Annotated in this window: 51 protein-coding genes, 1 other RNA gene and 1 pseudogene (1 of these 53 running past the window's edge); 15 read left to right on the forward strand and 38 right to left on the reverse strand. The window is 39.3% G+C overall.

Features of this window, described 5'->3' with window-relative positions; genetic code table 11:
* Nucleotides 1-140 precede the first annotated feature (140 nt).
* Complete coding sequence (locus R0J88_RS13605; RefSeq protein ID WP_024601268.1) at nucleotides 141-425, reverse strand: hypothetical protein; 285 nt, start codon at nucleotides 423-425, stop codon at nucleotides 141-143.
* A 129-nt stretch (nucleotides 426-554) separates the two neighbouring features.
* Nucleotides 555-947 carry a hypothetical protein gene (locus tag R0J88_RS13610; RefSeq protein WP_410900173.1) on the reverse strand — a complete coding sequence of 131 codons (393 nt, stop codon included), beginning with the start codon at nucleotides 945-947 and terminating at the stop codon, nucleotides 555-557.
* Between the two features lie 606 nt (nucleotides 948-1,553).
* On the opposite strand from R0J88_RS13610, the gene R0J88_RS13615 reads away from it, so the two are divergent.
* Nucleotides 1,554-1,745, forward strand: a complete 192-nt coding sequence (locus R0J88_RS13615; protein WP_410900174.1) for a hypothetical protein — start codon at nucleotides 1,554-1,556, stop codon at nucleotides 1,743-1,745.
* A 104-nt stretch (nucleotides 1,746-1,849) separates the two neighbouring features.
* A complete protein-coding gene (locus R0J88_RS13620) occupies nucleotides 1,850-3,001 on the forward strand; it encodes a tyrosine-type recombinase/integrase (RefSeq protein WP_410900175.1) in 1,152 nt (383 codons plus the stop codon).
* A 260-nt stretch (nucleotides 3,002-3,261) separates the two neighbouring features.
* On the opposite strand, the gene R0J88_RS13625 is transcribed toward R0J88_RS13620, so the two are convergent.
* The gene (locus tag R0J88_RS13625; RefSeq protein WP_410900176.1) at nucleotides 3,262-3,630 is read right to left on the reverse strand and encodes a hypothetical protein; all 369 of its coding nucleotides are present in this window, start codon (nucleotides 3,628-3,630) and stop codon (nucleotides 3,262-3,264) included.
* A gap of 525 nt (nucleotides 3,631-4,155) precedes the next feature.
* Nucleotides 4,156-5,390, reverse strand: a pseudogene (locus R0J88_RS13630) (IS110 family transposase).
* 484 nt (nucleotides 5,391-5,874) lie between these two features.
* On the opposite strand from R0J88_RS13630, the gene R0J88_RS13635 reads away from it, so the two are divergent.
* The gene (locus tag R0J88_RS13635) at nucleotides 5,875-6,165 is read left to right on the forward strand and encodes a hypothetical protein (protein WP_410900177.1); all 291 of its coding nucleotides are present in this window, start codon (nucleotides 5,875-5,877) and stop codon (nucleotides 6,163-6,165) included.
* 188 nt (nucleotides 6,166-6,353) lie between these two features.
* On the opposite strand, the gene R0J88_RS13640 is transcribed toward R0J88_RS13635, so the two are convergent.
* Both R0J88_RS13640 and ssrA read right to left on the reverse strand, forming a co-directional pair.
* Nucleotides 6,354-7,328, reverse strand: coding sequence for a transposase (locus R0J88_RS13640; RefSeq protein WP_410900178.1), 975 nt, complete (start codon nucleotides 7,326-7,328; stop codon nucleotides 6,354-6,356).
* A 314-nt stretch (nucleotides 7,329-7,642) separates the two neighbouring features.
* Nucleotides 7,643-7,999, reverse strand: a transfer-messenger RNA (tmRNA) gene (ssrA, locus tag R0J88_RS13645).
* Between the two features lie 267 nt (nucleotides 8,000-8,266).
* Between ssrA and R0J88_RS13650 the strand changes: the two genes are divergently transcribed.
* Nucleotides 8,267-9,892 (forward strand): DUF342 domain-containing protein, encoded by a 1,626-nt coding sequence (locus R0J88_RS13650; RefSeq protein WP_058428575.1) that lies wholly within the window; start codon nucleotides 8,267-8,269, stop codon nucleotides 9,890-9,892.
* Here the strand turns inward: R0J88_RS13650 and rnt are convergent.
* The gene (rnt, locus tag R0J88_RS13655) at nucleotides 9,876-10,559 is read right to left on the reverse strand and encodes a ribonuclease T (RefSeq protein ID WP_008132506.1); all 684 of its coding nucleotides are present in this window, start codon (nucleotides 10,557-10,559) and stop codon (nucleotides 9,876-9,878) included. The genes R0J88_RS13650 and rnt overlap by 17 nt on opposite strands.
* 204 nt (nucleotides 10,560-10,763) lie before the next feature.
* Between rnt and R0J88_RS13660 the strand changes: the two genes are divergently transcribed.
* Complete coding sequence (locus tag R0J88_RS13660) at nucleotides 10,764-11,642, forward strand: flagellar protein MotY (protein ID WP_006794687.1); 879 nt, start codon at nucleotides 10,764-10,766, stop codon at nucleotides 11,640-11,642.
* 96 nt (nucleotides 11,643-11,738) lie between these two features.
* Here the strand turns inward: R0J88_RS13660 and R0J88_RS13665 are convergent, their stop codons facing one another.
* The gene (locus tag R0J88_RS13665; protein WP_006794686.1) at nucleotides 11,739-12,626 is read right to left on the reverse strand and encodes a DMT family transporter; all 888 of its coding nucleotides are present in this window, start codon (nucleotides 12,624-12,626) and stop codon (nucleotides 11,739-11,741) included.
* 326 nt (nucleotides 12,627-12,952) lie between these two features.
* Between R0J88_RS13665 and R0J88_RS13670 the strand changes: the two genes are divergently transcribed.
* Nucleotides 12,953-14,158 carry an aromatic amino acid transport family protein gene (locus tag R0J88_RS13670; RefSeq protein WP_410900179.1) on the forward strand — a complete coding sequence of 402 codons (1,206 nt, stop codon included), beginning with the start codon at nucleotides 12,953-12,955 and terminating at the stop codon, nucleotides 14,156-14,158.
* An 86-nt stretch (nucleotides 14,159-14,244) separates the two neighbouring features.
* Here R0J88_RS13670 and R0J88_RS13675 read toward each other — a convergent pair whose 3' ends face one another.
* The 4 genes from R0J88_RS13675 to R0J88_RS13690 all read right to left on the reverse strand — a co-directional run bounded on the left by R0J88_RS13675 (nucleotide 14,245) and on the right by R0J88_RS13690 (nucleotide 18,189).
* Nucleotides 14,245-15,435 carry an amino acid aminotransferase gene (locus R0J88_RS13675; RefSeq protein ID WP_410900180.1) on the reverse strand — a complete coding sequence of 397 codons (1,191 nt, stop codon included), beginning with the start codon at nucleotides 15,433-15,435 and terminating at the stop codon, nucleotides 14,245-14,247.
* An 80-nt stretch (nucleotides 15,436-15,515) separates the two neighbouring features.
* Nucleotides 15,516-16,175: a GAF domain-containing protein gene (locus tag R0J88_RS13680; RefSeq protein ID WP_286888997.1), complete on the reverse strand. Its 660-nt coding sequence runs from the start codon at nucleotides 16,173-16,175 to the stop codon at nucleotides 15,516-15,518.
* Nucleotides 16,176-16,231: 56 nt separating this feature from the next.
* On the reverse strand, nucleotides 16,232-17,884 hold the full coding sequence (locus R0J88_RS13685) for a SpoIIE family protein phosphatase (protein ID WP_410900181.1): 1,653 nt from the start codon (nucleotides 17,882-17,884) through the stop codon (nucleotides 16,232-16,234).
* The gene (locus tag R0J88_RS13690) at nucleotides 17,884-18,189 is read right to left on the reverse strand and encodes an STAS domain-containing protein (RefSeq protein ID WP_006794681.1); all 306 of its coding nucleotides are present in this window, start codon (nucleotides 18,187-18,189) and stop codon (nucleotides 17,884-17,886) included. The genes R0J88_RS13685 and R0J88_RS13690 overlap by 1 nt, the downstream gene beginning before the upstream one ends.
* A 134-nt stretch (nucleotides 18,190-18,323) precedes the next feature.
* Here R0J88_RS13690 and R0J88_RS13695 point away from each other — a divergent pair, with 134 nt between their 5' ends.
* On the forward strand, nucleotides 18,324-18,653 hold the full coding sequence (locus R0J88_RS13695; RefSeq protein ID WP_010555944.1) for a translation initiation factor: 330 nt from the start codon (nucleotides 18,324-18,326) through the stop codon (nucleotides 18,651-18,653).
* A 15-nt stretch (nucleotides 18,654-18,668) separates the two neighbouring features.
* Here the strand turns inward: R0J88_RS13695 and R0J88_RS13700 are convergent, their stop codons facing one another.
* Entirely contained in the window at nucleotides 18,669-21,680 is a 3,012-nt protein-coding gene (locus tag R0J88_RS13700) for an EAL domain-containing protein (RefSeq protein WP_410900182.1), read from the reverse strand.
* 359 nt (nucleotides 21,681-22,039) lie between these two features.
* Here R0J88_RS13700 and R0J88_RS13705 point away from each other — a divergent pair, with 359 nt between their 5' ends.
* Nucleotides 22,040-23,197, forward strand: coding sequence for a chorismate mutase (locus tag R0J88_RS13705; protein WP_008132528.1), 1,158 nt, complete (start codon nucleotides 22,040-22,042; stop codon nucleotides 23,195-23,197).
* A 59-nt stretch (nucleotides 23,198-23,256) separates the two neighbouring features.
* Here the strand turns inward: R0J88_RS13705 and tyrA are convergent, their stop codons facing one another.
* From tyrA to ffh, 6 genes are all read right to left on the reverse strand, one after another.
* Nucleotides 23,257-24,390: a bifunctional chorismate mutase/prephenate dehydrogenase gene (gene tyrA / locus R0J88_RS13710; RefSeq protein WP_410900183.1), complete on the reverse strand. Its 1,134-nt coding sequence runs from the start codon at nucleotides 24,388-24,390 to the stop codon at nucleotides 23,257-23,259.
* A 446-nt stretch (nucleotides 24,391-24,836) separates the two neighbouring features.
* Nucleotides 24,837-25,196, reverse strand: coding sequence for a 50S ribosomal protein L19 (rplS, locus tag R0J88_RS13715; protein ID WP_008132530.1), 360 nt, complete (start codon nucleotides 25,194-25,196; stop codon nucleotides 24,837-24,839).
* A gap of 33 nt (nucleotides 25,197-25,229) precedes the next feature.
* The gene (trmD, locus tag R0J88_RS13720) at nucleotides 25,230-25,997 is read right to left on the reverse strand and encodes a tRNA (guanine(37)-N(1))-methyltransferase (protein WP_410900184.1); all 768 of its coding nucleotides are present in this window, start codon (nucleotides 25,995-25,997) and stop codon (nucleotides 25,230-25,232) included.
* Nucleotides 25,997-26,533 carry a ribosome maturation factor RimM gene (gene rimM / locus R0J88_RS13725; protein WP_006792802.1) on the reverse strand — a complete coding sequence of 179 codons (537 nt, stop codon included), beginning with the start codon at nucleotides 26,531-26,533 and terminating at the stop codon, nucleotides 25,997-25,999. The genes trmD and rimM overlap by 1 nt, the downstream gene beginning before the upstream one ends.
* Before the next feature lie 17 nt (nucleotides 26,534-26,550).
* Entirely contained in the window at nucleotides 26,551-26,799 is a 249-nt protein-coding gene (gene rpsP, locus R0J88_RS13730; protein ID WP_006792801.1) for a 30S ribosomal protein S16, read from the reverse strand.
* A gap of 260 nt (nucleotides 26,800-27,059) precedes the next feature.
* Nucleotides 27,060-28,439, reverse strand: a complete 1,380-nt coding sequence (ffh, locus tag R0J88_RS13735; RefSeq protein ID WP_006792800.1) for a signal recognition particle protein — start codon at nucleotides 28,437-28,439, stop codon at nucleotides 27,060-27,062.
* Between the two features lie 249 nt (nucleotides 28,440-28,688).
* Between ffh and R0J88_RS13740 the strand changes: the two genes are divergently transcribed.
* A complete protein-coding gene (locus R0J88_RS13740; protein ID WP_006792799.1) occupies nucleotides 28,689-29,495 on the forward strand; it encodes an inner membrane protein YpjD in 807 nt (268 codons plus the stop codon).
* Nucleotides 29,496-29,556: 61 nt separating this feature from the next.
* Complete coding sequence (locus R0J88_RS13745; protein ID WP_008132535.1) at nucleotides 29,557-30,828, forward strand: HlyC/CorC family transporter; 1,272 nt, start codon at nucleotides 29,557-29,559, stop codon at nucleotides 30,826-30,828.
* A 43-nt stretch (nucleotides 30,829-30,871) separates the two neighbouring features.
* Here R0J88_RS13745 and R0J88_RS13750 read toward each other — a convergent pair whose 3' ends face one another.
* Both R0J88_RS13750 and gshA read right to left on the reverse strand, forming a co-directional pair.
* Entirely contained in the window at nucleotides 30,872-31,486 is a 615-nt protein-coding gene (locus R0J88_RS13750; protein ID WP_039036803.1) for a transglycosylase SLT domain-containing protein, read from the reverse strand.
* Nucleotides 31,487-31,620: 134 nt separating this feature from the next.
* Complete coding sequence (gshA, locus tag R0J88_RS13755; protein ID WP_410900185.1) at nucleotides 31,621-33,198, reverse strand: glutamate--cysteine ligase; 1,578 nt, start codon at nucleotides 33,196-33,198, stop codon at nucleotides 31,621-31,623.
* Between the two features lie 441 nt (nucleotides 33,199-33,639).
* Here gshA and R0J88_RS13760 point away from each other — a divergent pair, with 441 nt between their 5' ends.
* Nucleotides 33,640-35,187 carry a methyl-accepting chemotaxis protein gene (locus tag R0J88_RS13760; RefSeq protein WP_006792795.1) on the forward strand — a complete coding sequence of 516 codons (1,548 nt, stop codon included), beginning with the start codon at nucleotides 33,640-33,642 and terminating at the stop codon, nucleotides 35,185-35,187.
* Between the two features lie 64 nt (nucleotides 35,188-35,251).
* Here the strand turns inward: R0J88_RS13760 and clpB are convergent, their stop codons facing one another.
* The 3 genes from clpB to rluD form a co-directional block, all read right to left on the reverse strand.
* Entirely contained in the window at nucleotides 35,252-37,828 is a 2,577-nt protein-coding gene (gene clpB / locus R0J88_RS13765) for an ATP-dependent chaperone ClpB (protein ID WP_006792794.1), read from the reverse strand.
* 97 nt (nucleotides 37,829-37,925) lie between these two features.
* Nucleotides 37,926-38,657, reverse strand: coding sequence for a peptidoglycan editing factor PgeF (gene pgeF, locus R0J88_RS13770; RefSeq protein ID WP_410900187.1), 732 nt, complete (start codon nucleotides 38,655-38,657; stop codon nucleotides 37,926-37,928).
* A complete protein-coding gene (rluD, locus tag R0J88_RS13775) occupies nucleotides 38,657-39,634 on the reverse strand; it encodes a 23S rRNA pseudouridine(1911/1915/1917) synthase RluD (protein WP_006792792.1) in 978 nt (325 codons plus the stop codon). Before rluD ends, pgeF begins: the two co-directional genes overlap by 1 nt.
* A gap of 141 nt (nucleotides 39,635-39,775) precedes the next feature.
* On the opposite strand from rluD, the gene R0J88_RS13780 reads away from it, so the two are divergent.
* The gene (locus tag R0J88_RS13780) at nucleotides 39,776-40,540 is read left to right on the forward strand and encodes an outer membrane protein assembly factor BamD (protein WP_410900188.1); all 765 of its coding nucleotides are present in this window, start codon (nucleotides 39,776-39,778) and stop codon (nucleotides 40,538-40,540) included.
* A gap of 56 nt (nucleotides 40,541-40,596) precedes the next feature.
* Here the strand turns inward: R0J88_RS13780 and glnB are convergent, their stop codons facing one another.
* Complete coding sequence (gene glnB, locus R0J88_RS13785; RefSeq protein WP_006792790.1) at nucleotides 40,597-40,935, reverse strand: nitrogen regulatory protein P-II; 339 nt, start codon at nucleotides 40,933-40,935, stop codon at nucleotides 40,597-40,599.
* Nucleotides 40,936-41,094: 159 nt separating this feature from the next.
* Between glnB and R0J88_RS13790 the strand changes: the two genes are divergently transcribed.
* On the forward strand, nucleotides 41,095-41,646 hold the full coding sequence (locus R0J88_RS13790; protein WP_008132542.1) for a GspH/FimT family pseudopilin: 552 nt from the start codon (nucleotides 41,095-41,097) through the stop codon (nucleotides 41,644-41,646).
* A 78-nt stretch (nucleotides 41,647-41,724) separates the two neighbouring features.
* Nucleotides 41,725-42,252 carry a GspH/FimT family pseudopilin gene (locus R0J88_RS13795; RefSeq protein WP_305470992.1) on the forward strand — a complete coding sequence of 176 codons (528 nt, stop codon included), beginning with the start codon at nucleotides 41,725-41,727 and terminating at the stop codon, nucleotides 42,250-42,252.
* A 2-nt stretch (nucleotides 42,253-42,254) separates the two neighbouring features.
* Here R0J88_RS13795 and R0J88_RS13800 read toward each other — a convergent pair whose 3' ends face one another.
* The 13 genes from R0J88_RS13800 to murJ all read right to left on the reverse strand — a co-directional run bounded on the left by R0J88_RS13800 (nucleotide 42,255) and on the right by murJ (nucleotide 57,161).
* Nucleotides 42,255-42,671, reverse strand: a complete 417-nt coding sequence (locus R0J88_RS13800) for a type IV pilin protein (RefSeq protein WP_410900189.1) — start codon at nucleotides 42,669-42,671, stop codon at nucleotides 42,255-42,257.
* Nucleotides 42,672-42,680: 9 nt separating this feature from the next.
* Nucleotides 42,681-45,926 carry a PilC/PilY family type IV pilus protein gene (locus tag R0J88_RS13805; RefSeq protein WP_410900190.1) on the reverse strand — a complete coding sequence of 1,082 codons (3,246 nt, stop codon included), beginning with the start codon at nucleotides 45,924-45,926 and terminating at the stop codon, nucleotides 42,681-42,683.
* A 1-nt stretch (nucleotide 45,927) separates the two neighbouring features.
* Nucleotides 45,928-46,431: a hypothetical protein gene (locus R0J88_RS13810; RefSeq protein ID WP_008132549.1), complete on the reverse strand. Its 504-nt coding sequence runs from the start codon at nucleotides 46,429-46,431 to the stop codon at nucleotides 45,928-45,930.
* Nucleotides 46,419-47,426: a PilW family protein gene (locus R0J88_RS13815; RefSeq protein ID WP_410900191.1), complete on the reverse strand. Its 1,008-nt coding sequence runs from the start codon at nucleotides 47,424-47,426 to the stop codon at nucleotides 46,419-46,421. The genes R0J88_RS13810 and R0J88_RS13815 overlap by 13 nt, the downstream gene beginning before the upstream one ends.
* Nucleotides 47,427-47,428: 2 nt before the next feature.
* Nucleotides 47,429-47,989 (reverse strand): type IV pilus modification protein PilV, encoded by a 561-nt coding sequence (gene pilV / locus R0J88_RS13820; protein WP_276753780.1) that lies wholly within the window; start codon nucleotides 47,987-47,989, stop codon nucleotides 47,429-47,431.
* A 107-nt stretch (nucleotides 47,990-48,096) separates the two neighbouring features.
* Nucleotides 48,097-48,804: a LytR/AlgR family response regulator transcription factor gene (locus R0J88_RS13825; RefSeq protein ID WP_276753778.1), complete on the reverse strand. Its 708-nt coding sequence runs from the start codon at nucleotides 48,802-48,804 to the stop codon at nucleotides 48,097-48,099.
* A complete protein-coding gene (locus R0J88_RS13830) occupies nucleotides 48,801-49,835 on the reverse strand; it encodes a sensor histidine kinase (protein ID WP_276753776.1) in 1,035 nt (344 codons plus the stop codon). The genes R0J88_RS13825 and R0J88_RS13830 overlap by 4 nt, the downstream gene beginning before the upstream one ends.
* Nucleotides 49,836-49,875: 40 nt before the next feature.
* Complete coding sequence (gene ispH, locus R0J88_RS13835) at nucleotides 49,876-50,805, reverse strand: 4-hydroxy-3-methylbut-2-enyl diphosphate reductase (protein WP_039036604.1); 930 nt, start codon at nucleotides 50,803-50,805, stop codon at nucleotides 49,876-49,878.
* Nucleotides 50,805-51,245 (reverse strand): FKBP-type peptidyl-prolyl cis-trans isomerase, encoded by a 441-nt coding sequence (fkpB, locus tag R0J88_RS13840; RefSeq protein ID WP_008132561.1) that lies wholly within the window; start codon nucleotides 51,243-51,245, stop codon nucleotides 50,805-50,807. Before fkpB ends, ispH begins: the two co-directional genes overlap by 1 nt.
* Nucleotides 51,242-51,742, reverse strand: a complete 501-nt coding sequence (gene lspA, locus R0J88_RS13845) for a signal peptidase II (protein ID WP_010555931.1) — start codon at nucleotides 51,740-51,742, stop codon at nucleotides 51,242-51,244. The genes fkpB and lspA overlap by 4 nt, the downstream gene beginning before the upstream one ends.
* A 12-nt stretch (nucleotides 51,743-51,754) precedes the next feature.
* Complete coding sequence (gene ileS / locus R0J88_RS13850; RefSeq protein WP_410900192.1) at nucleotides 51,755-54,583, reverse strand: isoleucine--tRNA ligase; 2,829 nt, start codon at nucleotides 54,581-54,583, stop codon at nucleotides 51,755-51,757.
* Between the two features lie 5 nt (nucleotides 54,584-54,588).
* Nucleotides 54,589-55,539 carry a bifunctional riboflavin kinase/FAD synthetase gene (gene ribF / locus R0J88_RS13855; protein WP_410900193.1) on the reverse strand — a complete coding sequence of 317 codons (951 nt, stop codon included), beginning with the start codon at nucleotides 55,537-55,539 and terminating at the stop codon, nucleotides 54,589-54,591.
* A gap of 83 nt (nucleotides 55,540-55,622) precedes the next feature.
* Nucleotides 55,623-57,161: a murein biosynthesis integral membrane protein MurJ gene (gene murJ, locus R0J88_RS13860; protein WP_410900194.1), complete on the reverse strand. Its 1,539-nt coding sequence runs from the start codon at nucleotides 57,159-57,161 to the stop codon at nucleotides 55,623-55,625.
* 294 nt (nucleotides 57,162-57,455) lie between these two features.
* Between murJ and rpsT the strand changes: the two genes are divergently transcribed.
* A protein-coding gene (gene rpsT / locus R0J88_RS13865) for a 30S ribosomal protein S20 (protein ID WP_006792774.1) crosses the window boundary here: on the forward strand, nucleotides 57,456-57,671 show its 5' portion. 45 nt of this gene lie beyond the right edge of the window; 216 of the gene's 261 nt are visible here — the first part of the coding sequence; the start codon lies at nucleotides 57,456-57,458; its stop codon lies beyond the right edge, outside the window.

The following is a 57,671-nucleotide window of genomic DNA, read 5'->3' on the forward strand; positions in this document are numbered from 1 at the left end:
AACGCTATTGCAGTTAGGGCAACGAATCAGCAAATAATGATTCACGGCATATTTTGGGAGACATGATCAGGCTGTTATTTTTGTTTTGAAAATAACTATTTTGGCCTCAGTTTCTGTAGCTAACTTTTTCCAATTTGACCCTAAGAAAAAACATCATCCTCGAAGTCACATGGCAGCTCCACCCGCTCTACTGGGTCGCTAATCAGGGCATGCATCAGCTCGTAGGTAAACTTTCGCATAGCATACTGATTTAGCTCTTTATTCGCTGTAATTTCAGGGCCAATTACCTCCCATAGCTCATCTAAATTCGCATTATCACTGCGTAATTCTAATAAGTTTATCTGATGGTCATTCGTGGTAATTACTCGGCAAAATGTTTGTAATAAATTTAAAAAATCCAATGTTGATACGTATGCATGTTTCATGTGTTCACTATCCTTGTGTGGTTTGTTATCAAAATCGATAACGTATTAGTAAATAAAATCAGACATGGGTATTTAAAACGGTTTACGAAAAATATTTTTAAAAAAGCGAACAAATGTTCGCTTAGGGGGTTATGCATTTTCGATAATATCGACCCAATCACTTTCTGCTGCTGCAAAAAATGTAGTTGGCGTTTGCATAAATATTTGCTGAAACTCCTCAGAGAACAGCTCACAAAACTGTGTTATTTGCTCTATGTAGATAAGTAAAAAAAGCGTCATGTCGTGCCCTTCTAAATACCTATTCTCAAAACTTGGATTTTTTTCCAACATACTATTTGAAATACTAATGCCAAGTATTTTTCCAACGCTATCTCTATGTAAATAGATGTAATTATTGAAATTTAACTCTAATGTTTGTTCATTAACTACATCTGCTAACAATAAAATTGTAGTGCAGTCATCCCACGGAGATCTACTGGCTCGAACGTATTGGCGAATAAATTGAGATTTAATATTTTTCATGATTTGTCCTCGTTAATTGTCCTGAAATTAACTAGGGCCATGCGGTGGGTAAAATGAAGAGTTGCGTTTATGTTGGCTAAATTTGCAAAAATAATAAAAATCATTAATGTTGAGTACGGACCTTTCACCTCGAGAATGAACAATATGACTGATTTTATTTGGATATTACCAGCGATAGTACTGACACTAATTTTAATAAGACTTGTTTTGTCACACGATAAAAAAATTTAAGCCTGCGCATATAAACCCTCTATCTAACTGCCTACTTAAGCATAAATACCCAACTTAAGGTAAGCTTTTTACCCATCCCCCCTCCGCATTTTCTCAGAGTTATTTTTTAAACTATACACACTCTAATCAAGGTCAAATTGCACGCAAAAAATCTTAGAAATGCCGAAAACGTTAATAGCATCAATAAAAAATTAAAATATTTTTAAAATTACAAAACACTGATTTTAAAGTGATTTAAATTTTATTTATGTTGTTTCTTTTATTTTTATTGAGTTTTTTCCACTTTACTACTTAAAAAGAATTTTCCAATGTCGATATGAAGATAGAAAGGTTGAGAGTTTTTTTTAAAATCAAATACATTTCTAGGAAGTTTAAATGATAGACGTAGTACTAATCAGCAAATATTGCGAAGTGTCGGGCGAAACTAAAAAAGCCGTAGAATCTCGAATCCAGAGAGGTGCTTGGGTAGAAGGTAAACATTTTTATAAAGTTGATGGCGTTAGAGAACGTTGGGTTGATCTAAATAATGTAACTGACTGGGTTAAAAATCAAGGAGGTTTGATTTAGTAACCAAAGGGTTTTGGGCTGAGCTTAGCAGCAAAGAACCCTTAAAATACAGTATTTTATGGATAAAATATATAAGATTAAAATATTAAAGTGATAACTCTAAAATGCTATTAAAAACTCAAAAAATTAAGCCCCCAGCGGGCGTAGTAATTCGTTACAACTCAAAAGGTGAAGCTACATCATTCCAACTCACCTTCACCTACAAAGGTGTTTTATGTAGAGAAAAAGTACCATTCATCCCTAATAAGCAAGGCCTAAAATCTGCAGGATTTTTTTTGGGCCAAATCAAAAATGAAATAGCGCATGACACTTTTGATTATTCCACACATTTTCCAAAATCTAACAAAGTAAAGCTGTTTACAACTACCCCAAACGACGCAAAAGTTGTTGAGTACATGGACCTATATATTGAAAGGGGAATAGTCAGGGGATTAGAAAAATCAACAATTACTGGGTATAAGAAAGCTAAAAACGGATTAAAAGCATTATGGGATTGTAAAGTTTCTGAATTGGAGAGCATTGATGTTGTAAATTTAATCGAAACATCAACTGTATCGAGAAAAACATTATCAAACCGGATTTCACTTTTACGTTGTTGCCTAGATCGAGCTGTGATCGATAAATTAATAAAATCAAACCCTGTTAAAAATATCCGCATAGGTGAATATTTACCTAAAATAAACAACATAGATTTAAGAGGTGCACATAAAAATGTAATTCCATTCACACCTCAAGAAAAGGCTAGGATAATAAACGGTTCATCTGGGACGATACGAGCAATTGTAAGCCTTGTATTCAACACAGGCATTCGCTCTAGTGAGTGGGTTGCGTTAAAAAAAGCTGACGTATGTTTAAAAACAAAACAGGTGTCAATTTACGAAGCTATTGTTGACGGTATAGTTAAGGCAACCAAAACAAAAGCCGGCCGAAGAAAAATTCCTATTTCAGAAGATGTTTGTGATCTATTAGCGATAGAAATGAAAAAACATAACTCTGAATACCTATTTTTAAATTCTCGGCAAAGGGTTTGGAACCAAGATTCGTTTAGAAAAAATAGATGGATAAAATTACTAGACTCTTGTGGTGTACAGTACCGTTACCCCTACCAGATGAGACACACGTTTGCATCTCAGTTGATTTCTGAAGGTGCAAACCACTGGAAGGTATCTAAGCTTATGGGGCACTCTTCACCCAATACACTCTATCAGCATTATGGTAATTTCATCGATGAGTATGAAAGAGAGCATAATACTTAGTTAAATACAGACTTAAAGGGGGGATGATAGACTTGATACGTATTCTACTCAGCTAACCCTCCCCTGCTACTTAATAATAGCTATTTAGCCCAAGTCAAACTTCTGGAAAGTGCCAATTGCAGGCTTTGAAGGTTTTTAATGTATGAAGTTAAGGTTTTACCCCTTTGTTTTTATAATTACTGTTTTTCATTAGTGTAATTAAGATGGTCGTCATCTAATTTTTTTATTTCTGTTAATATGAATTATCAGGTTGAGTTATGTTAGATAATTAAATTAACTATGCCTACACATATAGCAAAGATTACTAGAAGCCAATAAATACGATGAAGAAGCTGTTTCGCAAAAATAAGTATTGAGCAGCTAACCCATATGTGTTTCTCTTTATTTTCTTTTGCTAAATCAGAATCAAGAATTGATTGTATGACATGCGCTTTATCTTTAAGTGATTCAACTCGCAATTCGATATACTTAGAGTTGGCTTGACTATCATTACCATTAGATTTTGCAACAGCCTTTGCCCAAATCCCTCTGCAAATATCCCCACCTTCTAACTCATCCAGTACTAACTCGTAAAGCTTCTCCTCTATCAACCTAGATTTAGCACTATTAAGTCTTAATCGTTTTAGCATTATAGTCCTTTCAAAAATTGCATCATCAGAATTGCGATGCTCGCTGAAGAAGCGATTGCCATAAAAAAATTAAGAGCCTTATCAGTCCATTCATCATCTGAAGCATAATTGTGAAGATAGCCAATTTGGGCCTTAAGTTCCTTTAATAAATTCCAATACCTTAACTGGTACAAATCATACTCCCTTGGAATGGCTAACAACCCTATCTACGACATTTATCGTTTTATAAACGGGTAAATGTACATATATCATAATGTATTTATCTTAGCCCTCAAAAAAACATCTGTAAACATATAGTTAACCTTGTCAGATGTTTTATAAATGGCAAAAAAAGGAGCAAAATGGAAGAGTTCTGGAATATCGGACAAAACACAAAAAATTGTATACGCCCTCGGTTATTTGCAGATTCACGTTATTAGATCACCTTTTTAACTATGATTTCTGAGGCAATGGGATCAAATTTTGACTTCAGACATCAAAACTTTTGACTGACCGCTTCACGCCCTGAGGCATTCATCAAGTCATTTATGTCTTTAATGATGGCCAATCACGCTCTTTAAGTGCCTTTAAATACTTAGCCTCATCGTAGCAACATTTCATTTTCCAACACCGATAGATTATGCGTATCCATTTAAATGCAAGCACTCTAACAGCAGATTGATGAGACTTACCTTTAGAGCGTTACCCTTGATAATATATACCCGCCCAATAAGAAGTATGTACTGTTTTCGCGGCCCACTCCACGAAGGTTTGTCTTACAAACTTAGAGCATTGCCATCGCCAATGTACCCATGACTTCTGTCCACTTCGTTCGGTAACAGGCGCAATACCCGCATAATTTTGAATTTCTTCGGCACTATTAAACGGTTTCGATTATCCCCAAGAGCCGCTAACATTCTAGGCCCCATACATGGCTCGATACATGGTAAGGATTTGAAAATGTCTGCATCTGGTAATATTTTAAACAACTCATCTATACGCACGTCATAAATTCTAATACTCTCCACTGCTAATTTGATTTGCTTTACCTGAGCTACAGCGAGCAACATATTAGCTTCTATGACATATTGATCCGTTGCAAGCGGAAGTGCATTTCTAATGTGCTCAATCCGTGCTTCTGTTTGCTTAACAGCGGGTCCACCTTTAGAGTTCAGAAAACGCCGTATTGTATTAGCTTTAGCTCTTTTAAGTAGTTGGAGGCTAGGCCATCTAGCAATGAGATCTAAGAATAGCCCGCTGTCTAGGTGGGAGAACCATTCTAAAGGCTGAGGGTAGTACTGCTTAAGTGTATTAATAAGCCCATTAACAAAACGTCGTTTATCTTCAACCAGCAGTCTTCGTTGTTCAACTAATTGTTGTAATAGCCTGAGTTCACCGGTACTTGGTTCAATTGGTTTTATTTTTTCTGGATAGCGTAGCATAAGGTCAAGTGCCAACTCTGCATCTTGAGGGTCATCTTTGGCACCACTAGGTGAAAATGCTTGGCGGTAACGTGCTAGTGACAACGCATGAACGGGGAAAACTGTAATAAAGGGATATTTTTGTAGAGCATACACTATTGGACCTTTTTTTAACTCCAGTGCAACTGCGATTCTCCCATTTACCTGGTTGTGCAACGTATTGAGCAAAGTATCTAATGATTCTGGTGTATGTTGAATTACCTCAAAGCGACGCCCGCCAGTTTTAAATTGAATACAAGCATCATGTTTTTTATCTGCCCAATCTAAGCCAACATGTGCAGCAAATTGATCTATCGACATTATCATCCACTCCTATTTATGAAGGATTGGTATGTATTCCACGCTATTCGAAAGAAATATAGCCAGCAGTTTATGTGCGTGCCCTGAGTATTCGTTAGCGAGCCGTGGAGCACTTACTGGCTCGAAAGAAAAGCGGTGATCATCAAATGATTTTCGCTCATTATTCGTAGCCTGTAAGCACATATCCTAAACCACTTTAAAGTGTAGTTCTTAGGTGTAAATGACTATATATCGCTCACAGCCGAACTTCGTAAAAGTTCCAATAAATGTCATTCAATTTATTGGCTACTTGGGACTGAAACGTACGTTTAGTTTTAAATGACTTTACACTAAAGTAATGTGAATCAATGATATGGGCTTAATAAACTATACAGCATGTGCTAGTTTTCCTGTTAGAATCAAATGTATAATTTTAAAAAGTAGATTTTGAGCAATCATTGAAAAATGATTGTCTAGTTGACAAGTAATCCGCGGAGTAGAAGTAATGGAATTTGAAGTACCAACAATAATAATCGGAATATTATCATTCGGCTTCGCGATATTTTTAGGACGTAAAATACATCCATTCTTCTACCCTGAGCGAAAAGGACTTAGAGATTCGTTTGAAGCAGGAGTGAGATTAGACAGGAAGTTTGGTAACTACGATGGAAGAAGCGAGGATGTATTCGAATCAACAAAAGGCGGAGGTTTCATGATCATTGTTCTGTCTGCATTTTTTGGCTCATTCTTTGGGCTTCAATATGCGCTAATAAAAGCAACAGAGTTTTTATCTTAAATCTTAATTGACCTCCCAATTCCCTTCTCGCTCTAAACGACTTTTCACCTCTAGCTCTACTCCATAACGTAATGTACAAATTAAAAACGGACTGCTTGAACTCACAGCGTTTATATGCCGTTAAAGGTACTTTAATGTTCATATTGAAATAACCATTCGGGTTACCTCGCTCTAGCTTTATATAAAAGTTAAATTTTGATTGCAGATACCAAGCATTCCCGAAGTTTCTTCAATTGTAATTCAACCTTTTTATCTTCAAGCATTAACATATTCAACCGTCCTACCGTTTTAGATATTGCTGAAAAATGGTGGACATTGAAAACATCGGCTAGTGCCTGCAAATTTAACCCTGTTAAATCTTGGCATAACTTCATAGCAAACCAGCGTGGTAAGTTTTTTTCTTTTCGACCCTTTTTAACCATTAAGATATCATCAATTTCAACACTGAAGTATGTGGCAAGATAAACAATAACATCATCTGGTGAATGCTTTTTAGTAACAAACTTACTTTTGCTGTTAGATGTTGTAATGTAGTCCTTTATACTTTCAATAAAATCCTGACTGCCCAATACTGACGATAAAGGTTTAGTATTATAAAAATCACTTATTTCTTTAGTGTTTCCCAATCCGACAAATTGCTTATAAGCTGCATATTTAGACCTTTTACCTTGCAGCAAGAATATAAAGTCTCGAACTAGCCATTTGGGCATTTCTGCTTTTTTGATGAACGAATGATAGCTAGACCATTCATACTCAGCAAGGTCACATGCTAGCGGTGTGTTTGTTTCGATTGGGTTACGATGAATATAACGGCTCACATGCAATAAGTAGTTTTCAGCATCCACCAACACCGCGGTATACCTCCCTCTAAACAGTGCACCATCTGTATTATATTTTCGATTAAAGTATTGAGTATAAAGGCCATTAATATGCTTCATGGCTCTGCCTAAATTAGCATCGGGAGTTTTTATTAGCAGATGGTAATGATTGGTCATTAAACAATATGCGTGCACCTCTATATTAAAACGATAGCTCGCTTTCTCAATACAAGATAAAAAATACTTAAAGTCCTTATCACTTAAAAAAGTACTTTCCCCCCCTCTCCCACGATTCGTTACATGATGAAACGCATTCTCATATTCTATTCGCAGTGGCCTAGGCATAGCTATTTACTCAATAAGCAGAAAAATATAAGTCTAAATTATTGATGTCTGAAGTCAAGGTCTGACCCCAGCAAGGGCATGGCTATATTTTTCCGCTATTCAACAGTTCTATGATAATTTTTCACAAGAAAACCGTGTGTATATTTTGTGTATTTTTGTGAAAAAGCACTGAAAACATAAAATGTACAATTAAGCCAAAAGCCCGTATTTGCTGGTGTGTAGAGTTTGTGTATTTTGTAGAGTGTTATAGAGGGTTGTAGATGTGAAAAAACCGCTGAAAGCTACGTATTTACTAGCTTTCAGCGGTTTTAAAGTGGTGGAGCTGGGGGGATTTGAACCCCCGTCCGAAAAGCCTCGACCGTCGGTACTACATGTTTAGTATTGTCATTTAATTAACCTTTAAATCCCGGACAAACACGGTAAGTAAAGGCGAGGCCGCTTAGTTTTAACGCTTCAACCCCGGCCAGGGTTTCCATCGCGATCAGGTGTTAGGGTGACACTCCAAAATCCAGTCCACAAGAATACATGGAAGGAGCGCTAGCCAGCCTAAGCTGCTAGAGAGTAGTTATCGTCGTTTGCGATTACTTTAGATTGCGGCTTTTTTACGAGGCAAACCGCACCTCGACATGCACCTTGGGCTTCTTGAATTCCGTCGAATCCTAATCAGCCCCTGAATTAGTAAACTCATTCAGAGCGTGCAAGCAGTATAACTGAGTAAAGTGATGATACTCAAGGCTTAATGACGCTTTATTTGATTTACACAGGCTAACTGCATATTTAGCAACCAAATTAGCAATAATGTATTAGCTGCAGTAAACATTTACTTAACAATATGGTAAACCTGTGTTCAAATAAGGGATTAGCCAGCTATTGCTAAAGGTTTAGTTGTAACTGTAAAGGTTAAGAATAATAACAGGCATAAGAAGTAGGGATTTAAAATGTCGGTTTTTTCATTAGATAAAAATACAGGGTGTGTTTCTTTAATTAAACATCCTATTGATAGCGGTTTTCCGGTCACAAGCACTCAATTAATTGAAATGTTTGAACAATCTGAATTTGGCGAGTATGAAACTATTACAGCTAATATCGGTAAACTTTTTGCGCCTTCTAAAAACCACAAAGAAGTATCTTTGGTGATTGCTAAAGCAGTGGATGCCACTATTGCTATTAATATTGATGAAAAGAATATGGTTGCAGAGGCCACTATTACTACAGCTAAAGGTGGATCACTGCTAACAATGGAAGATGCGCAAGAGGCGCTTAGCCAAGCAGGTGTAAAAAAAGGGATTAGTCCGCGTGCGCTTGATAGTTTTTTAGGCCAACAGTTTGAAAAAGCTTCAGGTGTGGCATATAGCGCTATTGTAGCCCATGGCCGCAATCCAAAAGAAGGTAGCGATGCTAAATTTGTTCGCCTTTGCTCAACAGCACAAGATCGCGTTTTAAGCCCGCAAGCAACCGCTGGCGGTAAAGTTGATATGAAAGATCTTGGGGCTATCATTACTGTTAAACCGGGCACTCCTCTTATGCAACGTATAGCCGCCACCCAGGGTGAAGACGGATACACGGTGTTTGGCGATATTATCCCTGCTTCGCCAGGAAAAGAACTTGAACTACAACCCTTTGAAGGGACAAAAATAGACCCAACAAACCCTAATTTACTGATTGCAGATTGCAAAGGCGTTCCTGTTGCGCTGCCACGTGGAATGCGCGTTGACGACGTTTTATGTTTCGATAATGTAGATGTAAGTACAGGCCACATTGATTTTGACGGCAGTGTAATTATTAGTGGCGATATAAAAGACGGAATGCGAGTAAAAGCGAAAGGTGACATTACTGTTTTAGGCTTTGTTGAATCAGGAATTGTGCAGAGCGAAAGTGCTGTAACTATTGTATTAGGTGCCATAGGCCGAAACCGTGAAAACGAAGAAGCATTTACTTGCCGTATTTCAGCCAAGCGTACAATTTCTATAGGCTATGCTCAATATTGTGACATTAAGACTGAACAAAGTTTATTCATAGAGCGCCAAGTATTACATTGTGACCTAACAGCTAAACGTTTAATACGTGTTGGCAAAGCCGATAACCCTCGTGGCAAAATTATTGGTGGTAATATATTTGATGCAATGCGGATTGAAACTGGTGAATTAGGTGCGCCTGCTGGTACTAAAACGCGTGTATTTTTAGCACAAAATTGGTTTGAACTGCGTGATAAGCAAAGCCAAATTAACGACTTTGAAAAGGTATTAAGTACTAAATTACTGGAATTAAAAAATGCGCGAACTAAAGCAGAGAAAATAACTAACCCTGCTCAGCGCAAGCAATTTACTGATAAAATTACGGCTAACGAAAAGCAAGTAAATGCCCGCTCTCGTCATGTTAAGCAACAAAAAGCACTCGTAAAAAGAAAAATAGCCCAGCTATTGGCCTCTAGCCGCTTAAAAGTGAACGAATTAATGCACCCTGGTGTGGAGCTCAAAATAGCAAAAGAAACAAAACAGTTTTCGCGTATTTATCCCCCCCACTTCGTAAAATTATCTGAGGGTAAAATTACTCAGTCGTTTTAGGTTCCTTGGCGGCTTCATCATCGTCACTCTCATCGAGTGGCGCAAGCGGCCAACCGCCTAACTCTTGCCAACGGTTTACAATTAAACAATATAATTCAGCAGTGCGTTCTGTGTCGTAAAGTGCCGAGTGTGCTTGACTGTTATCAAATTCAATTCCAGCTGCACGACAAGCTTTAGCTAATACTGTTTGACCTAAAGCAAGCCCTGCTAGCGTTGTTGTATCAAAGCTGACAAATGGATGAAACGGTGTGCGCTTTATATTATTACGCTCAATAGCCGCATTTAAAAAGCCATGATCAAACGCGGCGTTATGCGCCACAATAACAGAACGCTGGCACCCTGCTGCCTTTTGCGCTTTACGCACGACCTTACAAATCTCTTTAATGGCGTCTTCTTCTGCGACTGCGCCTCGTAATGGAGAAAATGGGTCAATTCCGTTAAATTCAATTGCTGCTTGCTCAATATTTGCGCCTTCAAACGGCTCAACGTGAAAATGCACTGTTTGATCTATGCTAAGCAACCCGTCATCATCCATTTTTAAAACAGAGACTGCAATTTCAAGTAATGCATCTGTCTCTTTGTTAAAACCAGCAGTTTCAACATCAATAACAACAGGAAAAAAGCCACGAAAGCGTTTTGCGAAAAGGGTTTGCTCAGTATTTGCCATAGTATTCTTGGTTTGTAGGTATAAGCCTTCTATTATGTCAAAAGTAGGTGCCGTTCGGCTAGGGACTTTTTCCTATTATTTATCCCTACAATTATAGGCATATAACTTGCTTAATTGATACTAGCTAAGTGTTAACTGCTATATAATATGGCAGTACTGAACAAAGCCAAATTTTTGGCGTGTCGGGTTTACGGGGAGTTTTTGATGAAATTAAAGTTATTATTAATGAGCGTTAGTATTAGCTCTGCGCTGTTGAGCGTCAGTGCACATGCTGCCATGCGTAATTACTCTGCAAATCAAGACAGTTCAAATTGGGAAGTTGTTAAAACAACACGTTTGCAATGTCAGTTGAACCATGAGGTACCTTACTATGGCGAGGCTATTTTTAAAGCATCGGCGAGTAAAAATAAAAACCTAACTTTCAATTTAGATATGGTTGTTCGCCCTGAAAATTACGCCATTGCAGGGCTTAAAGCAGTTCCTCCTTCTTGGCGATCTGGGCTGCCAGCACGCGACATAGCAAATATGAAGCTACTTAAAAAGTTTGATGGTGAACTCGGTAATCAAACTGCTTGGGAAATGCTTACAGAACTTGAAAAAGGGTTTTACCCCACTTTTTATTACCAAGACTGGCAAAATAGTGCCGATAAAATTGCCGTTGGTATTTCAAGTGTAAACTTTAAGCAAGCCTATTGGGCCTTTTTGCAATGCCGTGACGAACTATTACCTTACAGCTTTGAGGATATTTCGTTTACAGTGATGAACTATCAATCTAATAGCAGTAAGTTAACTAAGTCATCTCAGCAGCGCCTTGATAAAATTGCTGAATATCTAAAAAACGATTCAACCATTGAGTCCATTAGTATTGATTCTTATACCGACAGTTATGGCGGTCGTTGGAACAACTTAGACCTATCTCGTAAGCGTGCAAAAGCGATAAAAGATTATATGGTTAGCTTAGGTGTGGATGAAAATAAAGTAAAAACAACGGGGTTTGGTGAAAAACGCTTTGTAGACACCAATGATAATATTTTAGGCCGCGATAAAAACCGCCGTTTGGTCATTCAAATAGCTAAAATGTAGGGGGGTTACTTAATGTACGAGGTTACAAACTTTGCGCCGTAATTTAATTAATCGCTCTCGATTAAAGACATTTTATGCCGCAAAGTTAAACACGCCCTAGCGCTTACTTTTAGTTTTTAAGTATTTATCACCAAATTGAAAAAAGCCTAAACTAATTACAATAATAGCAGCGCCAATTATTAGCTCTTTACTTAGTGGCTCGTTATTTAGCCACGCACCTAACCCTATTGCAAAGCTAGGTGTAATAAGTGTTGTTAACGCAACGGTGCTCGCGTTTAAGTTTTGTAAAACATGAAAATATGCCAATGCCCCTATTAACGACCCAAATAGTCCTAAATAACCAATTGCCCAAAGCGACCTTAAATTCCAGTTTTGTATATTAAGCTCACCATCAAGCACCCACCACGCAATAAAAAATAATGGCGTTACAAATACTAGTGCACCAAATGTTGTGGCCATAGGGTGAATTGCAATTTTCACCCGCTTTATCATCACACCGCTTAAGCTAAAAAAGCATACAGCCATAAACACATATACAAGCCCAAGCCCCTGAGTTTGTGAGTTTTGTACTTGGTTATAACTTACAAAATAAAGTCCGACTAACGCACTTGCTAAAGCAATGAGTTTTATTAAACTAAATTTAGGCTCGTTTAATAGCTGTTGAGCAAGCAATCCCGATAAAATAGGTGCCAATCCAAACATAAGTGAAATAATGCCAGAAGGCACTGTTCTAGCCGCCATATAACTCAATAACATGCCACCAAAAATACCAATGCTTGAGTAAGCATAGAGTAGGCAGGCTTGCTTACTCCATGGCACTCTTACATTAGTGACTGCAACAACAAGCGCACCAATGAATAGCCCAACGAGCATACGCATTAACACCGCTAGTGATGGCGAAACACTCTCACTACTCCACACAATACCCAGCGGAGTGGTGGACCATATAAGAACCATTAAAAAATAAGAAACCTTAACAGGCACGTACCATTCCTTTGTAAGTTAAAAATAAGGCGAGTGGGTTTTGAGGGAAAAAGCCAGCCAAGCGTATTAATGCACTAGTTACAGTACACGTACTTAACGGTCAGTTTAATCTTAAGATATAAACGCTCAATAACTAGTAATAGAATTATACGCTGTAAAGGGTTTATGGATAGATATTTAATCATATTAAAGATTATAAAATGCTTAAATATACAGCTGTAAAATGTAAGTTACATTTTATTTAATGCCATTTATAACAAAACTATTTGAGTTTTACCGTTCTAGTTATATGGTGCGTGTAAATTAATAATAATTAAGGTAATTAAGTGCTCAAAAATAAAACAACAGGCAGCATGTTAATTGTAGCTGGTACCACTATTGGTGCTGGTATGCTTGCTTTACCTATCGCTTCTGCTGGCTTAGGTTTTATGACTGCACTTGCACTCATTGTTGCAAGCTGGATATTAATGACTTACACCGCCTTGCTGATGCTAGAGCTACACCAGTTTGCCCCTCGTGATGCAACGTTAAATACACTTGCTAAACGCTGGCTTGGGAAGCGCGGTCAATACATTGCCAATTTTTCAATGGTGTTTTTATTTTATGCTTTATGTGCAGCTTATATCGCAGGCGGTGGTGCTCAGCTTCAAGAGCGGATCAACCTTGGATTTGACTTAGAAATTGCCCCCCAATTTGGCTCCGTTATTTTGGCGGTCATTATTGCAAGCGTGGTTACACTAGGGACTAGCAAGGTAGATAAATTTAATAGAATACTTTTTTCAATCAAGGTGATTGTTTTAGCTTGCTTATTTTATATGCTTACGCCCTATGTACAAGCAAAGCACTTGCTCGAAATGCCTGTTGAGCAAGGGCTAATATTATCGGCAATTCCTGTGATATTTACATCTTTTGGTTTTCACGGCTCTATCCCATCAATTGTTAAATACGTAGGTCTTGACATAAAAGTTCTGCGTAAAGTGATGATTGCAGGCGCAGCATTACCCTTGGTCATTTACATATTTTGGCAACTATTAAGCCAAGGTATTATGAGCCAAAGCGATTTACTAAATAGTGAGGGCTTAAGTGGTTTTGTTGCCAGTGTTGCAGGTATTGCACATAGTTCAAATGTATCTATAGCGGTGAAATTATTTGCTGATTTAGCGTTAGCGACTTCATTTTTAGGTGTAAGCTTAGGTTTATTTGATTTTTTTGCTGATGCATTTAAACAAGGAGATAACAACCAAGGCCGTGTTATAACAGCGCTTATTACATTTATTCCGCCTTTGGGGTTTGCTCTTTTTTACCCGCAAGGCTTCATAATGGCCCTTGGCTATGCCGCCATTGCTTTAGTTGTACTGGCTGTATTTTTACCTGTTGCTATGGTTTATAAACAACGTGCCTCAACCAGTACCAACACTGGTTATAAAGTACGCAGTGGTCGTACAGGGCTATTGATTGCAGCGTTATGTGGTGTGCTAATAATTACTGCGCAATTTATGCAAATGAGTGGGGTTATACCTGCAATTGGTTAAAGCTTGCTTTTGTAATACCAAAATTTAGTTAATAAAAAACCGCACACCATGATTAATGAAGTGCGGTTTTTTTATATTAGCTACGTTTATTTACAAACGTCAGCAACTGCATTTGCAAAGTAATCAAGGTTTGCTTTGCTAACACCGGCTACGTTGACACGACTTGAGCCAACAATGTATATGCCGTACTCTTTTTGTAATCGCTCAATTTGCTCTTTATTAATACCCAAGAACGAAAACATACCGTGTTGACGTTCAATAAATGAAAAGTCTTGTGCTATGTCTTTTGATGCTAAGCTTTCTTTAATTAAACTACGAAGGCCATTAATACGCGTACGCATTTCCTCAAGTTCAGCATGCCACATTTGCGTAAGCTCTGTACTGCTTAAAATAGTGTTAACAATATCAGCACCATGTGCCGGAGGCATTGAATAAATGCTACGTACCACACTTAACATTACTGAGTTTGACACATCAGCTGTCGCACTGTCTTTTGCAATTAATGAACATGCACCGATACGCTCACGATATAAACCAAAGTTTTTAGAGCACGATGAGCAAATAATTAACTCTTCAACGGCATCAGCTAAAATACGAAGTCCGCGTGCATCTTCTTCTAGTGAAGAGCCAAAGCCTTGGTAAGCTATATCTACTAATGGTGTAAAGCCAACTTCTTTAGCAAGCTCTGCTACTGTGTTCCACTGAGCTTCGTTTAAATCCATGCCACTTGGGTTATGACAGCATGCGTGTAATAGCACTACATCACCCTTTGGTACTTGCTTAAGGGTATTGATCATCTCATCAAATAGCAGGTCTTTATTTTCGTAGTCGTAGTACGGGTATTCTTTTACGGTTAAACCCGCAGCTTCAAATAAACTAATGTGGTTTGCCCAAGTAGGTGTGGTAACCCATACAGTTGCATCTGTATTACAACGCTTAATAAACTCAGCAGCAACACGAAGTGCACCTGTACCACCTGGTGCTTGTGCTGTACGCACGCGATTTGCTAATAATGCTTGGTGCTCACCAAGTAATAGCTGTTCCATTTTTTGACAGTAGTCTAAGTTACCTGCTAAGCCAATATAAGATTTGCTTGTTTCATTTTCTAAGCGGAATGCTTCTGCTTTCTTCACTGCGTTTAATACAGGTGTATTACCGTGCTCATCTTTATAAACACCCACACCTAAATCAATTTTATTAGGGTTTGTATCTTTTTTATAGGCCGCCATAAGGCCAAGAATAGGATCGGTTGGTAATGGTTTTAATACTGAGAACATGGGCTATCTCTTATCTATATTTATGGGTTAGCAATTAAGCTTAGCTTAACATAAAAGCACATCACGTTGACTAGTGTTATTTACACGAGTGAGTGAGGAATTTTAATACAACACGCAATTAAAATGGCCAAAACTTTGTCATCAAAAAAGTCATTATCAAATGCTTCAGCATCAATAATACCTACACACTCATTTTGGGCATTAAATAAAGGCAAACATACTTCAGATTTAACTTTAGGGTCACAGGTATAATACTCTCCACCTTGTGCTAGATACTTCTCTACATTATTAATAATGCGACCTTTTTGTGATAACGCCACTTGAACATTATTGCTTCCTGCAGCAAAGGCCTCTGTAAGCGGAAATAGAGGGCGGCTAGGTACACCATGATAAGCAAGCTTTAAAAGTTGTTTACCTTCGTCTGTGTCTGTTGATTGATAAATACCATACCAGTCAACACCCGTTTGCGCGTGTACATAGTTAACAATACTTTGCAGCTGTGCAAGCTTGCTATTGGTATTACTATCGTTACTTAAAAAATCAGCAAGGTTAAAAGGCTCATCTTGCAAGTAACCAAATAAGCTACACGCCCCGCCTTCACCTAATTCAGGTATTTGATACTGCCAACGCGTTTCTGGTAAAGATGTATGCGCTAAATAGTGCTCAAGCTTTTCAAGCTCGGCTGTAATTAAGTTTGCATTAACGCGCAACTGCGCTTGCGTTAAATAAGAAGAAATCATTTGGCCATCCATACATCTAAGTTTCCAGAAATAATAGCATGGATATTTTCACAGAGCTAGATCAACTTATAGGACATTTCAACTTGGTTACCACTGGCGTTATATGTGACTTTTTCTGCAATTTCTTCAAGCAGTGAAAGACCACGCCCAAATTCATTATTGCCACTCATTTCATCATTTGATTGGCTACTGAACCCCCTCCCCGAATCACAAATGATAAAATACAAACTGAGTGTTTCTGGGCAGTAGCGTATATCAATAATGATCATGGCATCTTTTAACTCATTTATGGCTTTCTCACGCATTTCATAAAACTTAAAAAAACCGTCTTCTTGCAGCTTTATTGCGGAGTCTAATCCTAAAACACCATGATCAAGTGAATTATTATAAGCTTCAGAAAGGAGTAAAAAAATGTTTGAGCGATGGTCATTTAATCCCTCAATACGACTAAGAATATTGACAATATCGTAGACAGGATCGGTTTGCTTAATTTGCTTTGAATTAAGGCTTAATGACAAATTGAAGGCAAGCGTTGAAAAAGGCTCTCTCGGCTTTTCTTCCACCTGCAAAGGCAAACAGTTAAGCAAGACAATGCTTACATCATCTTGCTGTTGTAAGCCCTGCGCAAAATCACTCACATCAGCAATTATATCTTCACAAGAGATCATGGGCTTACTTTTTAATGATGCTATAAAGCGTTCTTCAGCAAAAAACTCGTCCTGCTTATTAGTGGTTTCTGTTATGCCGTCGGTAGCAAAAACTAAACGTGTATCACTATTTACTTCAAAATGTATTAAATCGTACTCAAATTCATGTTTGTCTAATATACCCAATGCCATGTGTTGAGATTCTAATGTCTTTTTTATATTACCTTCAGTATCGATCAAATATGCATCGGGTAAGCCACCAAGCCACGCTGATATACTTTTTCCTGACGCACTGAGCTCCACAATGGTAGCCGCGCAAAACATATGCCCCGGTAACAGGTTGTAAAGAAGTGTATTTAGCTCAAAGGCAATATCATTAACGGCCTTACCTTTATTTACCATTGTATAAAATGCGCGAGAGACAGGTAGCGCACCTATAGCAGCTGCCAAGCCATGCCCAGTAAAGTCACCCAGCATGCAATACAAGTTACCAATGGGACTTTGTGCAACTAAAAACATGTCACCATTAAACATGGATGCTGGCGATAAATTAAAATCTAGATGTTGCTTAAAATCATCTTGATATTCGAGTGAATTATTAAATATGTGTTCCACTATTTCGTGTTCACGTTCAATTTGATTGTGGTGATACTCGAGTAGTTTTTTTTGTTGGTTGGCTTTTTTGCTTAGCTCACGAGTTCTTCTATGAGCTTTAATTTTTGCGTGAAGAATAACTTTATCAAATGGCTTGTGGATAAAGTCATCTCCGCCAACTTCTAAACATTTTTCAAAACTTGCTTTGTCGTCTAACGAAGTAATAAAAATAATAGGTAAATAAACTTCACTGTATTTATTTTTTATTATTTTGGCTGTCTCAAAACCATCCATAACCGGCATTATTACATCGAGTAACACAATGTCTATGGCTTCATGCTCAAGGACTTTAATTGCTTCTTGGCCGTTGAAGGCCATCGATACTTGATAACCTTCATCTTTGAGCATTTGACTTAATAAAATACGGTTTAATGCCTGATCATCGACAATAAGAACGTGTGCTGCCATTAGCTAATATCAAATTTCTTATCGAAGCGCGATATTTGTAATATTTTTTTCAGCTGTGGCTGGCAATTAGTGATTTCAAACACAGTCACTTTATCTTCTAATGTTTTTTTCATATTTAAAAGCATGCCTAGTGCAGAACTATCCATATAGTCAGTTTCTCTTAAATCTACAATCACTTTGTTAGTGCTACTGTCTATCTGAGCATAGGCTTGGCGAAAAGACTGCACTAAATTAAAGTCAAACTTTCCCTTTATTTGTATTGTTAGCGCTTTCCCATCGGCTGATGTACGGGTAGTTAAATTCATCGATTTCTCCGTTAAATGTATCTTTGATTAAATATAACCTGTTAAAAGTATTTAGCAAAAAGAAAAACACACAACAGCAAATTTGCTATTATTTACGCCATTATTTAATACATTTTGACTGAATAAGGTAAACCATGACAGATAGTCACTTAGTATATTCAACAAGCACTGGACGTATTGACCAGCCAAAACCAGAAAAAGAGCTTGATATTAAGCTTTTCAAAGATGGTTTTGTTCGTATTGAGCGTCAAACAAAAGGTCGCAAAGGTAAAGGCGTAATGCTTGTTGTTGGCATAGACCCAAAAGAGCATGACTTAAAAAAGTTAGCTAAAACAATAAAAAGTAAAATGGGCCAAGGTGGCGCTGTAAAAGAAGGCGTTATAGAAGTCCAAGGCGATGACCGAGATAAGTTAAAAGCAATTTTAGAGGGCTTGAAGTTTAAAGTGAAAATTGCGGGTGGTTAACCCGCAATTATAAAACTACATTACTTTTTTAAATGGTACTTCACCCAGCTTTAAATATAAGTCTGGTAAATCAGACTCAGGGATTGGCCGGCTGTAATAGTACCCTTGCACTATAAAACAGTTGTTGTTTTGTAAAAACTCAACTTGATCTATGGTTTCTACCCCTTCAGCAACCACATCTAAATTAAGCTTTTGAGCCATTGCTATAATAGCGGCAGTAATCTCCATGTCATTGCTATCTTCTGGGATATCTTGCACAAATGAACGATCTATTTTGAGTATATCTACCGGGAAGCGTTTTAAATAACTAAGCGAAGAATACCCCGTTCCAAAATCATCAATTGAAATAGAAATACCTAGCGCTTTTAGCTCATGAAGTTGAGCAATAGCAGCCTCTACGTTCCCCATCAGCATGCTTTCAGTTAACTCTAAATGTAATCGTTTAGCCGATACGCCCGATGTAATAATCATCTTACTTAGGGTCGGCACAAGATTCGAATCTTTAAATTGGCGAGCAGATAAGTTAATCGATACGTTATTTTCACGGTTTTGCTCTGTCAATCTCACAACGAAATCACATGACTCCTGTAATACCCACTCACCTAATTCAACAATAAGCCCTGTCGCCTCAGCTATAGGAATAAACTTATCTGGCGGTATTAAACCTTCTGTTGGGTGGAACCATCTCAATAATGCCTCGTATCCTACAACCTTTTGAGTACGGCTATCTATCTGCGGCTGATAATAAACCACAAACTGATCTTCTTTTAACGCAATACGCAATTCGTTTTCTATAAATAAGCGCTCATTTGCGGCTGCATTTAGCTCTTGGCTATAAAAGTGGAACGTATTTCGCCCTTTCTCTTTGGCCTCATACATTGCTAAATCCGCGTGCTTTAATAATTGATCTTCTTCGAGGCTGTCATATGGCGCCATAGTAATACCAATACTCGCGCTTATAATTACTTCGTTATTTCCTAGCATAATAGGCATATTAAGCGTTTGTTGGATTGTATGTGCTACATCGGTTGCGTGTTCTTGGCTTTCAATTCCACTGAGTAATACTGCAAACTCATCGCCGCCTAAACGTGCAATCGTATCTTCTGATCTTAGGCGCTTCTTCAATCTATTCGCGACCTGTATTAATAATTGATCGCCTGCGTCATGTCCAAGGGTGTCATTAATTCGCTTAAATTCATCTAAATCAAAGTAAAAAAGTGAAAAGGCATAATGACCACGTTCTGCAAGCGCAAGAGATTTGCGCAACTGCATTCTGAAGAAGGTTCTGTTTGCTAAACCTGTTAGCGTGTCAAAATAAGCGAGCTGTTCCATTTTGCGCTGGCTTTCTTTAACAAACGAGATATCTTGTGCGGAAGCAACATAACTTGTGATATTACCGCCTTCCTCTCGTATCGGTGAAACGCTCAATGAAACCCAAATAGGCTGTTTGTCTTTGCTTTCAATTAACGTATCACCGCGCCAATAGTTACGACTACGTAGGTCTATATCAATATCTTCAACCAAAATAGCCATATCAGACGCAATAATGTTTAAAAGTGGCGCTCGAGTGAAATGACTTTCTGGATAACCTGTCATCTCTAACATTTTGGGGTTAACGTATTCGATAACAAAGTTCTCGTCAGTTATAACAACACCTGTGCCAGAGAAAGCAACTGCTTTTGATAATCGATTAGCTGCTTTTTCGGCTATTTCTTTTTCAGTTATTCGCTGGTTAAGTCCATCTATTAATTTACGAATTTCAACCGTCATATCTTTAAACGAACCGTTAAGCGTACCAATTTCGTCTTTGTTCTCTTCTGGAAATTGAGTATCTAGTTTGCCCTGACCAAAGCTCGATACCGCATAAACAAGTGAATGCAATCGGCGTAACACAAGATGCTGCAAGGCTTGATGCAATAACAAGGCAACTAAAATAGCGTAAAGAATAAAAAGACCAAAAAACTTAAGTTTCAAATCTTGCAGAGCAGACAATGTAGAAGAACGCTTTTTATAAACCCCTATGTACCAATCTAGCTGATCAATTTTTTGAATATTGATTAAGTGTGCCTCGTCATTTTGTAAAAAAGAACTTGCATATTCTGGAAGCTTTGTCGCAATTGCCTCACTAATAATTGACTTGAGCTGAGGGTTTACAAACTCGTCCATAGCCACTTTTTTATTATTTTTTCCGTATTCAGCAAGTAATGAAGTACTCAAATCTGGGTGGGCTAATAATTGGCCTTTACTATCAAAAACAAGTAAGTTTTTTTCTTTGTCTCCTATAGGTAGAAAAGACACGAGTTTATTAAGCGTAATATCACTGCCTGTAACCCCTATAAATTCATTATTCGAATAAATAGGGACCAGTAAACTGATCACCCAATCATGCCATACTCTATCGTAGTAAACCTTTGACCATTCAGGCTCTACAGAGTTGCCTAAACTTTCGCGAACATACTTATAAGTTGAACCACCGCTTACTCGAAAATCAGCAGGAGCATTTAACGCCCAATTAGGTGGCGATATTCTGATAAAGTCATCATTGGTTATAAGGTAAAAATTGTAGAAGTCATAAACTAATGTTGGTGAGATAACATCCCATAGTGCTTCAGAGTTATTAAATAACTGTTTGTAAAAAGGTGTGAACTTTTCTTGTGGTAAAAACGCGGCAGATAAACCATCCGATGAAGCGCTTCGAATAGTGCCATCACTATTAAACTGTAATTGTGCTTTACTGGTTAGATCAATTGGGGAGTTTTTTTGAAATAACTGCTCATTAACTATGTTGTTAGCTTGCTTAGCAATGTTAACTTTTGTTTCTATTCGTTCTTTAAATTGCCTTACTAATAAATCGGTCGAGCTTTTTAGTACTTCGTGCTCTTCAAAAACCAGCTGCTTTTCCTCAGATTTAAGCATAAAAAAGGCAGCACAAACACCCGCAATTAAACAAATTGAGGATATGAGTAACGACAATTTCACACTTAAAGAGTTTATTCCAAAACGCGATGGAGGGCGTCTATATAGCACAAGCCAACCTTAATTATTAATAGTTGTTATTATTTAGCTGTTAATGAAATATACCAGATTCAAATTCATTATTATAAATTTTTTGTAAACTTTATAAAAAAATTACAAAAGTTGAAATAATCAATACTTAAGCACTATCTTAGTAAAGTATGTTATTGACATTACCCCTAACTCTCCATACATTAACTACATGAACATATTTTATTCTCGCATTATTTTTTCTTTTTTTAGCTTCTTTATATAAAAGAGGCTGGCCTGTTTGTGAGATAAATCAATCGAATAGTAAAGCCTCCCAACCGGGAGGCTTTTTTGTATATGCTGCATTTACGCAGATGACTTTTGGAATGAGGAACCCCAAAATGACCAACGATGTATTAAACACATTAAGACATGATATAAATGAAATAGACTCTGACTTACTCGTACTCCTAGCTAAACGGCGCCGTATTAGTCATGGTGTTGTTGAATATAAAATTGCAAATAACAAGCCTATTCGTGATGAAGCCCGTGAACTAGCACTACTAGAAAAATTAATTGGTTATGGCAAGTCACTTGGCTTAGATGCGTATTATGTAAACAATGTTTTTCAAACAATCCTAGAAGACTCCGTATTACACCAGCAAGCAATGCTGCAAAAAAACCTAAACCCTGATGCATTAAGCGAAACACACCGTGTTACTTATTTAGGTGGGCAAGGCTCATATAGCCAACTTGCTTGCCATAAGTACTTTAGCCGTCGCCCCGGCAAACTCGTTGAAATTGGGTGTTCATCGTTTGAAGAAATCACCTCCAAGGTAGAAAGCGGGCAAGCAGACTTTGGATTACTTCCTATTGAAAATACCAGCTCAGGCAGTATTAACGAAGTATTTGATTTACTACAACACGCACAAGTATCTATTGTTGGTGAAGTGACACACAGTGTTGAGCATTGCTTATTAGCTAAACCTGATACACAACTTGAACAGCTCACAAAAGTATTTGCTCATCCACAACCCTTCGCGCAATGTAGCCGCTTTTTACAAGGGTTAGGGGATTTGCAACATGAAACATGTGACTCAACATCTTCAGCGCTTCAATCTGCGCTCAGTACACCAAATAGTGCTGCAATTGGCTCAGCTCAAGCTGGTAAAAATGTAGGCCTTGAAGTTATTAAATCAAACTTAGCTAATCAAAGCGAAAACCACAGCCGCTTTATAGTCGTAGCGCGTAAGCCTTTGCATGTGTCGAATCAAATACCAACGAAGACCAGCTTGATCATGTCGACCAAACAACAAGCCGGCTCACTTGCTGATGCACTGATGATCTTCAAGCAACACAAAATAAACTTGGTAAAACTGGAATCACGCCCTACCCCAGGCAACCCATGGGAAGAAGTGTTTTATGTTGATTTAGAGGCAAACTTGGCTGATACCCAAGTAAAAGAAGCGCTAGAGGAACTTAAAGAACATACCCAATATGTGCGCATATTAGGTTGCTACCAAAGTGAAACATTACAAGCTGTTAGTGTGAATACTTAAATATAGACTATTAAAAAAGGGCACAAAATGTGCCCCCTTTACATTTATTTGATGTAAAACTAGTCGAGCACCTTAGCGTCATTCGCTTTATTAAGTAAACTGCGGCTTTGTGTTAAAAAATGCGCAGTTGAGTCTGAAAAATATGATTTAGCATCTGCAAATGCCTCCATTAAGGCTGCTTTATCACCTACCCTAAGCTTTTCAAGCGTTTGAGCAAAGGTATCTTGGTATTGAGCTAACAAACTTTCAACGTCATCAAACTGAGCCAACATTATATCGGAATAAAGCTCAGGTGATTGCGCAAACAAACGCCCTACCATCATTAGCTCTAATTGATATATCGGCGACGAGCAACTTCGTAACTCTGCTAAAGTATGGCTTTGCTTTGCTAAAAACTGCCCATAAACAAACGTTGTTAAATGTCGCATTACCTGAATTATTTGCATAGCTTCATCGTGCTTTTTAGCATCTAGCTCTACAAGCTGACACCCCCACACTTGTAACTGCTCTAATAGCCCTTTTGCCGCCTTATGTTCTCTGCCCTCACATACAACTACCGTTTGTTTTACCCAATGTGAAATATCAGGCCCAAACATAGGGTGTAAACCAGCAACTGGACCACTATGAGCTGCTTTTAATGCTTTAATTGGCGATTGCTTTACTGATGTAATATCTACGAGCAAACAGTCATCATCTAGTTTTGGTAGTTTAGCAACTACAGACTCTAAAGCATTAATAGGTACACTTATCATGACCAGTTTTGCACCGGTTAAAATGCTTTGGGCATCATCTTGCTGCTCTTTATCTAATATTTTGACGTCATAACCTGAGCGCATAAATTGTTGGGCAAATAACTGCCCCATCGCCCCTTGACCGCCCACAATAACAATAGGTGAAAGTGATGGCGCTGCACACGCTAACTTAGCCTGTTGGTTTTGATATGCTTCACGCATCATCCGCCTGAGAATATCTTCCACTAGATCGGGACTTACATTTTGATTAATCGCTTCTTGGCGCCTAGCAGCTAGTAATTCAGCTTCACGCTCTGGTGCATGTAAAGGCGCACCTGTTTGCTGTTTGATTTCACCAATTTTTTGGGTAATACCATTGCGTTTAGCTAATAAGGCAACAAGCTGCGCATCGCATTCATCTATACCTTGTCTTAGTTGGGCCAAATCACTTATATTTGCCACGTCCAATCCCACCTTGAAAAAATCAAATTTCGTAAATTTATATTTACATAAAAGTAAACTAATCAATACGATAAATACTAACAGGATACGTTAGACGTTAAAAGGGCTGATCACATATAGCAAGGTTAAAACCAACGGTGAATTTATGTTATCAGTCAGATTATGAGCAACATTTCAAAAGCTTTTGAAGGGAATGATCAATGAGTCTTCAGTTTCTTAGTAGTGAGCTAAATATCGATAAACCCATTGCGTAAAAACAATAAAAAATTTTAAACCTAAGCTGCAGTAAATAAAAAAGAGAAACGTTCTTTGTGCCAATTTATTTCAAATATGTAATATTGCCTGCGCCACTCAACATTACAATAAAAATCTAGACCGCTTAAAAACGAAAACGGGTTGCAATCCGAAGACTGCAACCCGTTTTTTGCGTTGATAAACAGCGCGTATTAGTTAAGTTTTTCTCTAATACGTGCAGATTTACCAGAACGCTCACGTAAGTAGTAAAGCTTAGCACGGCGAACTGCACCGCGACGCTTAACTGTTACGCTATCGATAAGAGGGCTGTGCGTTTGGAATACACGCTCAACACCTTCACCGTTCGAGATTTTACGAACTGTGAATGCTGAGTGAAGACCACGATTACGCTTAGCGATTACAACACCTTCAAAGGCCTGTAGACGCTCTTTAGCACCTTCTTTTACTTTTACCTGTACAACCACTGTATCACCAGGGCCAAATGCAGGTACGTCTGTTTTAAGCTGCTCTTCTTCAAGCGCTTTAATAATATTTTGGTTTACTTTTGCCATTATGTTTCTCACTTTCCTAGGTGTAACTGTCTTCTAGCCACAAGCTTTTTGGTACTCTTGCTGAAATTCTGCGAGTAATACCGCTTGCTCCTCAGTCAGAGCTAGGTTATGCAACAAGTCAGGACGTCGTATCCAAGTTCTGCCTAATGACTGCTTAAGCCGCCACCTTGCTATCGCTTGGTGATTACCACTGAGTAATACAGCAGGAACTTGTTTGTCGTCCAATGTTTCTGGTCGTGTGTAGTGAGGGCAATCTAGCAAGCCATCCGAAAATGAATCTTGCTCTGCTGATTGGTTATGACCTAACACGCCAGGCACCAATCGCGCTACTGCGTCAATTAATGTCATGGCAGGTAGTTCACCACCACTCAAAATAAAATCACCAATTGACCATTCTTCGTCAACGTATGACTCTATTATTCTCTCATCTATACCTTCATATCGACCGGCAATCAAAATCAGTTTTTCAGAGTTAGCGAGTTCGCTAGCCCCTTGCTGATCAAGTTTGCGCCCTTGTGGGGACATATAAATTACTTTAGCACCATCACCTGCCGCTTTTTTAGCGTCAAGAATAGCTTTTTCCAATGGTTTAACCATCATTAACATACCTGGTCCGCCCCCGTAAGGACGGTCATCTACAGTTCTGTGCTTATCTAAAGCATAGTCACGTGGATTCCAGCAGTTAAAATCAATTAATCCATTTTTTACTGCGCGACCAGTAACCCCTTGTTGGGTAATTGCGTCAAACATGTCCGGGAAAAGGCTTATCACCCCAACCCACAATGAACTAGTTTGAGTCATTAAAACCCAGGATCCCAGTCTACGGTAATTTCTTTTACGTCGTATTTAACATCTTTGATAACTGAATCAGTTAAAAAAGGTATTAAACGCTCCGATTGACCAAATGCATCTTTACTGTTTGCTTTCACAACCAGTACATCATTTGACCCTGTCTCCATCAAGTCATCAACAGTGCCTAAGTTATAACCTTTATCAGTTACAACCGACATGCCAATGAGATCTCGCCAATAGAACTCACCTTGCGGTAGTTCTGGTAATTGCGTTGCATCCATTGAGATTTCTGCATGGGTATAAGCCATTGCTTCGTCTCGATCGTTTACTTGCGCAAATTTAGCGATAAAGCCTTTGTTGTGGCGACGCCAGTCGACCACTTCTAAGGACTGCCATTTACCTTGTTGCCCTATCAACCACGGGCTGAAATCGAAGATCCCTGCGGGATCATCAGTAAATGAATGTACCTTAAGCCAGCCCTTTATACCATAAGGGGCGCCGAGCTTTCCTACGACAATTATTGATGAGGTGTTCTCTTGACTCATGGTTACACTTACGCCTATTAAGCCGCTTTACGAGCGTCTTTAACTAATTTAGCTACACGATCTGAAAGACCTGCGCCTTGACCTACCCAGTGATCTACACGAGATAAATCTAAGCGAAGTTTTTCTTCCTGACCCGAAGCGATTGGGTTAAAGAAACCAACTTTCTCGATGAAGCGACCGTCACGCGAGAAACGGCTATCCGCAACCACAATTTGATAGAAAGGGCGTTTTTTAGCGCCACCACGTTGCAAACGAATAGTTACCATACCGTCCTCTAAATAGATTGACTGTTTTCATTAATAAGATTTACTCCCCAGTATGGGGAGCCGGTGAATTGTACGAGTTTTTAGCAATAACGCAAGTAAGAAGTGAAGCAAAAAGCCAGTTTAGTAGGTTAAACCGTGATCTAGGCTAAAAATTAGAGTTAATGCAGTACAGAGTGCATAAATTATTCAACAAAAAAGGAGCAATTTGCTCCTTTTTTGTATGCGTTGTGATTAATTAAAGTGCAACGCTTACTAAAAATCTAAAATTTTGGACCGCCGCCGCCCATCATGCCCGGTGGCAACATGCCTTTCATACCGCGCATCATTTTTTGCATGCCGCCTTTACCTTTCATTTTTTTCATCATTTTTTGCATCTGCGTAAATTGTTTAAGCAACTTATTGATCTCTTGTACCTGTGTGCCAGAACCTGCTGCAATACGTTTTTTACGCGACCCTTTAATGATTTCAGGACGAGCTCGCTCCTGTTTTGTCATAGAGCTGATGATAGCCTCCATTTGAATAAAGGTTTTATCACCCATCTGACCTTTTACCGCGTCAGGTAAATTAGACATCCCAGGGAGTTTATCAAGCATCGACATCATGCCGCCCATATTTTTCATTTGCTTTAACTGGTCAGCAAAGTCATCCAGCGTAAAGCCTGCACCTTTAAATACTTTTTCGGCAACTTTGGCAGCTTGCTCTTTATCCACTTTCATTTCGACTTCTTCGATTAATGAAAGTACATCACCCATGCCTAAAATTCGCGATGCAATTCGGTCAGGGTGGAAAGGTTCAAGTGCGTCTGTACGTTCACCGACACCCATAAACTTAATGGGTTTACCCGTAATATGACGAATAGATAAAGCAGCACCGCCTCGGGCGTCACCATCTGTTTTAGTTAATATCACACCAGTAAGTGGCAGAGCTTCGTCAAATGCTTTTGCAGTATTTGCCGCATCTTGACCCGTCATAGCATCAACAACAAATAATGTTTCAATTGGGTTGATAGCTGAATGAAGATCTTTAATCTCATCCATCATGTCGCTATCCACATGCAAGCGACCCGCTGTATCAACTAATACAACATCAATAAACTTCTTTTTAGCGTGTGTAATAGCCGCAGTAGCAATATCCACTGGCTTTTGTGAAATATCACTTGGAAAGAAATCCACATCAACTTCTGTGGCTAACGTTTCAAGCTGCTTTATTGCTGCAGGACGATAAACGTCGGCACTAACAACAAGCACTGATTTTTTCTTGCGCTCTTTTAAAAATTTAGCAAGTTTACCAACACTGGTCGTTTTACCGGCACCTTGCAAACCAGCCATCATAACAACTGCTGGCGGTTGTGCGTTTAAGCTCAGCTCTTCGTTTGCTTCGCCCATCGCTTTTTCAAGCTCTTCACGCACAATTTTTACAAACACTTGCCCAGGCGTTAAGCTTTTAGTTACCTCAACACCCACTGCACGTTCTTTAACTTGCTTTACAAAATCGCGAACAACTGGCAAAGCCACATCGGCTTCCAAAAAGGCCATGCGCACTTCGCGAAGAGTATCTTTAATATTGTCTTCTGTTAGGCGGCCACGGCCACTGATATTTTTTAAGGTTTTACCTAATCGTTCTTGGAGATTCTCAAACATGTATCGGTTCCGATAAAACGTTATACCAATTTAATTACTCAGCCGATTTAGCTACTAGCTCGACTAATGACATTGATATTATTAAATTTGAATTAAAAACAGTATACCGTAAATAGTGGTGGACAATACAGTGTTCAAGTGCAGTGAATTAAGTTTCTTTTTTAAGGTCTATTCATTTGCGTTGCTATAAAATACAATACGTTTGTACTTGCAAGGATTTTTTGACTCAAATTAAGTGGCCCAAGCAAAATGCTGATCATCAGTTTAACTATTATCACCAGTTTATTTTATGTGTTAGCAACGTCACACGTGCTTTCACGGCTTTTTCATAAACAAGGCCCAAACCAAAAAGTAACTGTTATCTTGAGTACCGTCGCTATATTGGCGCATATGTTGTTATTGGTGAACTCGGTGTTTCGTTCTGACGGTCAAGATCTAAGCATTGTAAATGTCGCACTGCTAACCTGTTGGGTTATTGTTGTGTCTGTAACAGCTGTCTCCTTAAAATTTCCAGCCACTTTATTATTGCCCGTAGTGTATGGCTTTGCAGCGCTTTTATCTGTTGCAAGCTTATTTATACCCCATCATATATTGCTGCAAAGTATAGATGTTGAGCTTGGTTTGGTTGCCCATATATCACTTTCCCTACTCGCTTACTGTATCTTAATTATTGCAACCTTATACGGCGTGCAATTTTACTTTATAGATAAACGCCTTAAGCGCAAAGATCTCGCCATTGTGCATAGCCATTTACCTCCGTTGATGGTTGTTGAGCGCCAGCTTTATCAACTGCTTAATCTTGGTACTGCGCTGCTTACAATTGCACTCGTGTGCGGATTTGTATTTCTCGATGGCATGTTTGCCAAAGAGTTTATCCATAAAACCATACTTTCGTTGGTGGCATGGGCTATTTTTGTTGTAGTCGCTCTTGGCCATATTAAACAAGGTTGGCGTGGTAAACCTGTGGTAATTACCATCATGGTTGCAGCATTTGTCCTCACATTAGCTTATTTTGGCAGCCGTTTTGTACAAGAAGTCGTACTAAACAAGTTTTAACTTGACTCTAGTTGCTCACTCTAGCTTAATACGCATTGATTTATAAAAAAAGGATCCATCGTTGGACGACATATCGACAAGTACCCTGTTTATCACGTTAGGATTATTGGTACTTTTTTCTGCTTATTTTTCTGGTTCTGAAACTGGGATTATGTCAATCAATCGTATACGCCTGCGACATCTTGCAAAGCAAGATCACCGTGCAGCTAAACGAGTCAGTAAATTACTTAGCCGTCCCGATAGGCTTATTGGCCTCATTTTAATAGGTAACAACCTAGTAAATATAGCCGCAGCTCAAGTTGCCACTATTATAGGTATCCGCCTATACGGTGATTTAGGTATCGCAATAGCAACTGGTGTACTTACCTTGGTTGTGCTTATATTTGCTGAAGTAACACCTAAAACACTCGCAGCCCTTTACCCTGAAAAAGTAGCCTTTCCAAGCTCAGTGATACTTAAAGGCTTGCTGAAAATCATGTTTCCGTTTGTTGTAGTTGTTAACTGGCTAACTAACGGCATATTACGTTTATTTGGTATTAGTGCAGCTCAAATCGATGAGCACAGCATGAGCAAAGAAGAATTAAAAACAGTCGTGAACGAATCAGGTGCTTTATTACCTGCTCGTCACCAAAGCATGCTGACTTCTATCTTAGATTTAGAACAAGTTACTGTTGAAGATATTATGATCCCACGTAACGAAATTGTGGCGATTGATATAAACGACGATTGGAAAGTAATTAGCCGCCAGCTAACACATGCGCAACATACACGTGTTTTGTTGTATCGCGATAATATTGATGATGCAGTCGGTTTTATTCACTCACGTGATGCGCTGCGACTTTTAACAAAAGAGCAATTTGACAAACCGTCACTATTGCGTGCAGTTCGCGAAATTTACTTTATCCCCGAAGGCACATCATTAAATACACAACTGTTTAAGTTTCAACAATCAAAAGAGCGAATTGGTATAGTTGTTGATGAATACGGCGATATTCAAGGACTAGTAACCCTTGAAGACATTTTAGAAGAGGTGGTGGGCGATTTCACGACCACTCAAACACGTACGCCAAGTGAAGAAGTGACAACACAACCTGATGGTTCGTTTATTGTAGATGGTGGCGCAAACGTCCGTGACTTAAATAAAGAAATGGAATGGGACTTTCCTCTTGATGGCCCTAAAACATTAAGCGGCTTAATTGTTGAATATTTAGAAGATATTCCTGACGCAAATATCAGTTTACGTATTGCGGGATACCCATTAGAAGTACTCGAAGTAAAAGAAAACATGATTAAACAGGTTAAAATACAACCTAAAAAACGTACTCGTCAATAACAAATAAGGAGCCATAAGGCTCCTTATTTACGCTGTTGTCCGATTAAGTAAATAACCGCTCCAACCAGCCTTTATCAAGCTCATCTTCACATCGCTTTAATTGCGTGCCATAACGACTTGCTCTATTTTTTACTTTGTTGGCTACGCTCATTAACCATTTTTTCTTCTTATATGTGCCACGTTTATACCCGCCCCAGCCTTCATGATAATTAAGATATTGAGCGTAAGCATCCCATTTTGAAATGCCGTTTACTTTATGCGTTTTATAAACAAACCACGCCATAAAGTCGATTGCATCATCAAAGTCATCCCTATCTGCTCCGCTGTTACCTGTTTCACGAACGTAATCAGCCCAAGTAGGCGTTTTAGCTTGTGAATAACCGTAGGCTGAGCTTGCTCTACCTGTTGGTATAATCCATAAAAAATATTCCATAGGCGGAGCTGCATCGTGCTTAAACGAACTTTCTTGATACATCATGCTCATGAGTACATGTTTAGGAGAGCCCCACTTGTCTTGCGCGTCTTTTGCATCAAAATACCAGTCAGGCTTTTCTTCAAAAATTTTACAAAGATCATTTGGCTGTTTAGGTGGCGCTGTAGCACACCCGGCAAGGGTAAAAGCGAGAGTGAGAGATAAAATAAGTGCTTTTTTGTTCATTTTTGTGTTCTCACTGAACTTTTATAAAAAGTGTTGGTCGTAATAATTAATGCGGCTGTATAGCATTGTTTCATCCCTGAATATTATTTACGCAGCCATATTAGGCTGCGTTTTTTTTGAGTGCATGTTGGCTATCAGTTTTTATGAAAATACTCATCTAAAAACGCTGTAAACGACTGCGCATCTGCATTTTCTATATTACGCTGCGCTTCATTTGACTGCTCAACTTGCTGCTCGAGCCACGGCTTTAAAAACTCACTGTAATCTGTTCCTATGTGGCTTTGCTTATACTGGTTTGCTAAGTCTAAGGCAAAGTGACCATTGTCTAAACCTGACTCTTTTAGTTTTGCTACATATCGCCCAGAGTAAGTAAGCGAAGGATCATTAACCCACGTGCTCATTCGCTCAATTGTTTCAGAGTAATAACTCACGCCGTAAGCTTTATCCATCCACTTTGCAACATCAGTTAATTGAGCAAATATTTGATTCCCCCAAGATTGCAGGCTACGCGGAGTATTATTATCGTTGAGCATCAACCCTTGCTCTCTACCCTGATTTACAACCGCATCTAAATTTTCAGTGCTGCGAGCCTGCTCTTTCCAATCCATGTTTGGTGAATCTTTTAATAAGCAATACGTTAAAAATACATCTAAAAAGTGAATTTGCTCTATATCGATACCCACTTCACTAAATGGGTTTACATCTAGAGCACGAATTTCAACATATTCTATACCCGCTCTCAATAGTGCATCTGTTGGCGTCTCACCACTGTTCGCATTACGTTTAGGGCGAATTGGCGAATAAAATTCATTTTCTATTTGCAGAATATTTTTATTTAACTGTTTTGGCTGTTCGCTAGTGTAGTCGTCAATGTCGCTGTATATATCTGATGGTGTATTGATGGCCTTTTTCAAACCAGCAACATATTCATCAAGCGAGTTATACATGACACGCAAGGACGATTGTGCGCTGTTTGTGTAACCTAAGTTACCTAAACGCAGTGCAGTGCCGACCTCTAAGTACAAGGTACCTTTACCTAACTTTTTAAACGGTAAATCTGTTTTACGACCTTGCAAAAATGAGTTACACAGGGCAGGCGATGCGCCAAACATATAACTAATAAGCCACAGCTCGCGTTTGAAGTTTCTTATCAGCGATAAATAACCATCAGATATAAAATCCTGCAAGCTCGTATTACTTTGCTTTAACGAATGCAGAGACTTCCAAAGTGACTCTGGAAAAGAGATATTAAAATGCACGCCAGCTATAGCCTGCATCATACTGCCGTATCGATTTTTTAGCCCTTCACGGTAAAGCGTCTTCATTTTTCCTATATTCGAGCTACCAAACTGAGCAAGTACGATATCGTCTTGGTGGTTGATGAAGCACGGCATACTGATAGGCCAAAGCAGTTCGTCACCCATATTTTCAAGCGTGAACTTTTGAAGATCGCGCAGTTGCTTTAATGTTTGCGTTGATGACTCGCTAACCGGTGTAATAAATTCAAGTAAAGATTCAGAAAAGTCAGTCGTTATATGACCATTGGTTAGTGCACTCCCTACCCCTTTAGGATGACCTGTAGGAGATATAGCACCGTTGCTTTGTATTCTTAGCGACTCTCGTTCAATGCCACGTTTAATGCCTTTAATTGCGTTTTGGTGTTCACCAGTCGATAACGCGTTAAGCGCATTTGTTAGATCTTGTGTTGTCAAAAATATTTCCTCGGGCCACGTGGCGTAATCATACGGTTATGGGGGCTAATTACCGATTACTCAAGATTAAATTGTTAAGAACCATTTAGTTTTTTCAATTAGTCTTAAAATCCCTAATTTGAGCATACGCTTGATTTAACTATCTTCGTAAAATTATGTTGTAATCTTGCCATTGCTATTTACTTTATACAATTGCTTTACGAAGGTATTTATTAATAACACGGTATGCAATGAAGCATTAAACCAATGCGGATAGGAGACCTGTTATTTCGATTAAAGAATTCAATTTTATTTCGCTGACGTTATTAACCACAGAAATCTTGATATAGATCAATAAAGCATTCAATTCATCGTCAATATAAACATAATCGAGCTTTAATTTTGCTTTGTGTAAATAACTGAATATACTTCAGTTAATTAAAAAGGATGATAGTGAATGCAATGCATAGCAATAAAACATTAATTAATGAAGAAGTTCATTTTGATGAGTCACAAGAGCTTGTTTCAACAACCGATTTACGCGGTGTTATTACCTACGCTAATACAGAATTTTGTACAGTTGCTGGTTACTCAATACAAGAGCTTGTTGGCAAAAACCATAATATAGTTCGCCACCCAGATATGCCTAAAGCAGCGTTCAAAGAAATGTGGGAAACATTAAAACAAGGTCACTCTTGGCGCGGCATGGTAAAAAATCGCTGTAAAGATGGCCGTTACTATTGGGTTGACGCTTTTGTTACGCCAATTTTTGAACATGGCCAGCTGGTTGGCTACCAATCAGTAAGAACAAAACCGAGTCAAGCACTCAAAAATAAAGCGCAAAGCTTATACAACACCCTTAATGCTAATAAATCATTGTTCAGTATTCGCGAACAAACTGGAGTTAGGCAGAGTATCACCATAGCGTGTGTGTTACTTTGGTTAATAAGCTCTTTAGTATTTGCTCCAATAGCCATTGCTTTACTTAATGTTATTGTTTGTATATTAGTAATCGCCCTAAATTACGATGAGCTTGTTGCAACCCCTAAAATATTGCGCGAGCATAAAGCTAAATCGGACTCTGTTTCTCGCTATATATACAGCGGTACCACAGCCCACAGCGTTAGTGACTTCAAAGAACAACTGCTAAATGCCAAGTTGCGTACTGTACTTGGGCGAATGAAAGATTCAACTCTTAATTTTAATAGTATTGCGACTAATTTAGACAAACAATCAACACTTACAGAGCAAGGAATTGCTTCTCAGGGTGAGCGCTTGGAACAGATTGCATCTGCGATGACTCAAATGGGATCGACCATTGGCGAAATTTCAGTAAACACAGCTGAAACGGCAGATAAAGTAAACGCAACGCATAGCAGTTGCTCTGAAATCAAAATACACATTGCTGATAATAGTAATATGATTTCTGAACTAGCAGTGCAAGTTGAGCATGCAGCAACCACCGCAAGTAGCTTGGCCTCAGAAGCTGATAAGATTGGTCAGGTAATGAGTGAAATAGAAGGCATTGCAGATCAAACAAACCTACTTGCACTTAACGCAGCAATAGAAGCAGCTAGAGCGGGTGAGCATGGCAGAGGGTTTGCTGTCGTTGCCGATGAAGTAAGAACTTTATCGTCTCGTACACAAAGTGCTACAACACAAATTCACAGCTCAATAAAAGAAATACAAGATACTTTATTTAGCTGGTCAAAAGTGATGCAAGACACAAAAGAGCAAGCCGATAATTGCGTTAGTACCACAGAAAAAACGCAAGTGGAGCTAGAAGGTATCTTTTCTCAAATTAGTGAAATATCGCATTTAGCCATTCAAATATCGTCTGCAGCAGAAGAGCAACAAATGGTGAGTAACGATATCAGCAACAATGTGACTGATATTAAAGCCTTTGGCGATAACAATTTGAGTTTAAGCTTTGAAGTAGCTAAAGGTGCAGCAGAACTGGTTGAAGGCTCACGAAAAGTAAATGACTTGCTATTAACTTTTAAAGTATAAACATTATAGGTTAAAAAACCGCTTAGTTTCAGGAGATAGGCAACTAAGCGGTTTTTATAATTATTTACCGGCTAGTAAATACTAACCCATCACTGCCAGCATCAATAACAATGACACATCCCGGAATATAATCACCATTAAGTAACTTTTGCGCCAACGGATTTTCAATTGTTTGTTGAATGGCCCGCTTTAATGGACGTGCGCCGTATACAGGATCAAACCCACTTGCAGCAATAGTATCGAGCGCCGCATCGCTAATTTCTAGTAAGTACCCCATCTCAGTTAAACGTTCACGTAACTTCATTAACTGAATATCAGCAATCTCTTTAATGTGCTGATTCGCTAGCGGATGAAATACCACGGTTTCGTCAATGCGGTTTATAAACTCAGGTCTGAATTCACTGATCAATACATCCATTACTTTTGATTTTAGTGTTGCGTAATCATTATTACCCGCCTGCTCTTGAATAATATCTGAACCTAAATTTGAGGTCATGATGATTACGGTATTTTTAAAATCAACAGTACGCCCTTGTCCGTCGGTTAACCTACCATCATCAAGTACTTGTAATAAAATATTAAACACGTCAGGGTGTGCTTTTTCTATTTCATCAAGCAATATGACCGAGTATGGCTTACGGCGAACAGCTTCTGTTAAGTAGCCCCCTTCTTCATACCCTACGTACCCAGGAGGCGCACCTACTAAACGGGCAACAGAATGTTTTTCCATAAACTCAGACATATCAATGCGCACCATGGCATCTTCTGTGTCAAACATAAACCCAGCAAGGGCTTTAGTAAGCTCTGTTTTACCTACGCCTGTTGGCCCTAAAAACAAAAATGAGCCAATCGGTCGGTTTGGATCAGCAAGCCCAGCTCGGGAGCGACGAATAGCGTTAGACACCGCAACAACTGCCTCGTCTTGCCCTATTACTTTACTATGCAATCTATCTTCCATTTGCAGTAGTTTTTCACGTTCACCTTGCAACATGCGTGACACTGGAATACCTGTCCAACGAGAGAGTATCTCTGCAATTTCATCTTCGCCTACTTGGTTTTTAAGCAGCGTCATGTCTTGCATTTCGGCTTGTGACGCTAAGTCTAATTTGCGTTCAAGTTCGGGTATACGACCATATTGCAACTCAGACATGCGCTGTAAATCACTTGCTCTGCGAGCAACGTCTAAGTCGAGCCGAGCTTGCTCAAGCTCAGCTTTAATTACTTGCGTACCTTGCAGTGATGCTTTTTCTGCATTCCAAATTTCATCGAGTTCGCGGTATTGGCCGTCAAGATCGGTTATAAGCTCTTGCATTTCACTGCGGCGCTTTTGACTTGCCTCATCTTTTTCTTTAGCGAGAGCATTATCTTCAAGTTTTAACTGAATAATGCGGCGTTCAAGCTTGTCCAATGACTCAGGCTTCGAATCAATTTGCAAACGAATAGAAGAACCTGCTTCATCAATTAAATCTATTGCTTTATCGGGAAGCTGGCGGTCGCTAATATAACGATGCGATAACTGCGCGGCCGCAACAATTGCAGGGTCGGTGATTTCAACTGAGTGGTGCAGTTCATAACGTTCTTTTAAACCACGCAATATTGCAATAGTGTCTTCAACTGAAGGCTCTTCGATTAATACTTTTTGAAAACGGCGCTCAAGGGCTGCATCTTTTTCTATGTATTTACGGTATTCGTCTAGTGTGGTTGCCCCTACACAATGCAGCTCGCCACGTGCGAGCGCTGGCTTAAGCATATTGCCTGCATCCATTGCGCCATCGCTTTTACCTGCACCTACAATGGTATGAATTTCATCAATAAATAAGATGACTTGGCCTTCTTCTTTAGCCAACTCGTTTAAAACCGATTTTAAACGCTCTTCAAATTCACCTCTAAATTTAGCGCCAGCAACCAAGGCTCCTAAATCAAGTGACAATACACGTTTATTTTTTAATCCCTCTGGTACTTCACCATTAATAATACGCTGCGCTAAGCCTTCTGCTATGGCGGTTTTACCCACTCCAGGCTCGCCAATAAGTACCGGGTTGTTTTTAGTTCTGCGCTGTAATACCTGGATGGTACGGCGTATTTCGTCGTCTCGACCTATAACGGGGTCAAGCTTGCCTTGCTCTGCACGCTCGGTTAAATCAATCGTATATTTTTCTAAAGCTTGGCGCGTTTCTTCCGCATTCGGATCATCAACTTTTTGACCCCCACGGATTGCTTTTATGGCGCTTTCTATTTTTGTTGCAGTGATATTAAGCGATCTCAAAATATCCCCAAGCGGGCCTTTGTCATCGCACGCAGCAAGAACAAATAACTCACTAGAAATAAATTTATCTTTGCGCTTTTGAGCGTACTTATCACATAAATTTATAAGCGTAGCCATATTATTAGATAACTGTACATCGCCCCCAACGCCTTCAACTTTGAATAGCTTTTCTATTTCTTGGGATAACTTTGTATTAAGCTCGTCTGCACTTACACCTGTTTGAGCAAACAAGGCACGAACGCTTGAACCACTCTGTTGGAGGAGTGCATACATTAGGTGAACGGGTTCAATAAATTGATGATCGCGCCCAAGGGCCAGCGATTGCGCATCAGAAAGCGCAGATTGAAATTTACTTGTAAATCTATCTAAACGCATGAGGGGTTACCTATTAAAAAATCTAATTGATTAATAAATGGGTATGTTGCACGATTTGTTCAAGGTACGAAAGAAAATATATTCGCTAAATGATTAATTACTTGCGCCAGATCAAACTAGCCATTCGTCCTGTTTGCCCATCTCTTCTATAAGAGAAAAATAAATGTGATTGAGAAACTGTGCAGTACTCACCACCAGCAATAGTTATTACCCCTAGCTGTGATAATAAAATACGCGCTATACCGTATATATCAGCATAATACTTGTTATTGAGGTGCGGCTTGAATGCATCTGAGAATAAAGGCGATTGACTATTAAATGCTTCAAAAACCTCTACACCAACCTCAAACTGATCAGGCCCTATTGCCGGACCAAGCCAAGCATATATATTTTCTGGTTTAGCGTTAAAGCATTTAAGTGTATTTTGAATAATGCCTTGCTTTAACCCTCGCCAGCCACCATGAATAGCCGCTACCTCAGTCCCATCATTACTTGCAAGCAATATAGGTAGGCAATCGGCAGTCATTATAGCCAAAGGTTGATCAACTAGGCGCGTATAGAGTGCATCGGCATTATGTAATTTATTAAAATCAAACTGCTGATCAACTGTAATTACATCTGCGCTGTGAATTTGATTTAGCCAGATAGCTGGATTTGGAAGGAAGTTATTTAATACTGAGCGATTTTTTAAAACGTTAGCTTGGCTATCATTAACATGAAGCCCCAAATTTAAACTGTTATAGGGTGCCTTTGATACGCCGCCTTCACGTGTGGTACTGAGGGTACTCACATTATGAAGGCTTTGCCATGTTGCTGATAGCAACTGCATTATCTATCTATATCTGGGTTAGCCTGAGTATCTTCACGAAGTGCTAACGTCATTTCTACCATATCATCTGGAATAGGTGCTTGCCACGTCATCATTTCGCCCGTAATTGGATGCGCAATACTTAGTTTTACCGCATGTAACGCTTGGCGTTTAAAACTTCTAAGCAGTTCAAACAATTGCGGTGTTGCACCCTTTGGTGGGCGCGGGCGACCGTTGTATGACTGATCACCAATAAGTGGGTGGTTTAAATAAGCCATGTGCACACGAATTTGGTGTGTACGGCCTGTTTCTAAACGCAAGCGCAAACGCGTATGCGCACGAAATTTTTCAGCAACACGGTAATGAGTAATAGCAGGCTTACCCATTTCATGCACAGCCATATGAGTACGCTGTGTTGCATGGCGACCAATTGGTTTTTCAACCATACCACCCGCTGTCATAGTGCCGTTACAAAGCGCTTCGTATTCACGAGTGAAGTTTTCACGCTTTTGTAGTGCCTTAACAAGGTGTGTTTGCGCCTGAATTGTTTTAGCAACAACCATTAAACCTGTTGTATCTTTATCTAAGCGATGCACAATACCTGCTCGTGGCACATTAATAATGTCAGGGTAATGGTGTAATAATGCATTAAGCACTGTGCCATCTGGGTTACCAGCACCAGGATGAACCACTAATCCCATAGGTTTATTAATAACTAAAATATGGTCATCTTCATAAACAATGTTTAAGTCGATATTTTGTGCAAGATATTCACGCGGTGCTTCAATGGTTGTTTCAACATTTAACACTTCACCGCCTAACAGTTTTGTACGCGGTGTGTTTAATATTTCGCCATCAACGGTGATTTTATCATCCAAAATCCAAGTTTTTATACGTGAACGTGAATAATCAGGGAACAATTGCGCTAATACTTGGTCTAGACGTTTACCACCTAAGTCGGTTGGAACCTCGGCTTGAAGAGAAATTTGCTCTGTCATTCGTAACTTTACCCAATTTACCAGTGCAAGCTTTGCTCGACTGGGTTAGAATCGCTTTTAATAAAAGCATAATATAATACGTATAGTTTACTCGGTTTTACCGACTTGGCCTAGCCGAAGACATCGAAGGTAACAAATAAAATGATAAATAAAATAGGGAAACGTGCATTTGCCATCGTTTTTTCAGTTTCGGTACTTAGTTTAGGTGCCTGTTCGTCAGCACCTGACCAAGAAGACATTCAACGTGTACCAAATAGATCAGCACAAGCTTTATACGAAGATGCAAAAGAAACACTAGATTCAGGCTTATATGCCCGTGCAATTGAGCTTTTATCAGCGATTGATTCGCGCTACCCATTTGGGCCATTTTCAAAACAAGTGCAAATGGATTTAGTGTATGCTCATTACCAGTCGGGTAACACTGAACAAGCATTAGCAACCATTGACCGTTTTATCCGTTTGAATCCAAATCATAAAGATCTAGATTACATGTATTACATGCGTGGTTTGGTAAATATTAAAGCAGACAAAAACGCGTTCCAAGAATACTTTGGTATTGATAGAGCAGACAGGGATGCTAACAGAACCCGCGTTGCTTTTACTGATTTATCAACACTTGTAAAACGTTTTCCACAAAGCGGTTACGCACCAGAAGCAAAACGTCGTTTAGTATGGTTATTAAACCGTATGGCACGTTACGAGCTAAAAGTAGCTACATACTACTATGAGCGCGAAGCGTACTTAGCAGCTGCTAACCGTGGTAAATTTGTAGTTGAACACTACTCTCAAAGTAGTTATTTAAATGCAGCCCTCAATATGATGCAAAAAAGCTATGAAAAATTAGGTTTAACCGAATTAAGTCAAAACGCTAAAAAAGCACAAGCGCTGAATAAAAGAACACAGTAAATACAAAAAAGGCGCTTTAAAGCGCCTTTTTACTGACTAAGCTATTTAAGCTTAAATTAGATTGCGTCTTCATCTTCCTCAGCGGTACGAATACGAACTACACGCTCAACCTCAGTGACAAATATTTTACCATCACCAATTTTTCCGGTTTGTGCAGTTTTAACAATAACTTCAATCGCGCGATCAACACTTTCGTCAGCAAGTACTATATCAAGCTTCACTTTTGGCAGAAAATCAACCATATATTCAGCACCACGATAAAGTTCAGTGTGCCCTTTTTGACGACCAAAGCCTTTTACTTCACTCACGGTCATGCCGTTAATGCCCACCTCTGACAGCGCCTCGCGTACATCATCAAGTTTAAACGGTTTTATAATTGCTTCTATTTTTTTCATATTAATTACTTTTTAAAGCCTTAGATGCCACGATTTTAGACAATCATAAGGTTCATAGCAAACAAAGCAATTGAATTACGGTGATAAATTAATCAGCCATGATATAATTTTGGCCATATAAGAATCGTAATATAAAAATTAGCTGTAAATGAGATCGTTATGAAGATTAAACAATCAGGATTCACACTTTTAGAATTAATGGTAACCGTCGCAATTGTTGGCATAATAGCATCTATCGCTTTTTGGAATAGTAGCGACATGTTAGAAGAAAACCGTGCTGAAAACTTTTTACTTGAGCTGAAAAGAAACATTAGCTACGCGCGTTCTCAAGCTGCAAGCACCGATGAAATAGTTGTAATATGTGCAGCGCAACATGGTGAAGTAAAAAACCAAAACGATAATATGCAATGCCGAAACCGATGGGATAGGAATAAAATTATTATTGTTTTTATCGACTCTGATAACAGTGGCCACTACAACAAATCTACCGACTCATTATTACGCGTTATGGAAAAAATTAGCCTAGAAGATAAAGTTAAATTTACAGGTAACTCAAGGCGGCTACGGTTTAATACCAGTGGCCGAATTACAACAAACCCAGGAGAGTTTGTTTTTTGCCCTAACAACGGCACAGATAACAATAAAGCCCTCAGTGTTTCTCAATCTGGTACGGCGTTTTATTTAGGTGATAGTGCAAAAACTTGCGGCTAAAAAACAACCAATTTAGCTTGTCATATTTTATTCATTTACTAAACTAAATTAAAAGATAATTAATTTAGGACTTCAGGGATGAGGTTATCAATATCGAAATGTAAAGGGATCACGCTTCTTGAACTAATGCTTACACTCGCTGTTGTAAGCATTATCAGTCAAATATCTATGTGGTACTACCCAGATTTTCTAGCAAAAAACCGGCTAGAGAACCACGTTAACCTTCTGCACCGAACTATCAATTATGGTCGACTTTACGCAATTGAAAATAGTACTTACGTTACTCTTTGCTCGTTAAACGAAGGCGAATGCTCAAAAGATGAATGGGATGGTCAAATGTCTTTGTTTATCGATCTAGATAAATCAACAACATTAGATGACGATGAATTGTTACTTAGTACCTTTGAAAGAATAAATGAGGCTGATGCGCTTGAATACCCTCGCACTGCAATCACGTTTCGCCCTGATGGCTCATTAAACGGCTTTCAAAATGGGACGTTTGTTTACTGCCCAAATGAAAAAGCCAACCTCGAAGGGTTGGCTTTGTCGGTGAGCCAAACTGGCAGAATAAGAATTAAATCAACCGATAAGTGTCAAAAAAATTAAACTCAACGGCCCCAGCAATAGTCAATATCTGAGTTACCTTTAGCACCTTTAGCGCCTTTTAGACCTGTATCTGTAACAGATAACTCCTTGCAGTCGTTATCACCTTTTACAGCACCTCCTATTGGCTTTGCTTTTATTGTAAATGCATTACCATCGACGACATCAATGGATAATTCAAAATGTCCATTTTCGGTTTTATCTTGAAGTCCTAAATCTGCAAATGTTTCTGTGTATTCACGGTTATCAACAAAAAACTGCTCTTGCTTATTAGCCGTATCCAAAAGTGCTGCAGCAGCTTCCGCTCTTGATGCCCGCTTTACATATTCAGTGTAATTGGGCACTGCAACCGCCGCTATAATGCCAACAATAGCCACCGCTATCATCAGCTCAATCAAGGTAAATCCACGTTGCTTATTCATTTTTGGTCCTTAATTTCCAACTTCATCATTTTCTTCACGCTTATAGATATACGTTTGCTGCGTTCTAAATCCAAAGCCTAATGTATTATCAGGGTTAACAAGCTGCACTTTACCATCAACCACATTTAAACCTGGGCCTGTGATCTCCACTGGCTTCATTGGGTTTTGTGCATTTTCCCCTTTTATACCCGGTCCAATAAGGTAAAATTGACTTTCTTGTGTTACAGATAATGTTGGATTGTCATCGCACTTACCATCACCATTACCATCCGCACATGAAGGACCTTCTCCAAAGTAAAGTTGCGGTGTATCTGGTACATCGTAACTGGTTGAAAATTTCAGGTCGTCATACACTTTTGTCCCGTAATGGAGGTGGAAAGCATACAATGAGCCTCCCCCGCCACTAAGCGAACATTGGTTTTCTGTTGATGAATCTGACGCCGGAGTAAAGCTAGTAAAGTACGCAACACCACCCACTACCGTTGAAGCGGCAAGTGACTTCTCACCTGTGCCTAACTCATAACGCCAGCCATTGAATTTTGCTAAATCTATTTCTAGATCTACAAAATCGTCCACATCATCAAGTGCATTACCAAACGGGTCTGAATTCATCAGCATTAAATCATCTGGTTTAATTGTATCTGGTGCGTTAGTTTTAAACGTTTGTGTAACTGTGTTTTCATCTCTTATCATAAAGAGTTGGTCTTGCTCGTTTGTACCCGTTGGTTTAGAGCGGTTACCACTGCCTATAACTATTGCATCATACGGTGTATCCAAACGTGTAATCACTTTTTTACCGTTAATCGTTGTTTCTGATACTTTACTGTAAATAGTACGCGCAACAAGTGGCTTGTAAAAAAAGCGTCTGTCTTCTGTTGCTTTGTTACTGCCAAGTTCTGCCAGTTTAAAATGGCTAAAATCATTGGTGTTTGTGCCGGGCATATCTATACGCCACACATCACCGCCTGTATCGGCTGCGTATATTCTGTCTATATAACCATCATAGTCAGAATCTAACGTGGTAATATTTGCAGCAATACTGTGCTTGCCCTTAAACCCATTAATGTTAGGCGTTAAGGCCCACACTCGTTTACCGGTTTCGGCCTCAACAATGTATATGCCTCGGCCTACACTATCTTCACTTTTAATAACCGCGTCTTTATTTGTGTCGTATCCTGCTCCAAATACAAGTAATGGTTTATCACCAAATGCTTTAATATAAGCAATCTGCGGCTTAGACCATGTTTGCCCCAGCTCTTGAAATTGACCTTTGCCGCCTTCAATTGGGTTATCCCACAGTTTTTTAGGCTCATCTGGGTTGGTAATATCAAGCGCATAGTAGTTTTCTCCACCGCGACGCATACCCGCAAACGCCCAAACTTTATCGTCCCCACTGGCGTCAATAATTCCATCATTTAACCCATCGCTGTTTAAGCTTTTGTTATTAAAGTAAACGCTTATAGGGCCATCCATGCCATATTTCTTACCCGTTTCTTTGGTGCGTAAGGGTTTTATTATGTCGTAAAGTTCAGAGGGAATAAAAGCCCAGCTTTCACTTACTGTGTTATTAACATCATCATCCTTAAACATATGTAAGAAACCGGCATTAGTGCCAATTAGAATACGAATATCATTATTACCGTAATCTAATGCAACAGGTTTAGAATGAAGCGGGTCGCCAAAAATATTTTGCCTTTGATCTGTAGTACTGTTGTCACTATCTTCATCATCAACGTCTATTCCCATAGTCCATTTGATATCAGAATCCGATAATAAAATAGAGTTATCTGGAACTAAGTCTAAAACTTCATTAACTATAGATGAAGTAAACCTGACAATACCTCCTTGCTTATCAGTATATATTTTACGGCGGTTTTCCAAATCACTGCCTGTTAAACTACTCAAGTGATAATTCACACCGCCCTGCGCAACAAGGTTACCGTCCGCTGATTGCCCAGAAGGTAACCAGAAGGTTTTTGCATCCGTATCAATTAAACCATTTGAGTCAAGTGCGTTGGTCCCTGTAGAGTCAACAATTTGGCTCCCAGACACTTTTAATTTTTTTAAATTGCCGCCCCAACGAGTATTAGTTTCTGGATAAAACATTGCAAAATAAATAGCGTCACGGCTTCTTGTTTGGTCTACGTTATTACTGGCCACTGAAGGGGATGAAAAACTATCGTTTACCTCTCGAATGCGAGCAATTGCGCTGTTTAATGATGCCGAAAGTTGATCTGGTGTACTAGCCGGTAAATTTTCACCACCACCTAATTGAGCGGCTTGACGCAATAATTCTTGTCCATCCTCACTCATACCTGAACCAAAGCCTATCGTATATAGGCGTCCAGTTTCATGGATATCAGGCGTTGATGGATACAAATCAACTGTTGTATCACGAGTACCGTGAATTACCTTAGCCAATTGGTGCAGGTAATTATCATAAACATAATCACTCTCAACTAAGGGCGTGTTGAAAAAATCATTATGGGCGTCACTTATTGAACTATCACTAGCGTTATCGCTATTATCATTGATGTAACGCCTTCCATAAATGTCATAAACATACCTAGGAGAAGGATCACCATCGGTCATATAGATAATGTTTACTGAATTATCACAACGTTTTGCCTCTGCTGTTGAGTCTGCAAAAGGAGAAATATAATTATAGCTGTAAGTATTTTGCCACTCGTACCAACATCCTCTTCTATTACACCGTCGGACAATCTCTCTTCCAGTTAATACCTCGTTTTCTATTGCCGTATCTCTATTTGATCGTTCTACTGGTTCTGCATATTCTAAACTACCGCCTGTAATGTAAAGATATGCTTCCCAAAGAGTTTCAGATAAGGGCGTACCACCATCGGCAGGCAAACTATCAATTGATGAAGTTATATCTGAGTGTGGGCTCCCTATACCTTCAACAACATAGCCCCCCGATGTCCCTACAAAACGCATTAAACCAAAGTCAATCTCTTCATTATCATTAACTACTTTTTTCATTGCAGTTTTTGCAGCTGATAGACGGCTATCAGGACAATGAATGAATAAATTAGTACTTTCATTAAAACCACAGTCATTGCCATTAGTAGATGAAAAAGCCATACTTCCGGAGGTATCGAAAATGAGTAAAACACGGGGTTTTTCATCAAGGTCCACATCATGATTTACATATAACTCAATGTCTTCTGCGCTTGCTGTTGCACTGACTGCTAAGCCAAGTAATGCCGCTAGCACTTTGTTTAATTTAAAATTCATCTTAAATTCCCTTACTCATACTAGCCATTTCTTGTGCTACACCTGTCACAATTGTGAGTGAATGCTTTGCTTTAGATCCATATTCAACGGTAGTAGCAACTTGTACCATGTTGCACGATATACCCGCTGTGAAGTTAAAGCGCCTTGGGCATTCTAAATCAAGTACACCTTGATTTAAGTTAATCATTTTACTTTGCATATCGCCGTGCGTTGCAATCGTCATACCTTCACCGTTGTCTCCAGAATGGTGTGAGACTTCATCTGGTGTTAAAAAAAACTGGTTTGCAGCCCCTTTGTTAGCCTCATCAGAAATCATTCTTTGCACTTCACCAATAAGTTCGTTTTCAGCGACTTCTCGCTCTTGCGCTGCATTTGTAATTTTAACGTCAATACTGCTGCTACTCATCAGTGTTACAGCAATACCAGTGACGGCTATTACCATAATTAATGCAGTAATAAGCACAACACCTTGCTGTTTTGTAGGTGAGCTTTTTAAATACGCCATAAGTTTGATCCAACGTTGTTTAATCGAATTGTGGTAGTAAATACGGTGCGTCTGTAACTGTCATTAAATGTTAACTGACGCTTATTATCGTCTTCGCCCAAGGTATATGTTTGGTTCTTTAATTTAAGCCCCGGATCTTCTTGTAAAGCTCTTATTAATAAGAATACTTGAACGGTTAAAATACCCTTTCGGTCTTCCCAGTCTGAATGTTCCATATCGCTGATACTTTTATAGGTATCAATGCGGCTGTCGTTATTTGTATCGAGGCCAAAAACAAAGCGCATATTTTCTACGCCTTCCATTATTGTCTCTGTAGAAATATTAGCCCCCACCAAGCGTTTTCTCATCAATGCAGGAACAGTAATATTTTTATTATTAACTTTGTACGTTTGCTCAGAAATGTAATAAACGTGGTGGCTATAAGGCCAAACAGTTGCATTAATATTTAGCGCACCAGCATTGACTACGCCGCGAACAAATTGCGCCTTTTCTTGCTCTGCAATAAAATAGTTTTGACCTGCTTGGGTTTCGTTTCCTGCGGCTCCTACTGTTAAGCGGTTACCTTGTAAAAATTTAAGCTGTAAAATATCTGTACTTTTAACAGGGTTACTCACGCAATTTAGTTCTTTGGACTCTTCTGCAACCTTTGCATAAATAGTTCGAAAGTTAGTGGAAGATGCTAAATCAGGAAAACTCCCGTTATTAGCCCCTTCAAAACAATCTGGTGCAGGAGTTGTTGCCGTCGCCCTTGTTGTATTCCCTGCGACAAAAGAGTCATCGTAGTATGTGCCCCAAAATCCAATTTGTTCTATATCACGCTGCATAATGTTAATAGCAAGGCGCGCAGACTCTTGGATCTCACCTATGGTCATGGTGTCTTTTGTGGTTACTTTCATGCCAATGTAGGTGAACATAACGCCGCCAAGTACTAAGCCCCCTATAAAAAGCGAGATCATCATTTCTACAAGGGTAAAACCTTTTTGCTTAATGCTCATGCTTAACTCCTAAGGTAAATGTAACTAGTTAAAACCACTAAACGGCGCTTTTTATCTGATTCGCCACACTCAATTGCGGCTGTTGCATCATTGGCTGTAAATTCTTGTCTGCCTTGCCATGAAATAATCACTTCTAAATTAAATGCTTTACCACCTGAGCCACCAACTGCTGTTGGTCTAATACACACAGTTGCGTCATCTAAGGCGCCTGTATTTTCTCGCGCTCTAATCGCGCGTTTCCATTGTTCTAAATCTAAAGCTGCAACTTGCGCTGCACTGCAGCTTGCTGTGAAGCAAGTTTGAGACGTTGTTGTAGAGGTTTCACTATTAAATGTTTTAGCGTAAAGCCCAACTAATTGCGGTGTATCATTTGCACGAATACGTTGAATAATATCGTTTCCTAGCGCAACAGCTGCAGCTCGCTGCATAGAATCAAAACTTGCCTGCTTAGCTTTAGCTTGCAAAGCCACGGCTCCTAATAAGCCAAAACTTAAAATAATAAATGCAATAAGTACTTCAATTAGTGTGAAGCCTTTTTGAAATTTTGTTCGAGACGATTGCATACCAAAACCAAATAAAAAAATTGTCTGATTGTAAGTTTATGGCATTAAAATTTAGATTCAATACTTACTAGGATAAGCGGTAGGATTTGTTGATAAACGGTTAACAGCTAAGCATTTAATATATCTTTAACTGCTTTTAGTTCCCGTCGGCTTACAGCTAACGGCTCTTTACAACCAACAAGTTCTATTGTGTGTACTCCTGTATTTTGTGTTTTCAAACATAGCAGCTTACTTTTGTTTACTAAGGTATTTCTATGAATTCGTAACAACTGGGCGGGGTAAAGTAGCTCTAACTGTTTTAAGCTCTGCTCTATAAAGGCCTCTCCACCTTCAAAAACCATGTTTGTGTATTTTTCCTGCGCGTTAAAATAAAAAATGCTGTCAAGCTCTACACTTTTTAGTACCCCTGCCACCTGGTAACTAATTTTAGCTGATTGCTGTTTTTGCACATGCGCTTTATTTAAACGCCCTAGCTGATCTAGCACTTTACTTAAAGATTGGTCGGTAATAGGTTTAACTAAATATCCCGCAGCACTTAATTGCAGCGCATCTAATGCATGCTCTGGGTGAGCCGTAACAAACACAATAGCGGGTGGTAAAGGCATTCTGTTTAGCTTATGCGCTACCTCTAAGCCATTCATTCCTGGCATATCGACATCTAAAAAAATTAAATCAGGGTTATACTTTTTAGCAAGCTCTAACGCTTCATTCCCATTCGCTGCCTCTGCTTTTATCACTATGCTTTTTTCAATTGCTAAAAGCCGTTTTAATCGCGACCTAGCTAATGGTTCATCATCAACAATCAGTACATTCATACGCTATTCTCAATATGTTTAGGAATAACGACTTTCACTCTGTATACGCCATCTCTATTAGTAATAGTAAGCTGCGCTTTATTTTTATAGTAAATATTTAAACGCTGACGAATATTTTCAAGCGCCATGCCGTTATTAGGCCTAGTTTGCACCTTTGAGGCTGCAATTGGGTTTGAAACAATCATTGTTATATAGCCGGTTGTGATATGCAGTTCTACATTTATTGTCGCGCCGTCTTCACTTGCTTCAACACCGTGGCATACTGCGTTTTCAATTAATGGCTGTAGTGTTAAACACGGTATATTCAATGCTGGTAAATCTGAGGGAATATGCCAATTAACTTTTAATCGCTCACCAAAGCGCCAAGTTTCTAAGGCAATATATTGCTTACTCAGTGTTACCTCATCGTTTAATTGCACGCTTTGCCCTGAACGCATTGCCGCTTGTGACAATGCAGCTAATGCTAAAATAGCTTGCTCTGCAGCTGCGGCATCGTGATGCGTTAATTCTGCGGCTGTATTTAAGCTGTTGTATAAAAAATGTGGACGAATTCGTGCTTGCAAAGCGTCTAACTCAGCACGGGAAAGTGCCTTAGTTTGTTGCTCTTTTTCAGCATATATAAGCAAAAACTGTACAAATAAAGCAACCAAAAATGCAACAATAATAGTATTTTGAATAACAAAATAAATAAGGTGTTCAGTTGTATTTATATCAAACGCAAAGCGCGAAAATAAAACACTGAATAGGCTGGTAAATAATAAAAAAGAAACAAAAAAGAGCGAAAGTTGTAGGGCACGTGTACGCTTTTGTAAAAAGTGCCGAGCTATATATAACGAGGAAGTACTTGATAAAACAATTAAATGTAAAAATAGGCTAATTATTCCAAGCCTAAGCCATATATCACCCTGAGCGTGCGGAGCAAATGCTAAAACAACCGCAATCACTTGAGTGACAACAAGCGAGGCAAGCACGCCTCGCTCATTAAAAAGAGCTGAAAAAAGCAATACATCCGATTGAGGCGTTTTGCTCATCACAGCTCTCCTTGTAATCTAAATAATTAATTTATATAGATTAACGCAGCTCCACAGGAACAGCAAATACGATATTTTCTTCTTCACCTGGGTTTTCTACAACTTGTGTTCCACCCAACTCTTTTAAACGACTTATTACCTGCTGTACAAGCACTTCAGGTGCTGACGCACCAGCCGTAACCCCTACTGAATTAGCACTTGAAACCCACTGTTCTTGTACATCAGTAGCATCGTCAATTAAGTAAGCCGTTGTGCCCATTTTATCTGCAAGTTCACGCAAACGATTTGAGTTTGAGCTATTTTTCGCACCAACTACTAATAATACATCAACCTTATCAGCTAGGTCGCGAACAGCATCTTGGCGATTTTGAGTCGCGTAACAAATATCATCTTTACGCGGGCCGTCAATTGCAGGAAATTTATCTCGTAATGCATCAATTACATCAGCAGTGTCATCAACAGAGAGCGTTGTTTGACTACAATAAAACAAGTTTTCTGCATCTTTAACATTAAGTGCAATAACATCGTCTACGGTTTCTACTAAATAAATACCGCCAGCATCATTGTCGTATTGCCCCATGGTGCCTTCAACCTCGGGGTGACCATGATGGCCAATTAAAATACATTCTATACCCTTACGGCTTGCGCGGGTTACTTCCATATGTACTTTAGTTACAAGTGGACAAGTCGCATCAAATACTTTTAACTCTCTGCGCTTGGCTTCAGAGCGTACCGCTTGAGATACACCATGCGCACTAAAAATAACAATGCTGTCGTCTGGTACTTGGTGTAATTCTTCTACAAACACTGCGCCTCGGTTCTTTAAGCCGTCAACAACATATTTGTTATGTACAACTTCATGACGTACGTAAATTGGCTTTTCAAAAATATCTAAAGCGCGCTCTACTATGCTAATTGCTCTATCAACGCCTGCGCAGAAGCCACGTGGATTAGCTAATAAAATATCCATTAGCCTTTTACCTCAATAATATCAACTTCAAATGTTAAACGCTGGCCAGATAGCGGATGGTTAAAATCAATAGTAACCGACTCACCCTGCACTTCCCGCACTAAGCCCGGAAGCTCTGTACCATCAGGTTGAGTAAACGCAATAATAGCACCTACTTTCGCAGGTGTTTCTGCGCCAAATTTACTACGATCAACATAATAAATGTTATCTGGATTTGGCTGACCAAATGCATCTTCAGGCTCTAATTCAAAGGTTTTACTTTCGCCTGCGCTTAAACCTAATAGGCACTTCTCAAAATTTGCCGTTAAGCTGCCATCGCCCATTGTTAACTTTGCAGGTTTGTTGTGCACTTTAGTTGAATCAGCGGCAGAGCCATCTTCAAGTTTTATAGAAAAATGAAAAATAACTTGCGAGTTTTCACCAATTACAGCTTGGCTCATGCTTTATGCTCCTTCGGACTCTCACCTGTAAAGGCGTCAAATAATAACAATGCCGCGCCTACACAAATAGCACAGTCAGCAAAGTTAAATACTGGAAAATGTGAGTCTTCATAAAATACGTGAATAAAGTCAATTACATAACCGTAAGCAATACGGTCGTATAAATTACCAATAGCGCCAGCAAGCACTAACGAGTAAGCACCACATAACACTTTATTAGTTGCGGGTAATCTTTTTAGCCACCACACCAACAAGGCACTTATAGCAATTGCAATTGCGCTTAAAAACCAACGTTGCCAACCACCAGCATCACTTAAAAAACTATAAGCAGCACCATAGTTATGCACATAGGTAATACTAAAAACAGGTAGTAAATTAATAGACTCGCTATAAGCCATAGTATTTACAACAAGTGTTTTACTGGCAAAGTCTATTGCTAAAAGCAATAGACTCAACCATAACCACACTAAACCACTTTTTTGGGCTAGTTTGCTCACTAAAAACATCCCCTAAGCGAATTGACGCTTTTCGCCTTCACCATCAACATTACTAACACAACGACCGCAAATTTCTGGGTGAGCAGGCTCAATGCCTACATCGTCGCTGTAATGCCAACAACGTTCACATTTGGCGGCATCTGTTGCTGCAACACTAATGTACAAACCTTCAATTTCTGTTTCTTGCGTATCTGCAGGCTGGCTATCAACATGCGCTACATTAACAGCTGACGTTAGCAGTACAAAACGCAACTCATCACCCAATGCTGTTAATTTGTTTGCCAGCTCTTCGCCCGCAAATAAATTAACCGTTGCTTGAAGTGCAGCACCAATAACTTCTTCTTTACGTGCCGCTTCTAATAAACGGTTCACTTCGTCACGTACGTTTAAAATTGCTTGCCAGTCATCATTACTAAACTGGGTATGTGTTGGTGCTTGTAAACCTTCATACCACACTGATGTGAATACGTAATCGCTACGCTCTCCAGGTAAAGCTTCCCAAATTTCTTGTGCTGTAAAGCTCATAATTGGTGCCATCCAACGCGTCATTGCTTCAGCAATATGGTAAAGCGCAGTTTGACAAGAACGGCGTGCATGGCTGTCGCTCTTTGCAGTGTACTGACGGTCTTTAATCACATCTAAATAGAACGAACCAAGCTCGCCCGTACAGAAGTTCATCAGCTTTTGCGTAACTAATAGCATTTGGTAGCTATCGTAAGCGGCTAAAATTTCGTCCTGGAGCTGAGCTGCACGTCCTACAATCCACTTATCAAGCTCAACCATATCGTCAACAGCCACTTGATCTGTTTTAGGATCAAAACCATTTAAGTTAGCTAATAAATAACGGCTCGTGTTACGAATACGGCGGTAGCGATCTGCTGAGCGTTTAAATATTTCGTCCGATACAGTCATTTCTGCCGTGTAATCAGTAGAGGCAACCCATAAACGTAAAATATCTGCACCTAGCTTATTCATAACGTTTTGTGGAGAGATAACGTTACCTAACGATTTAGACATTTTTCTGCCGTTTTCATCAACGGTAAAACCATGTGTAAGCACTTGCTTATAAGGGGCATGGCCATTAATTGCAACCGATGTCATCATCGACGACATAAACCAACCACGGTGTTGATCCGACCCTTCTAAGTATAAATCTGCTGGGCCTACTAATTCTTCACGCGCATCAACAACACACGCATGCGATACGCCTGAGTCAAACCATACATCGAGTGTATCTTGCACTTTCATGTATTGTTTAGCGTCTTCTTCGCCTAATAGTGTTTCTGGCTCTAAGTCATACCATGCTTGAATACCTGACTTCTCAACTAATGCAGCAGCTTGCTCAATAAGTGCTTGGGTATTTGGGTGTAATGCACCGGTGTCTTTATCAACAAATAAAGCAATGGGTACACCCCAAGTACGTTGGCGAGAAATACACCAATCTGGGCGACCTTCGACCATGTTTGCAATACGGCTTTCACCCCACTCTGGTAGCCACTGCGTATTTTTGATTTCAGCCAGTGAATCTTTACGTAAGTTAGCCTGATCCATACTAACAAACCATTGCGGCGTAGCGCGGAAAATAATAGGGGTTTTATGACGCCAGCAATGCGGGTAACTGTGAGTAAGCGCATGGTGATGAACTAAAGCGCCACGCTCTTTTAAAACTTCAATTACGCTCGCGTTAGCTTTAAATACATGCTGGCCTGCAAATAATTCTGTATCAGGCAAGTAAACACCATTTGCGCCAACTGGGTTAGCAACTTCAAGGTTATAGTTTAAGCCTGCCACGAAATCTTCTTGACCATGTCCCGGTGCTGTATGCACCACACCAGTACCTGAGTCCGTAGTTACGTGCTCTGCAACAATCACCGGTACACTAAAATCATAAAAAGGATGTGCTACCTGTAAATTTTCAAGTGCAGCGCCTTTTACATAGCCTAAAACGTGGTAATGATTAAAACCAAACCGATCCATAGCATCTTTTACAAGCTCTGAGCCTAAAATTAAACGCTGCTCAGCGCCTTCATCTTCAATTTGAACCAATGCATATTCTAGGTCAGCATGAACAGCGACTGCACGGTTGGCCGGAAGCGTCCATGGTGTTGTAGTCCATATTACAGTGCCAACATCACCTTTACCTTTATGCCCTTCAACCATATCAAACGCGTTAACTACGGCGTCTTGATCATCAAAAATAAAACGCACATCAATGGCTGGCGATTGTTTATCTTGATACTCAACTTCAGCTTCAGCTAATGCAGAGCCACAATCAGTACACCAGTGCACAGGCTTTGCGCCTTTGTGCAGGTGACCATTTTTTATAATACGGCCAAGCACACGAATTGCATTCGCTTCAAAGTCAAAGTTCATTGTTAAATAAGGCTTGTCCCAATCGGCAAACACACCTAAACGTTTAAAATCAACTTTTTGACCTTCAACTTGCTTTTTAGCATAGGCGCGGCATTTTTCACGAAACTCGCTGGCAGTTACTTTAACGCCAGGCTTACCTACTTTTTTCTCAACCATTAGCTCAATTGGTAAACCGTGACAGTCCCAACCTGGAATATATGGTGAGTCGAAATCTGATAAGGTTTTAGACTTAACAATAATGTCTTTTAAAATTTTATTGACTGAGTGACCTAAGTGAATGTCGCCATTTGCATACGGAGGGCCGTCATGCAAAATAAAGGTTTTTTTACCCTTTTTAGCGCTGCGGATTTGACCGTATAGGTCGTCTTCATACCATGCTTTTAGCATTTTTGGTTCACGTTGTGCCAAATTGCCACGCATTGGAAACGGTGTTTCCGGTAAGTTCAAAGTATGTTTATAGTCGCTCATTTATCCTACATTCCGTCTCTATCGGCTACCTGATTTAAACCAAAACACTGTTTAGCGGCGGCAACGTCTGTTGCTATTTGCGCCGTTAATTGTGTTAATGTCTCGAATTTTTTCTCATCGCGGAGTTTTTGTATCAACTCAACGTGCATAAATTGTCCGTAAATGTCTTGTGCAAAGTCAAAAAGATGAACTTCCAGAAGTGCACGTGTCCCATTAAATGTGGGTTTATTGCCTATATTAGCAACCCCAAAAACCTGTTTCCCTGCAATAGTCGCCTGCACAGCAAACACCCCATTCACGGGGCAAACTTGGCGCTTTAGCGCTATATTTGCAGTTCTAAAGCCAAGTTCACGGCCTCGTTTCCAACCATGTATAACACGCCCAGAAATCGCATAATTATGACCAAGCATCACTTTTGCATCGGCTAAGTTGCCACATGCCAATGCCTCACGTATTAACGTGCTGCTTACTCTAGCATTTAACTGGTGAAAACTCGCAGTGCTTTGTACATCCATGCCTGCTTCTTTACCCATATTTACAAGTAAATTAAAATTACCTTTACGTTGTTGGCCAAATCTAAAGTCGTCACCCACCGTTAACGCTTTAACACCGAGTTTTTTTATGAGTATCTCATTTACAAACTGTTCTGCATGCATATTTGCAAACCGCTGGTTAAAGCTAATACAAATTACACGTTCAATGCCTAAATCACTTAATAAACGTAACTTGTCGCGTAAGCGAGTTAACCTTGCTGGGGCATTATTTTTTGCAAAAAACTCTTGAGGTTGAGGCTCAAACAACAACACCGTACTGGGTAAATTGTGTGCTTTAGCGTCGGCTAACAAGCCTTTTAATACTTGCGCATGACCTAAGTGAACGCCGTCAAAATTACCAATAGTTAACACACATCCAAAATGGTGTGGGCGAATATTGTGTATACCTCTAATTAACTCCATGCCACCTAAAGCCTTTTTTCAGCAAGTATTATCACGACTTATATCAAGGAAAAGCCACAAGGCTACCGATTATAATCTTTTTTTTAGTTTGATTCAGTAATTGCTACACTTTTTATCGTATTTAGTCTTACACCCATTAAAAAGAGCATTGCAAAGTAGCTAACTCCTGCTAATACAACAAGGGCAATTAATAATATAACCTGTTGTGCGAAAGCCCAAGAGGCCCAGAAATAGTAACTACTTACATACCATGTAACACACCCCATGACTAAACTAGCAACAATACACTTGATAGTGAAACGCAAACTCATAGAAGAAAACTGATACACATTTTCTTTTTTTAGCTGCCTATAAAGTAAAAATGCATTACAACTGGCTGACATTGATGTAGCGAGTGCTAACCCTAAGTAACCTATAAAAGGGGCTAACATAATATTAAATACCATATTTAGCACAAGGGTTATAATACCAATGCGTACGGGCGTTTTAGTATCTTGACGTGAATAAAACCCAGGCGCGAGCACTTTAATCAACATAAAACTAACTAACCCTACAGAGTAAGCTACAACACCTAAACTTACCGCTTTTACATGATCAACACTGTCCTCTTTAAAGGCTCCATGATCAAATAACACCGTAATTATAAGTGGGCTAATTATCATTAAGCCAACCATTGCTGGTATACCTAAAAATATTACAAAGCGAACTCCCCAATCTAACGTATGCTGAAAATCGCTCAATTTTTTACTGCTATGCAATTTAGAGAGTGCGGGTAAAATAACCGTCGCAATACCTATTCCAAACAAACCAAGCGGAAACTCTATTAGCCTGTCTGAGTAATAAAGCCATGCTATAGAACCTGTCATCAGTAATGAGGCAATCATAGTATCTAGTAATAAATTAATTTGGCTTATCGATACGCCAAACAATGCAGGCAGCATAAGCTTACGCACTTTTTTTACGTTTTCGTCATGCCAAGCCCAGCGCGGGCGAGCCAACATTTTAGCGCGGAATAAAAAAGGTAATTGAAATAACAATTGCACAATACCACCGACAAATACACCTATAGCTAGGGCGTATGCACCTACACTAAATTTGTCATGTAAAAAAATTGCACAGGTAATAATTGATATATTTAGTAACACAGGGGTAAATGCCGCAACGGCAAAACGGTTGTAAACATTCATTACCGCACCGCTCAGCGCGACTAAACTTACAAACAATAAATACGGAAAGGTAAATTTTAATAACGAACTGGCCAGCTCAAACTTCTCTGCATTGGGGCCGCCTTGCCACCAATCAATAAACCACCCTGTACCAAATAAAGCAGCGATGACCGGTGAAGCCACTACACCAAAAATAGTGACTAACAATAAAATAGTGCCCAGCGTACCTGCAGTTTGGGCAACGAAGAGCCTGACTTTATCATCACCTTGTTGCTCTTTTATTTCACTTAAAACGGGTACAAATGCCTGTGCAAAAGCGCCCTCGGCAAATAAACGACGTAAAAAGTTAGGAATTCGGTTAGCAAATAAAAATACGTCAGCCGCAGCACTTGCGCCAAGTAAATTGGCAACAACTGCATCTCTTACGAGCCCTAAAATACGCGAGATCATAGTCATGCAACTAACAATCATACCGGAGCGAAATAAACCTTTTGACACCTTAAACCTACTTAAAAATCCCTAAGATACGCGATTATGCCACAGTCTTTTTTATAAATCGCTTTAAAGCACTAGGCTGGGGGTCTGTGCTTTGTTACAATAGCGTCATTAACTGCTAAAGCGGCAAATTAATGTTCGTTATAAGGAGCAGTTTTTCTTGAATAGTTAAATTTAATTGACATTCATGATAGAAACAGGCATATTCCACGGCCTTTAATTTAAGCTTTATTTTAAGATTGTTAGGAGCAAACCTTGGCTAACATCAAGTCTGCAAAAAAACGCGCTATTACTAGCGAAAAGAACCGTCAGCACAACGCAAGCCGTCGCTCAATGATGCGCACTTACTTCAAAAAAGTAGTTGTTGCTATTGAAGCTGGCGATAAAGAAGCTGCACAGCAAGCTTTTTCTGTTGCTACACCTATCCTAGACCGTTACGCAACTAAGGGTCTAATCCACAAAAACAAAGCA

Origin of the sequence: Pseudoalteromonas sp. SIMBA_162 (assembly GCF_046535955.1) — a bacterium.
GTDB lineage: Bacteria > Pseudomonadota > Gammaproteobacteria > Enterobacterales > Alteromonadaceae > Pseudoalteromonas > Pseudoalteromonas marina.

What these genes read in the sequence shown, in the direction of transcription:
- R0J88_RS13605 (WP_024601268.1), bottom strand. Translation starts at nt 425, where the DNA reads ATGAAACATGCATACGTATCAACATTGGATTTTTTAAATTTATTACAA.
- R0J88_RS13610 (WP_410900173.1), bottom strand. Translation starts at nt 947, where the DNA reads ATGAAAAATATTAAATCTCAATTTATTCGCCAATACGTTCGAGCCAGT.
- R0J88_RS13615 (WP_410900174.1), top strand. Translation starts at nt 1,554, where the DNA reads ATGATAGACGTAGTACTAATCAGCAAATATTGCGAAGTGTCGGGCGAA.
- R0J88_RS13620 (WP_410900175.1), top strand. Translation starts at nt 1,850, where the DNA reads ATGCTATTAAAAACTCAAAAAATTAAGCCCCCAGCGGGCGTAGTAATT.
- R0J88_RS13625 (WP_410900176.1), bottom strand. Translation starts at nt 3,630, where the DNA reads ATGCTAAAACGATTAAGACTTAATAGTGCTAAATCTAGGTTGATAGAG.
- R0J88_RS13635 (WP_410900177.1), top strand. Translation starts at nt 5,875, where the DNA reads ATGGAATTTGAAGTACCAACAATAATAATCGGAATATTATCATTCGGC.
- R0J88_RS13640 (WP_410900178.1), bottom strand. Translation starts at nt 7,328, where the DNA reads ATGCCTAGGCCACTGCGAATAGAATATGAGAATGCGTTTCATCATGTA.
- R0J88_RS13650 (WP_058428575.1), top strand. Translation starts at nt 8,267, where the DNA reads ATGTCGGTTTTTTCATTAGATAAAAATACAGGGTGTGTTTCTTTAATT.
- rnt (WP_008132506.1), bottom strand. Translation starts at nt 10,559, where the DNA reads ATGGCAAATACTGAGCAAACCCTTTTCGCAAAACGCTTTCGTGGCTTT.
- R0J88_RS13660 (WP_006794687.1), top strand. Translation starts at nt 10,764, where the DNA reads ATGAAATTAAAGTTATTATTAATGAGCGTTAGTATTAGCTCTGCGCTG.
- R0J88_RS13675 (WP_410900180.1), bottom strand. Translation starts at nt 15,435, where the DNA reads ATGTTCTCAGTATTAAAACCATTACCAACCGATCCTATTCTTGGCCTT.
- R0J88_RS13680 (WP_286888997.1), bottom strand. Translation starts at nt 16,175, where the DNA reads ATGATTTCTTCTTATTTAACGCAAGCGCAGTTGCGCGTTAATGCAAAC.
- R0J88_RS13685 (WP_410900181.1), bottom strand. Translation starts at nt 17,884, where the DNA reads ATGGCAGCACACGTTCTTATTGTCGATGATCAGGCATTAAACCGTATT.
- R0J88_RS13690 (WP_006794681.1), bottom strand. Translation starts at nt 18,189, where the DNA reads ATGAATTTAACTACCCGTACATCAGCCGATGGGAAAGCGCTAACAATA.
- R0J88_RS13695 (WP_010555944.1), top strand. Translation starts at nt 18,324, where the DNA reads ATGACAGATAGTCACTTAGTATATTCAACAAGCACTGGACGTATTGAC.
- R0J88_RS13705 (WP_008132528.1), top strand. Translation starts at nt 22,040, where the DNA reads ATGACCAACGATGTATTAAACACATTAAGACATGATATAAATGAAATA.
- rplS (WP_008132530.1), bottom strand. Translation starts at nt 25,196, where the DNA reads ATGGCAAAAGTAAACCAAAATATTATTAAAGCGCTTGAAGAAGAGCAG.
- trmD (WP_410900184.1), bottom strand. Translation starts at nt 25,997, where the DNA reads ATGACTCAAACTAGTTCATTGTGGGTTGGGGTGATAAGCCTTTTCCCG.
- rimM (WP_006792802.1), bottom strand. Translation starts at nt 26,533, where the DNA reads ATGAGTCAAGAGAACACCTCATCAATAATTGTCGTAGGAAAGCTCGGC.
- rpsP (WP_006792801.1), bottom strand. Translation starts at nt 26,799, where the DNA reads ATGGTAACTATTCGTTTGCAACGTGGTGGCGCTAAAAAACGCCCTTTC.
- ffh (WP_006792800.1), bottom strand. Translation starts at nt 28,439, where the DNA reads ATGTTTGAGAATCTCCAAGAACGATTAGGTAAAACCTTAAAAAATATC.
- R0J88_RS13740 (WP_006792799.1), top strand. Translation starts at nt 28,689, where the DNA reads ATGCTGATCATCAGTTTAACTATTATCACCAGTTTATTTTATGTGTTA.
- R0J88_RS13750 (WP_039036803.1), bottom strand. Translation starts at nt 31,486, where the DNA reads ATGAACAAAAAAGCACTTATTTTATCTCTCACTCTCGCTTTTACCCTT.
- R0J88_RS13760 (WP_006792795.1), top strand. Translation starts at nt 33,640, where the DNA reads ATGCATAGCAATAAAACATTAATTAATGAAGAAGTTCATTTTGATGAG.
- clpB (WP_006792794.1), bottom strand. Translation starts at nt 37,828, where the DNA reads ATGCGTTTAGATAGATTTACAAGTAAATTTCAATCTGCGCTTTCTGAT.
- pgeF (WP_410900187.1), bottom strand. Translation starts at nt 38,657, where the DNA reads ATGCAGTTGCTATCAGCAACATGGCAAAGCCTTCATAATGTGAGTACC.
- rluD (WP_006792792.1), bottom strand. Translation starts at nt 39,634, where the DNA reads ATGACAGAGCAAATTTCTCTTCAAGCCGAGGTTCCAACCGACTTAGGT.
- R0J88_RS13780 (WP_410900188.1), top strand. Translation starts at nt 39,776, where the DNA reads ATGATAAATAAAATAGGGAAACGTGCATTTGCCATCGTTTTTTCAGTT.
- glnB (WP_006792790.1), bottom strand. Translation starts at nt 40,935, where the DNA reads ATGAAAAAAATAGAAGCAATTATAAAACCGTTTAAACTTGATGATGTA.
- R0J88_RS13790 (WP_008132542.1), top strand. Translation starts at nt 41,095, where the DNA reads ATGAAGATTAAACAATCAGGATTCACACTTTTAGAATTAATGGTAACC.
- R0J88_RS13795 (WP_305470992.1), top strand. Translation starts at nt 41,725, where the DNA reads ATGAGGTTATCAATATCGAAATGTAAAGGGATCACGCTTCTTGAACTA.
- R0J88_RS13800 (WP_410900189.1), bottom strand. Translation starts at nt 42,671, where the DNA reads ATGAATAAGCAACGTGGATTTACCTTGATTGAGCTGATGATAGCGGTG.
- R0J88_RS13805 (WP_410900190.1), bottom strand. Translation starts at nt 45,926, where the DNA reads ATGAATTTTAAATTAAACAAAGTGCTAGCGGCATTACTTGGCTTAGCA.
- R0J88_RS13810 (WP_008132549.1), bottom strand. Translation starts at nt 46,431, where the DNA reads ATGGCGTATTTAAAAAGCTCACCTACAAAACAGCAAGGTGTTGTGCTT.
- R0J88_RS13815 (WP_410900191.1), bottom strand. Translation starts at nt 47,426, where the DNA reads ATGAGCATTAAGCAAAAAGGTTTTACCCTTGTAGAAATGATGATCTCG.
- pilV (WP_276753780.1), bottom strand. Translation starts at nt 47,989, where the DNA reads ATGCAATCGTCTCGAACAAAATTTCAAAAAGGCTTCACACTAATTGAA.
- R0J88_RS13825 (WP_276753778.1), bottom strand. Translation starts at nt 48,804, where the DNA reads ATGAATGTACTGATTGTTGATGATGAACCATTAGCTAGGTCGCGATTA.
- R0J88_RS13830 (WP_276753776.1), bottom strand. Translation starts at nt 49,835, where the DNA reads ATGAGCAAAACGCCTCAATCGGATGTATTGCTTTTTTCAGCTCTTTTT.
- ispH (WP_039036604.1), bottom strand. Translation starts at nt 50,805, where the DNA reads ATGGATATTTTATTAGCTAATCCACGTGGCTTCTGCGCAGGCGTTGAT.
- fkpB (WP_008132561.1), bottom strand. Translation starts at nt 51,245, where the DNA reads ATGAGCCAAGCTGTAATTGGTGAAAACTCGCAAGTTATTTTTCATTTT.
- ileS (WP_410900192.1), bottom strand. Translation starts at nt 54,583, where the DNA reads ATGAGCGACTATAAACATACTTTGAACTTACCGGAAACACCGTTTCCA.
- ribF (WP_410900193.1), bottom strand. Translation starts at nt 55,539, where the DNA reads ATGGAGTTAATTAGAGGTATACACAATATTCGCCCACACCATTTTGGA.
- murJ (WP_410900194.1), bottom strand. Translation starts at nt 57,161, where the DNA reads ATGACTATGATCTCGCGTATTTTAGGGCTCGTAAGAGATGCAGTTGTT.